The sequence below is a fragment of the Pseudomonas sp. GL_091 genome, from assembly GCF_057837725.1.
Genome location: NZ_CM174451.1, coordinates 4,319,433 through 4,376,232, shown reverse-complemented (window position 1 = coordinate 4,376,232; position 56,800 = coordinate 4,319,433). Strand labels below are relative to the sequence as shown.

52 protein-coding genes and 1 pseudogene (2 of these 53 only partly in view) are annotated in these 56,800 nt (G+C 59.3%); 20 read left to right on the top strand and 33 right to left on the bottom strand.

Translation table 11 applies throughout. From position 1 onward, the window contains the following. The 4 genes from AC3ITY_RS19880 to AC3ITY_RS19865 form a co-directional block, all read left to right on the top strand. Positions 1 to 278 carry the 3' portion of a spinster family MFS transporter gene (locus AC3ITY_RS19880; protein ID WP_489304501.1) on the top strand. It extends 1,084 nt beyond the left edge of the window, so the window shows 278 of its 1,362 coding nt (coding positions 1,085–1,362); the start codon falls outside the window, past its left edge; its stop codon occupies positions 276 to 278. A gap of 85 nt (positions 279 to 363) precedes the next feature. After that, positions 364 to 1,338, top strand: coding sequence for an AraC family transcriptional regulator (locus AC3ITY_RS19875; RefSeq protein ID WP_489304500.1), 975 nt, complete (start codon positions 364 to 366; stop codon positions 1,336 to 1,338). 96 nt (positions 1,339 to 1,434) lie between these two features. Continuing rightward, positions 1,435 to 2,541: an NAD/NADP octopine/nopaline dehydrogenase family protein gene (locus AC3ITY_RS19870; protein ID WP_489304499.1), complete on the top strand. Its 1,107-nt coding sequence runs from the start codon at positions 1,435 to 1,437 to the stop codon at positions 2,539 to 2,541. Continuing rightward, positions 2,541 to 3,539 carry a 3-hydroxybutyryl-CoA dehydrogenase gene (locus AC3ITY_RS19865; protein WP_489304498.1) on the top strand — a complete coding sequence of 333 codons (999 nt, stop codon included), beginning with the start codon at positions 2,541 to 2,543 and terminating at the stop codon, positions 3,537 to 3,539. The genes AC3ITY_RS19870 and AC3ITY_RS19865 overlap by 1 nt, the downstream gene beginning before the upstream one ends. 179 nt (positions 3,540 to 3,718) lie before the next feature. Here AC3ITY_RS19865 and AC3ITY_RS19860 read toward each other — a convergent pair whose 3' ends face one another. Continuing rightward, positions 3,719 to 4,720, bottom strand: coding sequence for an AraC family transcriptional regulator (locus tag AC3ITY_RS19860; RefSeq protein WP_489304497.1), 1,002 nt, complete (start codon positions 4,718 to 4,720; stop codon positions 3,719 to 3,721). Between the two features lie 442 nt (positions 4,721 to 5,162). On the opposite strand from AC3ITY_RS19860, the gene AC3ITY_RS19855 reads away from it, so the two are divergent. The 5 genes from AC3ITY_RS19855 (at position 5,163) to AC3ITY_RS19835 (ending at position 12,432) form a co-directional block, all read left to right on the top strand. Further along, entirely contained in the window at positions 5,163 to 6,074 is a 912-nt protein-coding gene (locus AC3ITY_RS19855; RefSeq protein ID WP_489304496.1) for a bile acid:sodium symporter family protein, read from the top strand. Positions 6,075 to 6,290: 216 nt separating this feature from the next. Continuing rightward, positions 6,291 to 9,230, top strand: coding sequence for an FAD-binding and (Fe-S)-binding domain-containing protein (locus AC3ITY_RS19850; RefSeq protein WP_489304495.1), 2,940 nt, complete (start codon positions 6,291 to 6,293; stop codon positions 9,228 to 9,230). A gap of 51 nt (positions 9,231 to 9,281) precedes the next feature. Then, the gene (locus tag AC3ITY_RS19845; RefSeq protein ID WP_489304494.1) at positions 9,282 to 10,139 is read left to right on the top strand and encodes a fumarylacetoacetate hydrolase family protein; all 858 of its coding nucleotides are present in this window, start codon (positions 9,282 to 9,284) and stop codon (positions 10,137 to 10,139) included. Positions 10,140 to 10,398: 259 nt separating this feature from the next. Beyond that, on the top strand, positions 10,399 to 11,232 hold the full coding sequence (locus AC3ITY_RS19840; protein ID WP_489304493.1) for an enoyl-CoA hydratase/isomerase family protein: 834 nt from the start codon (positions 10,399 to 10,401) through the stop codon (positions 11,230 to 11,232). A gap of 366 nt (positions 11,233 to 11,598) precedes the next feature. Then, positions 11,599 to 12,432 carry a fumarylacetoacetate hydrolase family protein gene (locus AC3ITY_RS19835; RefSeq protein ID WP_489304492.1) on the top strand — a complete coding sequence of 278 codons (834 nt, stop codon included), beginning with the start codon at positions 11,599 to 11,601 and terminating at the stop codon, positions 12,430 to 12,432. A gap of 99 nt (positions 12,433 to 12,531) precedes the next feature. Here the strand turns inward: AC3ITY_RS19835 and AC3ITY_RS19830 are convergent, their stop codons facing one another. Continuing rightward, positions 12,532 to 13,404, bottom strand: a complete 873-nt coding sequence (locus AC3ITY_RS19830; protein ID WP_489304491.1) for a LysR family transcriptional regulator — start codon at positions 13,402 to 13,404, stop codon at positions 12,532 to 12,534. 187 nt (positions 13,405 to 13,591) lie between these two features. Here AC3ITY_RS19830 and AC3ITY_RS19825 point away from each other — a divergent pair, with 187 nt between their 5' ends. The 3 genes from AC3ITY_RS19825 (at position 13,592) to AC3ITY_RS19815 (ending at position 16,638) form a co-directional block, all read left to right on the top strand. After that, positions 13,592 to 14,590: an NAD(P)H-quinone oxidoreductase gene (locus AC3ITY_RS19825; RefSeq protein ID WP_489310949.1), complete on the top strand. Its 999-nt coding sequence runs from the start codon at positions 13,592 to 13,594 to the stop codon at positions 14,588 to 14,590. Positions 14,591 to 14,778: 188 nt separating this feature from the next. Continuing rightward, positions 14,779 to 15,846, top strand: a complete 1,068-nt coding sequence (locus AC3ITY_RS19820) for a phosphotransferase family protein (RefSeq protein WP_489304490.1) — start codon at positions 14,779 to 14,781, stop codon at positions 15,844 to 15,846. 24 nt (positions 15,847 to 15,870) lie between these two features. Further along, positions 15,871 to 16,638 (top strand): SDR family oxidoreductase, encoded by a 768-nt coding sequence (locus AC3ITY_RS19815; RefSeq protein WP_489304489.1) that lies wholly within the window; start codon positions 15,871 to 15,873, stop codon positions 16,636 to 16,638. Positions 16,639 to 16,883: 245 nt separating this feature from the next. On the opposite strand, the gene AC3ITY_RS19810 is transcribed toward AC3ITY_RS19815, so the two are convergent. Continuing rightward, positions 16,884 to 17,225 (bottom strand): hypothetical protein, encoded by a 342-nt coding sequence (locus tag AC3ITY_RS19810; protein ID WP_489304488.1) that lies wholly within the window; start codon positions 17,223 to 17,225, stop codon positions 16,884 to 16,886. Between the two features lie 164 nt (positions 17,226 to 17,389). On the opposite strand from AC3ITY_RS19810, the gene AC3ITY_RS19805 reads away from it, so the two are divergent. The 3 genes from AC3ITY_RS19805 to AC3ITY_RS19795 all read left to right on the top strand — a co-directional run bounded on the left by AC3ITY_RS19805 (position 17,390) and on the right by AC3ITY_RS19795 (position 19,611). Then, positions 17,390 to 17,665, top strand: a complete 276-nt coding sequence (locus AC3ITY_RS19805) for a hypothetical protein (RefSeq protein ID WP_489304487.1) — start codon at positions 17,390 to 17,392, stop codon at positions 17,663 to 17,665. Between the two features lie 379 nt (positions 17,666 to 18,044). Further along, a complete protein-coding gene (locus AC3ITY_RS19800; RefSeq protein WP_489304486.1) occupies positions 18,045 to 18,836 on the top strand; it encodes a hypothetical protein in 792 nt (263 codons plus the stop codon). Between the two features lie 271 nt (positions 18,837 to 19,107). Next, on the top strand, positions 19,108 to 19,611 hold the full coding sequence (locus tag AC3ITY_RS19795) for a GNAT family N-acetyltransferase (RefSeq protein ID WP_489304485.1): 504 nt from the start codon (positions 19,108 to 19,110) through the stop codon (positions 19,609 to 19,611). 42 nt (positions 19,612 to 19,653) lie between these two features. Here AC3ITY_RS19795 and AC3ITY_RS19790 read toward each other — a convergent pair whose 3' ends face one another. From AC3ITY_RS19790 to AC3ITY_RS19750, 9 genes are all read right to left on the bottom strand, one after another. Next, positions 19,654 to 20,487, bottom strand: a complete 834-nt coding sequence (locus tag AC3ITY_RS19790; protein WP_489304484.1) for a DUF2950 domain-containing protein — start codon at positions 20,485 to 20,487, stop codon at positions 19,654 to 19,656. An 80-nt stretch (positions 20,488 to 20,567) separates the two neighbouring features. After that, positions 20,568 to 22,088, bottom strand: coding sequence for a DUF3300 domain-containing protein (locus tag AC3ITY_RS19785; RefSeq protein WP_489304483.1), 1,521 nt, complete (start codon positions 22,086 to 22,088; stop codon positions 20,568 to 20,570). A 156-nt stretch (positions 22,089 to 22,244) separates the two neighbouring features. Further along, complete coding sequence (locus AC3ITY_RS19780) at positions 22,245 to 23,522, bottom strand: peptidase MATCAP family protein (RefSeq protein WP_489304482.1); 1,278 nt, start codon at positions 23,520 to 23,522, stop codon at positions 22,245 to 22,247. Between the two features lie 152 nt (positions 23,523 to 23,674). After that, positions 23,675 to 25,213, bottom strand: coding sequence for a DHA2 family efflux MFS transporter permease subunit (locus tag AC3ITY_RS19775; RefSeq protein WP_489304481.1), 1,539 nt, complete (start codon positions 25,211 to 25,213; stop codon positions 23,675 to 23,677). Beyond that, positions 25,206 to 26,285, bottom strand: coding sequence for an HlyD family secretion protein (locus tag AC3ITY_RS19770; protein ID WP_489304480.1), 1,080 nt, complete (start codon positions 26,283 to 26,285; stop codon positions 25,206 to 25,208). The genes AC3ITY_RS19775 and AC3ITY_RS19770 overlap by 8 nt, the downstream gene beginning before the upstream one ends. Further along, entirely contained in the window at positions 26,278 to 26,742 is a 465-nt protein-coding gene (locus AC3ITY_RS19765; protein WP_223455509.1) for a MarR family winged helix-turn-helix transcriptional regulator, read from the bottom strand. The genes AC3ITY_RS19770 and AC3ITY_RS19765 overlap by 8 nt, the downstream gene beginning before the upstream one ends. Before the next feature lie 188 nt (positions 26,743 to 26,930). Further along, a complete protein-coding gene (locus tag AC3ITY_RS19760; RefSeq protein ID WP_489304479.1) occupies positions 26,931 to 29,057 on the bottom strand; it encodes a TonB-dependent receptor family protein in 2,127 nt (708 codons plus the stop codon). Positions 29,058 to 29,293: 236 nt separating this feature from the next. Continuing rightward, entirely contained in the window at positions 29,294 to 30,427 is a 1,134-nt protein-coding gene (locus AC3ITY_RS19755) for an ATP-binding response regulator (RefSeq protein WP_489304478.1), read from the bottom strand. Positions 30,428 to 30,476: 49 nt separating this feature from the next. Further along, positions 30,477 to 35,339: a HAMP domain-containing protein gene (locus AC3ITY_RS19750; protein WP_489304477.1), complete on the bottom strand. Its 4,863-nt coding sequence runs from the start codon at positions 35,337 to 35,339 to the stop codon at positions 30,477 to 30,479. A 298-nt stretch (positions 35,340 to 35,637) separates the two neighbouring features. Between AC3ITY_RS19750 and AC3ITY_RS19745 the strand changes: the two genes are divergently transcribed. Together AC3ITY_RS19745 and AC3ITY_RS19740 are read left to right on the top strand one after the other, a co-directional pair. Then, positions 35,638 to 36,279: a response regulator gene (locus tag AC3ITY_RS19745; protein WP_489304476.1), complete on the top strand. Its 642-nt coding sequence runs from the start codon at positions 35,638 to 35,640 to the stop codon at positions 36,277 to 36,279. Between the two features lie 329 nt (positions 36,280 to 36,608). Further along, a complete protein-coding gene (locus AC3ITY_RS19740; RefSeq protein ID WP_489304475.1) occupies positions 36,609 to 36,908 on the top strand; it encodes a hypothetical protein in 300 nt (99 codons plus the stop codon). 348 nt (positions 36,909 to 37,256) lie between these two features. Here AC3ITY_RS19740 and AC3ITY_RS19735 read toward each other — a convergent pair whose 3' ends face one another. The 4 genes from AC3ITY_RS19735 to AC3ITY_RS19720 form a co-directional block, all read right to left on the bottom strand. Continuing rightward, on the bottom strand, positions 37,257 to 37,463 hold the full coding sequence (locus AC3ITY_RS19735) for a co-regulatory protein PtrA N-terminal domain-containing protein (protein WP_489304474.1): 207 nt from the start codon (positions 37,461 to 37,463) through the stop codon (positions 37,257 to 37,259). An 81-nt stretch (positions 37,464 to 37,544) separates the two neighbouring features. Next, entirely contained in the window at positions 37,545 to 38,198 is a 654-nt protein-coding gene (locus tag AC3ITY_RS19730; protein ID WP_489304473.1) for a hypothetical protein, read from the bottom strand. Between the two features lie 278 nt (positions 38,199 to 38,476). Beyond that, entirely contained in the window at positions 38,477 to 38,755 is a 279-nt protein-coding gene (locus tag AC3ITY_RS19725; protein WP_008001371.1) for a DUF2790 domain-containing protein, read from the bottom strand. A gap of 550 nt (positions 38,756 to 39,305) precedes the next feature. Next, a complete protein-coding gene (locus AC3ITY_RS19720; RefSeq protein ID WP_489304472.1) occupies positions 39,306 to 39,704 on the bottom strand; it encodes a hypothetical protein in 399 nt (132 codons plus the stop codon). 213 nt (positions 39,705 to 39,917) lie between these two features. Here AC3ITY_RS19720 and AC3ITY_RS19715 point away from each other — a divergent pair. The 3 genes and pseudogenes from AC3ITY_RS19715 to AC3ITY_RS19705 form a co-directional block, all read left to right on the top strand. Continuing rightward, a pseudogene (locus AC3ITY_RS19715) lies at positions 39,918 to 40,064 on the top strand (tetratricopeptide repeat protein); the annotation flags it as partial. A gap of 215 nt (positions 40,065 to 40,279) precedes the next feature. Next, positions 40,280 to 41,254: a quinone oxidoreductase family protein gene (locus AC3ITY_RS19710; protein ID WP_489304471.1), complete on the top strand. Its 975-nt coding sequence runs from the start codon at positions 40,280 to 40,282 to the stop codon at positions 41,252 to 41,254. Next, positions 41,251 to 42,177, top strand: coding sequence for a LysR family transcriptional regulator (locus AC3ITY_RS19705; RefSeq protein ID WP_489304470.1), 927 nt, complete (start codon positions 41,251 to 41,253; stop codon positions 42,175 to 42,177). The genes AC3ITY_RS19710 and AC3ITY_RS19705 overlap by 4 nt, the downstream gene beginning before the upstream one ends. 80 nt (positions 42,178 to 42,257) lie before the next feature. Here AC3ITY_RS19705 and AC3ITY_RS19700 read toward each other — a convergent pair whose 3' ends face one another. The 17 genes from AC3ITY_RS19700 to AC3ITY_RS19620 all read right to left on the bottom strand — a co-directional run. Next, a complete protein-coding gene (locus tag AC3ITY_RS19700) occupies positions 42,258 to 43,487 on the bottom strand; it encodes a hypothetical protein (protein WP_489304469.1) in 1,230 nt (409 codons plus the stop codon). 384 nt (positions 43,488 to 43,871) lie between these two features. Next, positions 43,872 to 44,831 (bottom strand): PDR/VanB family oxidoreductase, encoded by a 960-nt coding sequence (locus AC3ITY_RS19695; RefSeq protein WP_489304468.1) that lies wholly within the window; start codon positions 44,829 to 44,831, stop codon positions 43,872 to 43,874. A 3-nt stretch (positions 44,832 to 44,834) separates the two neighbouring features. Then, positions 44,835 to 45,272, bottom strand: coding sequence for a RidA family protein (locus AC3ITY_RS19690; protein WP_489304467.1), 438 nt, complete (start codon positions 45,270 to 45,272; stop codon positions 44,835 to 44,837). Next, entirely contained in the window at positions 45,269 to 46,303 is a 1,035-nt protein-coding gene (locus AC3ITY_RS19685) for an aromatic ring-hydroxylating oxygenase subunit alpha (RefSeq protein WP_150756355.1), read from the bottom strand. Before AC3ITY_RS19685 ends, AC3ITY_RS19690 begins: the two co-directional genes overlap by 4 nt. Positions 46,304 to 46,324: 21 nt before the next feature. After that, a complete protein-coding gene (locus AC3ITY_RS19680; protein ID WP_150725541.1) occupies positions 46,325 to 46,552 on the bottom strand; it encodes a recombinase-like helix-turn-helix domain-containing protein in 228 nt (75 codons plus the stop codon). A 1-nt stretch (position 46,553) separates the two neighbouring features. After that, entirely contained in the window at positions 46,554 to 46,871 is a 318-nt protein-coding gene (locus AC3ITY_RS19675; RefSeq protein ID WP_217872463.1) for a hypothetical protein, read from the bottom strand. A 13-nt stretch (positions 46,872 to 46,884) separates the two neighbouring features. After that, the gene (locus tag AC3ITY_RS19670) at positions 46,885 to 47,850 is read right to left on the bottom strand and encodes a VOC family protein (RefSeq protein WP_489304466.1); all 966 of its coding nucleotides are present in this window, start codon (positions 47,848 to 47,850) and stop codon (positions 46,885 to 46,887) included. Beyond that, positions 47,847 to 49,343, bottom strand: a complete 1,497-nt coding sequence (locus AC3ITY_RS19665) for an aldehyde dehydrogenase (RefSeq protein WP_489304465.1) — start codon at positions 49,341 to 49,343, stop codon at positions 47,847 to 47,849. Before AC3ITY_RS19665 ends, AC3ITY_RS19670 begins: the two co-directional genes overlap by 4 nt. A 9-nt stretch (positions 49,344 to 49,352) precedes the next feature. Then, entirely contained in the window at positions 49,353 to 50,156 is an 804-nt protein-coding gene (locus tag AC3ITY_RS19660) for an aspartate dehydrogenase (protein WP_489304464.1), read from the bottom strand. Between the two features lie 10 nt (positions 50,157 to 50,166). Next, positions 50,167 to 51,849 carry a thiamine pyrophosphate-binding protein gene (locus tag AC3ITY_RS19655; protein ID WP_489304463.1) on the bottom strand — a complete coding sequence of 561 codons (1,683 nt, stop codon included), beginning with the start codon at positions 51,847 to 51,849 and terminating at the stop codon, positions 50,167 to 50,169. Continuing rightward, positions 51,842 to 52,639 carry an SDR family oxidoreductase gene (locus AC3ITY_RS19650; RefSeq protein ID WP_489304462.1) on the bottom strand — a complete coding sequence of 266 codons (798 nt, stop codon included), beginning with the start codon at positions 52,637 to 52,639 and terminating at the stop codon, positions 51,842 to 51,844. Before AC3ITY_RS19650 ends, AC3ITY_RS19655 begins: the two co-directional genes overlap by 8 nt. A gap of 1 nt (position 52,640) precedes the next feature. Next, the gene (locus AC3ITY_RS19645; protein WP_489304461.1) at positions 52,641 to 53,477 is read right to left on the bottom strand and encodes an IclR family transcriptional regulator; all 837 of its coding nucleotides are present in this window, start codon (positions 53,475 to 53,477) and stop codon (positions 52,641 to 52,643) included. Next, positions 53,474 to 54,358, bottom strand: coding sequence for an alpha/beta fold hydrolase (locus AC3ITY_RS19640; RefSeq protein ID WP_489304460.1), 885 nt, complete (start codon positions 54,356 to 54,358; stop codon positions 53,474 to 53,476). Before AC3ITY_RS19640 ends, AC3ITY_RS19645 begins: the two co-directional genes overlap by 4 nt. Positions 54,359 to 54,362: 4 nt before the next feature. Continuing rightward, positions 54,363 to 54,926, bottom strand: a complete 564-nt coding sequence (locus tag AC3ITY_RS19635; protein ID WP_489304459.1) for a cupin domain-containing protein — start codon at positions 54,924 to 54,926, stop codon at positions 54,363 to 54,365. A gap of 14 nt (positions 54,927 to 54,940) precedes the next feature. Next, on the bottom strand, positions 54,941 to 55,708 hold the full coding sequence (locus tag AC3ITY_RS19630; protein WP_489304458.1) for an SDR family oxidoreductase: 768 nt from the start codon (positions 55,706 to 55,708) through the stop codon (positions 54,941 to 54,943). Then, on the bottom strand, positions 55,705 to 56,481 hold the full coding sequence (locus AC3ITY_RS19625; protein ID WP_489304457.1) for an ABC transporter permease: 777 nt from the start codon (positions 56,479 to 56,481) through the stop codon (positions 55,705 to 55,707). Before AC3ITY_RS19625 ends, AC3ITY_RS19630 begins: the two co-directional genes overlap by 4 nt. 28 nt (positions 56,482 to 56,509) lie before the next feature. Continuing rightward, on the bottom strand, positions 56,510 to 56,800 hold the final stretch of the coding sequence (locus tag AC3ITY_RS19620) for an ABC transporter substrate-binding protein (protein ID WP_489304456.1). Its footprint extends 711 nt past the window's final position; only the last 291 of its 1,002 coding nucleotides appear in the window; its start codon lies off the right edge, out of view — the gene reads right to left on this strand; it ends in the stop codon at positions 56,510 to 56,512.

The window sequence follows — 56,800 nt, the reverse complement described above, 5'->3', positions numbered from 1 at the left end:
TGCCGGCGTCCACGGCGGCGATGCAGATCCTCGCGCCGAACCAGGTGCGTGCGCAGGTCTCGGCCGTGTTCCTGCTGATCAGCAATCTGCTGGGGTTGGGCCTGGGCACCACGTTGGTGGCACTGTTGACCGACCGCTACTTCGGATCGCCCGCGGCGGTAGGTTCGTCGATGTCGCTGGTGATCTGTGGCGCGTCGGCGTTGACCGTACTTCTACTATGGCGTGGTTGCCGTCATTTCCGCGAAAGCTATGCCCGTGAACACCCGACCCGGGCTTGATTGGTCATAGTCCACGATCGGCGCCTCGGCCTCGCTCCCTTTGAAGGGCGCGGGGCCGAGGTGCTCCAGGTCAGGAGAACCCTTGATGTTGAATGATGTACACCTGTTGGAACGGCACAGCCTGCTCAGCTCGGCCGATTACCGCGAGATCAAGGACAAGGTCAGCCAATACCTGTGCCCGCACAGCTTCAACGTGCTGCGTGACGAGCCGATCTACACCCGGCTCAACGGCGTATTCTTCGGCGATTCGGCGCTGCTCGACCTGCGCTATGGCGCGCCGGTGGAGATCACCATCGGCGACATTGCCGATCAGTACCTGTTTCGCATCACCTTGCAGGGGCATTGCGAAGTGGCCCACGGGCGGCGCAGCGCGGCGATGCAGTCGGGCTACCTGAGCGTCTCCTCGCCGTTTGCGCAAAGCCGCATCGTCACCGATGGCGAGTGCCGCAACCTGATCCTGCGGGTCGACCGTGATGCCCTGGAGACACAGCTGCAACGCCTGCTCGGTCGCAGCCTGCGGCAGTCGGTGATCTTTGATGTCAGCGTCGACCACCTGGGCGCCGGCGTCGTCAGCCTCTATCACACCCTGGACTACATTTGCCGGCTGTACGGCAGCGGCGTCGACGGTTCGCGTCTCGCCAGCGGCCTGTCCGAATACCTGATGCAACTGCTGCTCACACAGTTGCCGCACAACTACTCGGCGGATCTGTTGATCGACTCGCGCGCGCCGCTGCCGCACCACGTGAAAAAGGCCCGTGACTACATCGAGGAACACCTCGACGAGTCGATCAGCCTGACAACCTTGAGCGAACTGTGCGGTGTCTCGGTGCGCACCTTGCAGAACGGCTTCAACCAGTTTCTCCAGCAAGCGCCGGTCGAGTACATCCGCGACCGACGCCTGGCAGTGATCCACGAGTCGCTGAAGCAGGGCAGGGCTGGAGAAACCGTCACCGATATCCTGTTGCGTCATGGCATCAACAGTTTCGGGCATTTTTCCAGCGCCTATCGGCAACGCTATGGCTGCCTGCCTTCGGACACCCTGCGGCGGCAGAAGCATTGAGACTCCTGCGCAATCCGTCATTCGGCTGCGCAATCGGATGAGTCTGTGGCGGTGCGGCTCGATAGGATCGAGTCTCTAACAAAAAGGAGTATCTGCATGAATATTACTGTGCTGGGTGGTGGTCACGGCTGTTACGCCGCTGCTGTCGAAATGGCTGAAAAAGGGCACCAGACCCGCCTGTGGCGTCGAGACTCTGCCGCGTTCAAAGAGCTGCTGGCCATTGGCAGCCTGACCATCAAGGACTACAAGGGCACTCGCAAATTGTCCGTCGCAAAGCAGGGCGACAAGCTGTCGTTCACCGACGACCTGGCCGAAGCCCTGGGCGACGCGCAACTGGTGATCATCCCTCTGCCGTCGACCTCCCACGAAGACCTGGCCAGACACGTGGCGCCGCACCTGCACGACGGTCAGGTGGTGTTCCTGCCGCCGGGCACGTTCGGCAGCTTCGTGTTCGCCAAGGCCATGGCCGATGCGGGCAACCGGAGCAAGGTCGCCTTCGCTGAAACCGGTACGCTGCCGTACCTGGTCCGCAAGCATGGCGCCAGCGACCTGGTGATCAGCGGCTACGCCACCCGCCTGCCGACCGGCGTATTCCCCAGCAACCTGTCCGAGCATGCTTTCGCGGTATTGCGCGAGGCCTACCCGAGTGTCGAGCCGATTGAAGACGCCCTGAGCGGTGCGTTGATGAACGCCGGCCCCATCATTCACCCGCCGCTGATCATGATGAACGCCGGTCCCCTGGAGCATTTCGAGGCCTGGGACATTCACAACGAAGGCACCCAGCCGTCGATTCGTCGCGTGACCAACCAGCTTGATGCCGAGCGCATGGCCGTGCGCGAAGCACTGACCTACGATGCGCCGCACTTCCCGCTGGCCGACCACTACAACACCAGCGAAGGCGATGAGTGGATGTATGGTCGCGGTGCCCATGGCAAGCTGACCGACAGCGGCGACTGGCGCGAAGACATCGACCTGCAGAAACATCGCTACATGCTCGAAGACACCCGCCTGGGTCTGTCCTTCCTGGTGTCCGTCGGCCGCTGGGCCAGTGTGCCGACCCCGGTGGCGCAGGGCCTGCTGAGCATTGCCTCGGTCGTCGCCGGTCGTGACCTCTACGCCGAAGGCCGCACCCTGGAAAACCTCGGTCTGGTCACGCTGAGTCGGGCGCAGATGACCGAACTGCTGACCAAGGGCTACAACTGATGAACGCCGCGCTGCCCCAAGTCAGCGTGGTCGGCGCCGGCCGGATGGGCGAGGGCATTGCCCTGGCGTTCATCCATGCGGGCCTGCCGGTGACCCTCATCGACATCAAGGATCGCGCCGAGGAAGAGCGGCACGGCTACTTCGAGCGAGTGCGCAACAACATCCGCAGCGAACTGCAGATGCTGGTACGCCTTGGTGTGCTTCAGCTGGAACAGGCGGACATCGCGATAGCCCGGTTGACGCTGCAATCCCGGTCCCAGGCCGCAGATGCATTGCGCCGGTGCGACCTGGTGTTCGAAGCGGTGCCGGAGGTCATCGCGGTCAAGCAGCAGACTTTCGCCTGGGTCAGCGAGCATGTCCCGGCGTCGACCATCATTGCATCGACCACTTCGACTTTCCTGGTCACCGAGTTGAGCGAAATGGTCAGTGAGCCGCAACGCTTCGTGAACGCGCACTGGCTCAATCCCGCGTACCTGATGCCGCTGGTGGAAGTCAGCCGCAGCGAAGCGACCTGTCCGCAGGTGGTCGAACGGCTGCTGCAACTGCTCAAGCGGATCGGCAAGGTGCCCGTGGTGTGCAATCCGGTGGCCGGCTACATCGTGCCGCGCATTCAGGCATTGGTCATGAACGAAGCGGCACGGATGGTGGAAGAGGGCGTGGCCAGCGCAGAAGATATCGACACCGCAGTGCGCGTCGGCTTCGGGTTGCGCTTCTCGGTGCTGGGCCTGCTTGAATTCATCGACTGGGGTGGCGGTGACATTTTGTACTACGCCTCGCGCTACCTGAGTGGAGCGCTGTCACCGCGCTTCGAATCGCCACAGGTGATCGCCGACAACATGCAAAACGGCCGCAATGGCTTGCGAGATGGCCAGGGTTTCTACGACTACCGTGACATGGACGTGGAAGCCTACAAGCAGCAGCGTCTTGGCGACTTTGTCCGCAAGCTGGAATTGTCGGGGTTGACGCCAGCGTTCGATGGCGCCTTGAAGCAGGCCTGAGCCTCAGGGCCCGGGTGCCGGGCCCTGACTACACGAGGTTGCAGCGGGGGCCTTCGCCCGCTCGATAGCATTGGCTGCACTGAATCGCTGCCGGGAGGGCGAAGGGAAGGAGGTACCTGACTCGATTGGCGAAATCCTGTCCACCGCTCAGGCGCTTAACGAGCGCATCGCTCAACTCTCTACAGACCTGCCCGGTACTCATTAGGAGTGGTATTGAACCAACGGCGGAAGGCGCGGAAGAAATTGCTGGGAGCCGCGAAGCCCAGCAAATAGGAAATTTCCTGCAGGGTTAGTTCGGGCTGGATCAGGTACTGGCGCGCCAGTTCTCGGCGAGTACCATCGAGCAGTTGATGAAAACCGGTTCCTTCCGCTTGCAGGCGGCGCTGCAAGGTACGCTCGGACATAAACATTGTCTGGGCCACCACTTCGCGTTTGGGCTCACCTTGAGGCAACAAACGACAGAGCAGATGACGCACCTGGTGAGTGATCTGGCCGTCTGAAAAACGCGCCAGATACTCACCAGCAAAGCGTTCGTGCAGTTGCGCCAGGGCCTCGTTAGCAGAATGTAGTGGGGCATCCAGATCGGTGCGGTCGAACAACAATGCATAGTGCTCGGCATTGAATTTCAGAGGAGCCTGAAACACCTCGCAGTATGGCTTCAGATTAGCCGGCGCACGTCCGGTAAAGCTGACAAGACGAGGAGTCAAGGGACGGCACGCTAGCCAGCGGCAAAAGGCCAGGATATAGGCTAGCGAACCCTCTGCACTTTCCCTGGCAGAAGGCAGGCGATCGCCATGAATTGCCAGGGTCAACTCATAGCCGTCCGACGTAGGGTGAAAGCTGAGATCTGCACTCTCACCAATGATGCGCTGATAGCGGACCAGACTAGAAATACCCTCATGCAAGTTGCGGCTGGACATCAATGCATAGCCGACCACATGGAAGGAGGCTGGTCGCACCACCTGGGCCAGGTTCAGGGCAATGACCGGATTTCCAGAAGCCTCTACCGCCAGATGCCATAGGCCTGTCATGCCATCTTGTGGGAAGCGAGCGTCGGGATCGCTCAGAGCGGAATAATCCATCCCAAGACGTTCGAACAGACTGCGGCAGTCGACACCGCCCATTTCCAGAGATCGGACAATGGCGCTAGCCCAACCGGAGGAAGTAGTACGCTGATTCATTTGCAGATTCCTACTCGATTCAGGCGCAGCCGTTTTACACCAGCACCAACACTCGAGACAACCGCTGTGATCCGGGTGCAACAGCGCCCAAAGGGGTTGACCTGTCACGTCCCCTCCGATGGTGCTTCAGCACCGCGGGCGAGCGCCATAAAGATACGTAGGTGGGATCTTTGCGGCATCCAGGAGCACCGAAAAACCGCCCCTCCAATGATATTGATGTTTCAAAAGGCATCTATCTGTCCGGCAAGGCAAGCAGTCTGGCTGGCAGGGAGAATATTGCCCGTGCCCCTCCATCATTAGACTCCTAGGCAGCCCAATCAACGCAAAGGTTACAACCAATAACGTACCGGCCGGGTACAAGCTTCGGTTTGTCCGGCCAGACCACCAGGCCCTTTGCATCCCGGTTAACCGCCGGGCTTGCCTCGCTGCGAGTACAACAATAATGATGGCATCGCCCTTGCTGACTACATTCCTCCCCATTGCCCTGGGCATCATCATGCTCGGACTGGGGTTGTCACTCACCCCGGCGGATTTTGTCCGGGTAGTGAAGTTTCCCAAGCCTGTTCTGATCGGTCTGGTCTGCCAGTTAATCCTCCTGCCGTACTTCTGCTTTCTCATTGCTAAGTATTTTGGTCTGGCACCGGAACTGGCCGTCGGCCTGATGCTCTTGGCCGCCTCTCCGGGCGGTACATCTGCCAACCTCTACAGCCACTTAGCACACGGTGATGTGGCACTGAATGTCACCCTGACGGCAGTGAACTCGGTGGTCGCGATTCTCACCATGCCATTGCTCGTCAATTGGTCGCTGATGTATTTCATGGCAGACGGTCAGGCCATTCCTTTGCAATTTGCAAAAGTAGTGCAGGTATTCGCCATCGTCTTGGTGCCGGTCGCGGTGGGTATGGTCGTACGCAAACTGGCGGTACGCTTTGCCTTGCTCATGGAGCGCCCGATGAAGATCATTTCCGCGCTGTTCCTTGTCGTCACCGTAGTGCTCGCCCTGGCCAAGGATTGGCAGACGGTATTGGACTACGCGCCTGTAGTAGGTACGGCTGCATTGCTGTTCAATTTGCTCAGCCTCGGCATCGGCTACTGGATACCACGCCTGTTCCAGTTGCCGCAGCGCCAGGCAGTGGCCATCGGCATGGAAGTTGGTATTCACAATGGCGCTTTGGCTATCGCCCTGGCGTTAAGCCCGACGTTGCTGAACAACCCGACCATGGCCATTCCGGCGGCCATTTACAGCGTCCTCATGTTCTTCACCGCTGCAGCCTTCGGCTGGTGGGTCAATGTGACCTATGCCAAGGAGCTGGCAATCAAGGTAGGCGTCCCGGTCTCAGTATCTCAAAGGTAGAAGGTTTACCGATCAAGACTCATGGGTATGTGCTTTTTGTACGTTCAGATGAAAGCCTGCCCTTCGTCGAACAAGGGTTGATACAGAAATAAATTGTAACAATTAAGGCTAAACTAATACTTGCTGTTAATTCGAATCAATGATCGCGGGCTTGACGGAGAGGCCATCAAGGCTATCCCTCACATTGTTCCAATATCAGCTTTTATGAGCTCAAAAATGAAAAAGCTTCTTTCCGTAGACCCAGCGAAAATTGGCAGACCGCCGGGCGCGGGATCGCCGGATGCGGTTCCGGATGAGTTGTGTGATGGAACGCCTGCGCCATTGAGGCAAGCGCTGGAGCAGCTACTTGGACCCGACCGTGTATTGCATCGAGTGGTTGACCTGGTCCGCTATGCCTCAGATGCCAGCCCATATCGGCTCGTGCCGCAAGTCGTAGTTGTCGCACACGATGGGGACGATGTAGCGAAAGTCCTTCGGTTCTGTTCAGAAACAGGTCGACACGCCACTTTTCGTGCTGCCGGAACCAGTCTGAACGGGCAAGCATTGTCAGATGAAATCCTCATCGACGTGCGAAAGTTTTTCAGCGGAGTCAAGGGCATCGGTGAGCGGGGGCTCAGCATAAAAGCTGGTGTTGGAACCATCCTATCGTATGCAAACGCACATCTTGCGCCGTACAGTCGCAAGATTGGGCCGGACCCGGCAAGCTCCGCAGCGTGTACGCTTGGTGGCGTGGTTTCAAACAATTCAGGCGGAATGCGCTGCACCATTGCTCAAAACGCTTATCAAACCGTTAGTGCGCTAACGTTCGTGCTGGTATCCGGAACGAAAATCGACACGTCGGACCCAGATGCGGAGCAATATTTCCTTGCAAGTGAGCCAGAGCTGGCGAATGGGCTGATGGCGCTACAGGCGGAGATCCTCGCAGATGACGAACTTGTCGGACGAATTCGTCGGAAATACTCCATCAGAAATACCCATGGCTACCGCCTTGACGCCTTCCTGGACGGCCACTCTCCCCTGGAGATATTCCGTCGCCTCCTGATAGGCTCGGAAGGGACGCTTGGATTCATCTCGGATGTGACATTTAGTACTGTTGAAGTTGCGGCGGTCACCAGCGTCGCATGGATTGCAGTTCCTTCTATTAATGACGCAATTGCGCTCGTGCCGGATCTGGTAGCGCTCGGGGCCAGTGCAGTTGAATTAATGATCGCACCGGCCTTGCGGGCTGCGGCCGCAGCTTTCCCCGGCACACCTGAATACTGGAAATCGCTCGACTTGGAGGCAGCGGCCCTGTTGATCGAGATCGGGGCCTGCGACGAGGAGCGCCTGGCCGAAAAGCAGGCTCTCGTCATGCACCTGACTGACCAGGTCACGCTGTTGGGAGATTTAACCTTTACAAGTCACGCGGAGGCGATCGAGCTCGCCTGGCATGTAAGGGAGGGCCTGCTGGGCCTGATTGGCAAGCAGCGACCACTGGGTTCCCTGCTTATCACCGAAGACGTGTGTTTCCCCCCTCTACTACTGGCACGCGCTACCCACGACCTGCAAGACCTGTTGCGCAAACACGGGTTTATGCCAGGAGTTGCAGGGCACGCGGCCCATGGCAATCTTCACTTCACTCTGATCGCGCGATTTGATGAGGAGGAGGGTAGGGCTACCTATGCAAAGTTTATGGAGGAACTAGTCGACCTCGTGGTGCGCAAGTACGACGGTTCCCTGAAAGCAGAGCATGGAACCGGGTTAAATATGGCGCCCTTTATCACCCACGAATGGGGGGAGCGGGCGACAAACATCATGTGGCGAGTCAAGAACCTCGCCGATCCGCAGGGTGTTCTCGCACCGAACGTCATCCTCTCCCGGGACCAGGACATTCATCTGAAGTCCTTCAAGTCGCTGCCCCCGATTGAAGGCGTTTCCAATGCCAGTCAGTGCATCGAATGCGGTTTTTGCGAGCCGGTGTGCCCGAGCCGAAACGTTTCCATGACACCGCGACAGCGTATCGTTGTGCGCCGGGAAATGGCCCGACAGAGGGAGAACTCTCCGATCTTGCGACGGCTCCAGGAGCAGTATCAGTACGACGCCATTCAAACCTGCGCCGGTGATGGGTCTTGTTCGGTGCCTTGTCCCATCGGAATCAACACGGGCGAATTGATGCGCGAGTTTCGCCGGCGTTCACAGAGCGAGACCTCAGATAACGTTGCCCTTTCCGTTGCCAAAAAATGGAGCGCTGTCGAGCGCGTTAGCACCGTCGCACTCACTGGTGCGAAATTTCTGGGTAATACTTTTGGTTGGCGGCCATTGAAAGCGATTGCAGACACGGCGCGAATATTCGTTAGCGCCGATATCCTCCCTACCGTGCCAGGACCGATGCCGAAGCCGGCCGCAAGCCGTATGCCAGAGACCGTCCGCGAAGGCACTGATGCGGTCTACTTCACTGCTTGTGTCAATCGAATGTTCGGCCGCGATCCGGACACCGCTCGCGACGCGATATCGATTCAGGAGGCCCTCGTACGGGTTTCGCATCGCGGCGGGAAGAAACTGTGGATTCCGCCGGACATCGGTGGACTCTGCTGTGCGACGCCATTCAGTTCAAAGGGCTTCGTTGCTGCGCATGACTTCATGGCAAATTCGATTGCGCAGGCGCTGTTGCGGTGGACCGATGAAGGTCGCTTGCCAGTTGTGGTCGACGCGGCATCTTGTACTCACGGCCTGGTGAGTGGGATCGCTGAGCATCTTACCCCTGAGCTGCGCGAGCGCTATTCGCGCCTGAGCATTATCGATTCGGTGACTTGGTGTGCCAGCCTCCTACCCAACCTCAAGGTAAGCACGCCATTGAAGCGCATTATCTTGCATCCTACCTGCGCGATGTTGCACCTCAATCTGTCGGGGCAACTCAAGCAGGTGGCTCAACACATGGCGCAGGAAGTTGTCGTTCCGATTGGCGCGACCTGCTGCGGCACCGCGGGTGACCGGGGCCTCTTGCATCCAGAGCTGGTAGCGTCAGCTACGCGAGAAGAGCATGCCTATGTGGATGCGACGACAGCTGACGCCTATGTGTCGGCAAACCGTACATGCGAAATGGGGTTGCGGCATGTTACGGGGAAACCCTATGAGTCTTTCGTCTTCAGTCTGGAGCAATGCACCCGTGGAACCTGAGTGCGCCGCTCCCCCTGTTAACTGATCCCACTTTAATTTGAAGGGTAGAACATGAAATTTATGCGATTTGCCAAAGATGGCCGTGTCGGGCTCGCTGCTGCGGCAAAAGGAGAAGAATTCCATGGGTTCTTTCTCGCTGACATTCCGGAATTTGGCGACCTTAGTAACGCTCTACTTGCAGGTGGGGAAGCAGTCGTTTCGCTTGGCGCACGGCTTTTGCAAGGGGAGCTTGTCGACTTCGCAACCTGCGAGCCACTTCCACCGCTCAGTTCTCCAGGAAAAATCGTGTGTATCGGATTGAACTACCGCGACCACACGAACGAGGCGGGATTGGTACAACCCGATTACCCAACCATTTTCTCGCGCTTCTCATCGAGCCTCATCGGACACCGCCAACCCATCGTCCGGCCAAAAGTGTCCCAAAAGCTCGACTACGAGGGGGAGATAGTCATCGTTATCGGTAAAGGTGGACGGGCAATTGCGAAGGCCTCGGCGTTAACACATGTCTTTGGATACTCTTTGTTCAACGACGCGAGCCTGCGCGACTATCAGATGCGTACGCCCCAATGGACAATGGGCAAGAACTTCGACGGTACGGGCTCGTTTGGTCCTTACATCGTGACGGCAGATGAACTGCCTGCCGGTGTGAAGGGGCTGAAACTGCAAACACTGCTGAATGGGCAGGTTGTTCAGGAAGGTAATACCAACGACATGGTTTTTGATGTTGCGACGCTCATTGAAACTGTCAGCGAAGTGATGACACTGGCCCCCGGGGACCTGATTGTTTCAGGTACCCCCTCCGGTATCGGTATGGCGCGCACACCGCCGCTTTGGATGAAGCCAGGTGACACTTGTGTTGTAACTTCGGAAGGTCTCGGTAGCTTGGTAAACCCTATTGTGGATGAGTAATTGAACCCAGCGCTTATTCACGTCTTTGGTGTGGTGCAGTCTGCGAAGGAGCCGGCCACCATTTTTTACACTGGACGAGTGCGCAGACCATTTTCGCATCGACTTTTTTCGGTGCCATGAGAGTTTCGCATTGGACGGTTTTTGGCATTGATTTCGAATCTAGCGAGTTGGCATTTCCTGCGTCAGGTCACGAGTACGAAAACTTGGATCATGCCGCAATGGTCCCTGCCGAAACGATCACCAAAATGGAGCCAGTATCATGCGATATTCTGATTACAAATGTTTCAAGTTCAGGTTTGATTCTGGAGTCGCATTCGTCAGCATCAATCACCCGCCAATAAATCTTCTTGATGAAGTGCTGTCGCTGGAGTTCGACAAGCTTGGCAAAGAGCTCGAGGTCGATGAGAGCGTCCGAGTCGTGGTCCTGCAGAGCGAACTTCCCGATTTCTTTATAGCTCACTCTGGATTGGGGAGGGTTGGAGCTGCTCCCAAAACTGTGTCCCATACCCGCAGCTTTCGCCTTACACAGATGATCGGCGAACGGTTCAGGAACATGCCTAAGGTAACCATTGCAAAAGTCGAAGGACGGGCTCGGGGGGGAGGGAGTGAGATCGCGCTGGCTATGGACATGTGCTTTGCTGCCCAAGGCAAAGCGGTTTTCTCCCAGCCAGAGGTCGCGGTTGGTCTTGTTCCGGGCGGTGGCAGTACGCAAAGATTGCCACGGCTCGTCGGGAGGGGACGCGCCTTGGAAGTGCTTTTGGGTTGCAACGATTTTTCGGCGGAGCAGGCCGAACGTTACGGCTTTATCAATCGAGCATTGCCGGCGGAGGAGCTGACACCTTTTGTCGAGGAACTCGCTCGCCGTATTGCCTCATTCCCAGCGCATGCCATCGCTCATACCAAGGCGGCCGTGGATATTGGCGCATTCGGCTCCTTGGCAGAGGGGCTGCTGGTTGAAGCCCATGAGTCAGATTTGAGTGTCGCTCACGACGTGGCGCAAGCGCGTGTGGCGGAGGCATTGAAGGTTGGTGCTGAAACTTATGAAGGTGAGCTGGAGATGGACTTTATGTCGAAACTCTCCCCGCTGTACTGATCGCTCCATTGCGGGTTGTCATTTGGCGAAGTATTTCAATGGCCTGGCGCTGACGATCAGTGAGTACAAGGCAGCGCGCTCGCCGCCATTGTCCGCGCTCAGGAACACGAAGTTCTTGCGCTTATGCGGAGCTTGCATAACAGAAAAGTTGGGCCTTCAGCGATGCGCCCAAGGGCGCGACGGCCAGTACCCAGTTCTGTAGTTTGGTCGTGTCCAACTCTTTGCATCATACCTTTAAAGTTTACAGGTTCTTACTTTACTGCCCGATGTTTCCCTGAAGCCATTCAGGAGTCAGTTTTTCGTCCTGAAAACCGCCCCTTCCTGGTGGTTACTTCAACCTGATCAACCACAATTGGAGGTTCACCTATGCGATATGTTTACTTCAAGCATGAAGGTCGCGCCGTACTGGGCGTACGCACCGTCGAGGGTGTCAAAGTGGTGGGCGAAGAGACGCTGGAGTCCCTGCTTGAGCGTGGCGTGAATCTGGTCACTTACGGCGCAAACGCATCGGGGCCTATTGTCAAAATTGACGAACATGATTATCTGCCTTTGATGCGCAAACCGGGGAAAATCATCTGTCTTGGTTTGAACTACGCAGATCACATTAAAGAGTCCTCCTATGCCGAACCGGACTACCCGACGCTGTTTCCGCGTTTAAACAGCAGCCTGACGGCACACAATAAGCCGCTGATTCGTCCGAAAATATCCAATGCATTGGACTATGAAGGCGAGATGGCCGTGGTGTTGAAGAGCGGGGGCCGCCATATCCCGAAAGACAAAGCGCTTGATCACGTCGCTGGTTATGCGTTGTTCAATGACGGCTCGGTTCGCGATTACCAATTCAAATCGCCGCAATGGACCGTAGGCAAGAATTTCGACGATACCGGTGCATTCGGGCCGGATCTGGTCACGGCCGACGAACTGCCCGCCGGCGGCAAGGGCTTGCGGCTGGAAACCCGCGTTAATGGAAAACTCGTTCAGTGGGTCAATACCAAGGACATGATCTTTGATGTATCGACCATCATCTCCACCCTCAGCGAAGCGCTCACCTTGGAAGCCGGCGACGTAATCGTGAGCGGCACTCCGGCTGGCGTCGGCTTTGGCATGAGCCCCAAGGTCTACCTCAAGCCCGGCGACGTGGTTGCGGTATCAATCGAAGGTATCGGCAAACTGGTTAATACGGTGATGGACGAAGCGTAACGGTAGCGGCAGCCCATGCCACCTCGCATGGGCTCCGCCTCATGTGGCCGGGCAAAGTGTCCTGATGATGGTCAACATGCCTGGCGCCGGTGAGCCCAACTATTTTGTGTGAGTTGCGTGATCTTCGAACGCAGAGACGATCCCATCAATCATTGCTGCGATGCGCGCGGTATGCCGAAGGTCTTGATGCGTGACGAGCCAGACTTCATAGACCGCCCCACGGGCGGGTTCTGGCCATATCTGCACGAGGCCGTCGTGTTCAGCCAGATGTATCGGGAGCTCACCGATACCGAGGCCGGCCTTTACCGCATTAAGCAGCATGAGGCTGGAATTGAAGGTCGATACGATGCGCCCCGCGTGTATCGGTTCGCCGGCAAGGGTCGGTGATCGATTAGCGGCCCAAAGGACAAGATCGTGGCCCGCAAATGCGGAGCCAGCGGCGGGCTTGCCGTGTCGCTCAAGATAAGCGCTCGATGCAAAGAGCGCCATGGGCCAGCGAGCAATGCGTCGCGCGACAAGATCGGGGTTGTCCGGCCGGACTGAACGGACCGCGATATCCGCTTCACGCTTTGCCAGGTTTAGCATGCGTGTCGAAGTGTCCAGCAGGACGCGCACTTCAGGATGCAAGGCATGCAGTCGTTCGATGGCGGGCAGCAGGAACTCGAACGCGATCAAGTCGGTACTGGTGACTCGTACGTCCCCCGCAAGCCGTGCATCCGTACCTTGAGTTTGCCTGACGAGTTCGTGTGCGAAGTGCTCCATTTTTTCCGCTGATCTCAGCGCGACCTCGCCTGCGGTGGTCAACGCGTAACCATCAGACGTGCGGAGAAAGAGCGTTGCAAGTAGAGCGTGCTCGAGTGCCGCAATCCGCCTGCCGACTGTCGCCTGATCAAGATTGAGTGCCCTGCCTGCTCCACGGAGCGTTTTTTCACGCTCTACCGCTAGAAACACTCTCGCATCATCCCAATTCATCGTGCCCTCCTGCTGAAGCAAATTTGCATCTCACAACATGAATAATGCTGCACGCCAGCATCAGTGTCGATATTTATACTGCGCTCACTTTGGGGGCCTCGCTCAATGATCCGCACGGTTCAATCGAGCATCATTTTTTAAAGGAGTGATCGCTATGTCCGTTCCAACTTATTGCGTACCGTCCCACATGACGGCCATTGAAATTAAACAGCCAGGCGGTCCTGAGGTCCTGGTTCCGACTACGCGCTCGGTGCCGACGCCAGCCGCCGATCAGGTGCTGATCCGCATCCACGCGGCTGCCGTAAACGGCCCAGACGTGTTCCAGCGCAAAGGGCTGTACGATCCACCCGCTGGCGTTACGGACATTCCAGGTCTGGAAGTGTCAGGTCAGGTCGTCGCCGTTGGCTCCAACGTTTCCAACTTCCAGATCGGTGAACTGGTGTGTGCGTTGATTCCCGGCGGTGGTTACGCAGAATTTGCTGTCGCGGATGCCTGCAACACGATGCATATCCCTAAAGGTCTGACGCTGTTGGAAGCGGGGGCAATGCCAGAAACGTTTATGACGGTATGGCTGAACGTTTTCCAGCGCGGCAAACTGGTTGCTGGTGAGTCGGTGTTGGTCCATGGCGGTGCGTCAGGTATCGGTACCACGGCGATCATGCTGGCGAAGGCATTTGGCGCTTCGAAAATCATCACGACAGTCGGCTCGCAGGCGCATCAGGATGCCAGCCTGGCGCTGGGTGCGGACCTTGCGATCAATTACCTTGAGGCCGATTTTGTCACCGAAACGAAAGAGTTCACCGCTGGAAAAGGCGTCGATGTGGTCCTCGACATCATTGCCGGCGACTACGTGCAGAGAAACTATGACGTCGCAGCCATGGACGGCCGGATCCTTCAGGTGGGTGTGATCAAGGGCCCGGCGAAGGACCTCAACGTCATACCGATGATGATGAAACGTCTGACGCATATGGGCTCAACCTTGCGTTCGCGCACACCCGCGGAAAAGGCAACCATCATGAGCGAACTCGAGCAGCAGGTTTGGCCTCACATCGAGAGCGGCAAGTTCAAGCCGGTTATCTACAGAACCTTTGCGCTTACCGACGCTCGCGGTGCTCACGAGCTGATCGATTCCGGCACGCACTTTGGAAAAATTGTCCTGACGACAGGTGCCACCCTCATTAGCTAAAACCTGGCGCTCGACCAAACCGGCAAGCCTTTTGCCGGTTTGGTCGTGGGCGTTGAGAAAGAGCATTTTTTAAAGGATAGGCCTACATTACGCTCACTTATAAGGCCGCATCTGCCTTGTGAGCTCGCCTTTTTCTCATTAAGTTCGTCAATAGTATATGCACCTATTAATAATTACAGGTGATAGACATGGCGCTTACTGACCAATCAACCAAGATTCGCTCTGGCGAAGAACTTAACGCCGGCCTCATCGATCCGTACCTCAAAGACCATATTCCCGGCCTTGTCGGTTCGCCCGAGATCAGCCAGTTTCCGGGTGGCGCATCGAACCTGACCTACCTGATCAAATATCCGCAACAGGAATTCGTCCTGCGCCGTCCGCCGTTTGGTCACAAGGCCAAATCGGCCCACGACATGGGGCGCGAATTCCGCATCCTGACTCAACTCAGTGAAAGCGTCCCTTACTGTCCCAAGGCCTATGTGCACTGCACCGAGGAATCGGTGATTGGGGCTGAGTTCTATGTCATGGAACGGGTCAACGGCATCATCCTTCGCTCCGAGCTTCCCAGCGAAATGAACTTCGACACTACGAAGACCGAAGCCCTGTGCAAAAGCTTCATCGACAAGTTCGTCGAGCTGCACAAAGTCGACTACGCCGCCTGTGGAATGGCAGATCTGGGTAGGCCCGAAGGTTATGTCGCGCGGCAGATCAGTGGTTGGTGCGACCGTTACGACAAAGCCCTGACCCCTGATGCCCCGAGCTGGGACGCGGTCAAGGTCTGGCTGAAAGACAAGATGCCGGCCGACCATCCGACTTCCAGCATCGTGCACAACGACTATCGCTTCGACAACGTGATCCTCGATCCGACCAACCCGATGCAGATCATCGGCGTGCTCGACTGGGAGTTGACCACTATCGGCGATCCGTTGATGGACTTGGGCAACACCCTCGCTTACTGGATCGAGGCCGGCGACCCGGCGCCGGTGCAATTGATGCGCCGCCAGCCGAGCCACGCCCCCGGCATGCTGACCCGGCGTGAGTTCGTCGACTACTACGCCGAACGGTCAGGCATCCAGATCGACAATTTCGACTTCTATTACACCTACGGCCTATTCTGCCTGGCTGGAATCGTGCAGCAGATCTACTACCGCTTTTTCCATGGGCAGACCCAGGACAAGCGCTTCGCACAGTTCATTCATATGAACAAAATGCTGGAGCAAATGAGCCTGAAAGTGATCGATAAATCCAGACTTTGATTGCGCCTAAATAAGGAAGAAAACATGTCCAAGACTCAACTGTTCGACCTCGACGGCAAAGTCGCTTTCGTTTCCGGTGCCAGCCGCGGTATCGGTGAAGCCATCGCTAAACTGCTGGCTCAGCAAGGCGCCCACGTGATCGTATCGAGCCGCAAGATTGAAGACTGCCAAGTGGTTGCCAACGCGATTATCGCGGATGGCGGTAACGCAGCTGCCATTGCTTGCCATATTGGCGAGATGGAACAGATTCACGGCGTGTTCTCGCAAATTCGCGAGCAGTTCGGCCATTTGGACATCCTGGTCAACAACGCCGCCACCAACCCGCAATTCTGCAACGTGCTGGACACCGAATTAGGTGCCTTCCAGAAAACCGTCGACGTGAACATTCGCGGTTACTTCTTTATGTCGATTGAAGCCGGCAAGCTGATGCGCGACAACGGTGGCGGCAGCATCATCAACGTGGCTTCGATCAGCGGTATCTCTCCGGGCCCATTCCAGGGTATCTACTCAGTGACCAAGGCTGCCGTGATAAACATGACCAAAGTCTTCGCCAAGGAGTGCGCGCAATTTGGCATCCGATGCAACGCTGTGTTGCCAGGCCTTACCGACACCAAGTTCGCTTCGGCACTGGTGAAAAACGACACAATCCTGACCCAGGCCCTGTCCCAGATCCCACTCAAGCGCGTGGCTGCTCCGAGCGAATTGGCCGGCGCGGTGTTGTATCTGGCCAGTGATGCGTCCAGCTACACCACGGGTGTGACGCTGAATGTGGATGGCGGCTTGCTGTCCTGATTGAGGGAGGATGGTGAAATGCCGCCTTCGGACGATTAGTGAGACGGTAAGCGGCCTGTAGCGACAGGCAGCAATCGAAAGACGTCATTCCTCACGCTACCTGGAAGCATCGCGCAAGAGATGACGACCCTGGCCGCACAACCCTAGAAACAACGAAGCCCAGCACTAGTCTGGGCTTTTTCGTGTCAGGACTTCCGAAACCTTAGGTTGCCGCGGTACTCAACCAAGCCTACTACAGGAGCTGTCTACCGCTGATCAATTTCGATCTTCTGAGTCGGGTCGGGGCTGTATTTTTGGCGCTTCAGCTGCGGATCACTCAAGGCTAGGCAAAAGAAAAATATCTCTGCTTCCCCACAGCCACCGTGTAGCGCGCATTCGCTCGCCTGCATATGGTCGAGGAGGATTTCCCTTCCCAGGGACGCACAAAACGCGTTTGCCTCCTTCAAAGCTTGCCCTTTCGCGGAGGCAGGACCACCGAAAGGAACACGCGTTGAAATCGTGTAGGTGTCTGGGCCAACTTTTATGGGGCCAGAGTCAGCACATCCCGCCAACATCGCCACCGCCAAAGCTCCTACGAACAATTTCATATCGTTCCCTCGTTAAGATTTGGCGAGACTTTATCACCAACGAGGGAGCAGCACGAAAGCCGCGTAGGAGTGGGGATTTTCAGGTTCGTGGTCAGCTCTCTATCCAGGTGGAATGTCGATTCCGAGTGACGGTAATTGGCCGACTACTGACTGTCGCGAAGGGCGTGAAGTTGACCTTGGCCAATGGCAGAAATCGGCCGACTCTGTTGAAAAAGTCGGCCATGGTTTGCGCATCAGAAAAGTACGCGTCCGAGATTGAAATCTTTATTTTTGGCAAAGGCATCCGGACTCGGATTTCACGTAGCAGCATGCAAAAAAAGCGTTTTCACCAGTCAATGATCAGGCAGTTTGGGCAGACCGACTTTTTCAACAGAATCGGCCACGAGCAGTTGCTCAATGTCGGCATGGGCAGGGGAGCCAACGCCATGAATTGTTCTTGAATTACCTCTGGTTCCTTGGACGCGTATGTCTGCTACCGGCTTATTCCATTGAAAAAAACCACTCGTTAAATCAGCCGATCAGGTGAGTGGCGGTACTCAACCGGGTCAGGTAGAAGTTTTTGCTCAACCCATGCGTCAGTCCTGAAGCTCTTTTTTTTGAACTCCGACTGAAAGCACTTATCCAAAAAAAATGTGGGATTGTTTCCCACGTAACGATGCCAGCTGGCTCTGAGGGATCGTGCGGATACCGTAGTAGCTCGTTAATGCTGCAGATTTATCGCCGTGCCGGTTGGCCGGCTGCTCCAATGGGCGGCCGGGAACTCACTGGACATTGCGTTCGATACGGAGATGAGTACGCAACTCCATGCGGAGGTGCATCATGCTGCTCAAGAAATGTTTGTTGGCTCTGGCCATCGGCGGAGTCCTGTCGGCATCGACTGTCCTGGTGCCCGATTACATCGGTAGTTTCTCCAGCGTGTATGCCAAAGATGGCGGCGGTGGTGGCGGTGGTCACGGCGGTGGTGGTGGCTCCGGAGGCGGTGGTCACGGTGGTCACGGTGGCGACGGCGGTGGTGGTCATGGTGGCGGCGACCATGGAGAGGGTGGCGATCATGGTGCAGCAGGCCATGACGGTGACGGTCATGGAGGCCCGGGGCGCGGCGACGCTGACCATGGTGGTGTTGCCGGGAACAGAGGCCCAGGCAATGCGCACGACAACGACAACGCGAATGACAATGACAACGATGCCGCAGATGCAGCCAGGGACGCAGCCAGAGCTGATGCCAATGCCGCCAGAGACGCGGCGAGGGCTACTGCAGATGCAGCCCGGGATGCGGCAAAAGCAACTGCAGATGCAGCCCGGGACGCTGCCAGGGCTGAGGCGGATGCAGCCCGGGATGCCGCAAAAGCTGCTGGCGTAGCGGGCGAAGACGCAGATGCAGCCCGAGACGCTGCCCGGGCCGCTGCGGATGCAGCGAGGGACGCGGCCAAGGCCGACGCAGATGCCGCCAGGGATGCTGCCCGGGCTACCGCGGATGCCGCGAGGGACGCCGCCAAAGCCGAGGCGAAGGCAGCCAGAGAGGCCGCCAAAGTTGAGGCGAAGGACGCCAGAGAGGATGTGGCGGACGCCCCGGACGAACCGGATTTCGACACGGTTGAGGTAGAGAACTAAGCCTGCACGTTCGGCAATGAACACGGCAGGCATACCGTAGAAAACGTCCCGGGAGCTTGAGGGACGTATCGGCAAAGAGTCGCAAGCCCTGAAACGTCGTGGGGTTTGCGACTTTTTTTCGGCTATCGAGCCTGAGGGCACATTTCTACAGACCCGCTCACAAACGCCTGACTCGCCTTCACGAGTGATGAGAAGGGGAAGGCTCGGCCAGGTTGTTCAGGTATGAGATAGACTCGAGCCAGTTCGGCACAAGGCACAGGAGAGGTGATGAATGGAATCATTTAGTGTACGCGAGCTGAAAAAGACTGACGCTCAAGCGTTGCTGGCTTTCGAAATCCAGAACCGTGAATGGTTCGAATCCCATATTGATGCGCGCGACCCTTCTTTTTACTCGTTGCAGGGTGTCGCCGATCATATCGAAAGTTATTTATCCGATTTCGCCCTCGGCGCCTGGCACCCGTTTGTCATCGAGGATTCCAGCCAGAGAATCGTCGGTCGAGCCAATCTGAAAAGCATCGACTCTTCGACGGGGTCTGCGCAGGTGGGTTACCGGATCGATCAGCGCGCGTGCGGCCAGGGGCTGGCAACACTGGCGCTGAGGCGCCTGATCCAGGAGGCACGGATGCGCTGGGGGCTTGCGCAACTGGTTGCGTATGCCTTCAAGGAAAACGCGGGCTCCAGAAAAGTACTGGATCGGTGCGGATTCAAGCTTGAGCAACCCTCCTGTAACGACAAGACCGGGAATGAAGACCGATTTGTCCTGTCGATCAGATAACTGCTTTCAACCGTTCTGAAGGCTTGTAGCAGGTCGCGCCTGCTACTCCTGATCTTCAGCCACCTCTTTCCAGCTGTCATCCGGATCAAAGCGCTTCATCGCCAGTGCCAGTTTTTCACCACCGGGCCCCAGGTCTTTCTCGAATACCTGTCCTTCATGACTGATCATGAAACTCATCACGCCGGTGTCGTTGTACTTCGCCGGCCAGGCGATCAGTGCAAAGCCCCGGCTCATCTTGTCGCCGATGAGGTAGCTGTAGGCACCACCCGGTGCCGAAGGACCCTGGCCATGAAGGATGCGGAAGCGGTAACCATGCCACTCTTCGTCGGCAATGGCTTTGCCGAACGAAGGCCCCAACGGGCTGATCTGGCCGCTGTCGTCTTCCTCCCAATAAAGTCCGTCGTGCTTGCCGGGGGTGCTGAAGATTTTCTGCGCATACTCGAGTGCGCCATCATCGTCCCGATCCACCGACGCATAGTCCATCTGGGCGTCGTGATAGGCCAGCACCGATTGCACCGCGGCAAGCTCATTGCGGCCGATCTGACGTGCACGGATCTCGGCACTGCCGGCCTTCAAGTCGAAGCGCCAACCGTTCTCGCTCTTTGTCAGGGGGATAGGCAGTGTCCAGTTCTCACTGCCGACCGCCAGGATAGCCTTGCGGTCACTGGTGTTTTCAAAGTGGTGTTGTTCGCGATATTGCTGCAAGAACGCATCGACATCTTTGCGCTGCACGCCTTCGCGGGGGATGTAACTGTGCCAGTCACTGCCCAGCAGCTCGGTCAGGCGTGCCTGGTCGGCGTGTTCGGTGCCCAGTGCTTCGACAAAGGCTTCTGCGGCCTTTTCTGGCGTTGGAAAGGCCTGCTGTGCCGTCGCCATGCACGACCACAACAAGCCGGCAGCTATAACCAGGACATGAGGGAGCAAGCCCGTGAGTCCCTTCAATCGAGGATGGTTTTTCAACGACGGCCCCCCCTTTGACGCGCTGGTGGATTGGACGGCCGGCTGACCTGGTGACCGGCCGATCGCGAGGCACTGGGGCGTTGGGCGGATGCCTGGCTGGCCCGGCCACGATTGGCCTGGACGTTGGCCTGGGACGGTGAACGTGCGCCGGCGAACGCATTGTTACGGGCACTGCCGGTACTGGCGGCGGGCCGTTTATTGGTCGCTTGCCGCGTCTGCGCGGAGCCTTCTCTACGCTGATTCGACTGGGCGCTCTGGTTCCTGGCCTGCTGGGTCTCCCTCCTGGGCTGCTGATTCTCCCGGGTGTTTCTGGCCGTGCCCTGGCTTCTGTCAGCCGCCTTGGGCCTGTCTGCACCGGCCTGCAGCCGATCTCCTCCTGCGGTTGCGGACTGGAGTTTGCGCGTTTGATCACGGGCTTCGCGGTTGCTGGTGGCAGGTCGTTCGATACCGTGCTTGTCCATTGAGGTGCGGGCATTTTCACGGGCCTGGGCGCGTTGGGCATTGTCCCCGCGATAGGCTTCACGCTGATTGGCACCGTTCAGTTGCCGGCCGTACTGTGCGCGGCTCGCACTGTCTCGATAGGGCACGCCATTGCGGTGCACCGGGTTGTGTTGCCATTTGTTGTTGGTGATCCGGTTGTTGCCGTTGATGTTGTTGTAGCGATTGACGTCGATGTCGACGTCGTTATTGCCCCAATCACATTCACCCCACAACGATCCAATGATCGCCACACCGGCACCGAACGCGAGTCCGGCCATCAGCGCCTGACCAGGGTAATAGGCTGGTGGCGGTGGATAGTACGCGGGCGGCGACGCCGGGTAGGGCCAGGTGCCGTAGGTCGTTGTCGGGTTATACGTGGGGACGTAAACCACCTGCGGATCGGCAGGCTGAATGATGATGGTGGAGTTGCTGGCCGGGGCCGATTCAGGGGCTGGAGCCGGTGCCGCAGTCGTGGTCGCCGGTGCCGGCGCCGCGACATTCTGGATCGTCACGTTCTGATACTGGTTGCTCTGCAGATTGCCGGCTGCCTGTGCCTGGCGACGCAAGCGTTGCGCGCTTTCCATGACACCGTCGGGCTGCGCCAGGAAGGCATCACCCAGGCGTTGGACCCAGACGGGATCCTGTCCCAGCGTTGCCAGAACCTGCGGGAAGGCGACCAGTGCCTGGACGCTCGGATCCCAGGGCTGGTTCGCCACCTGTTTGACCGCTTCGTCTCCCTTGGCGTCCGGGTGCGCTTTGGACCAGCTGACCGCCTCGCCGACTTCCCCGGGGTAAGTGGTGGCCATCAGTACCTGTGCAAACAGTGGATCCGGGTAAAGCGCAATGGGCGCCAGCATCTGATCCAGCTGTTCCTGGGTAAACACCGGATCTTTGGTCACTGGGGCGGCGGGCGCTGCAGTGGTCGCGGCGGGTGTCGGCGCCGGTGCAGCGGCTGTCCCATCCGCACCCAGTGCCAGGCAGGAAGATCCGCTCAAAAACAGTACGGCCGACAACGCGTAAAGTAATGGATTGTGCATTGCACCCCCCATGGGGTCAGGCAGGCTTGAAATGAGTGGATCAATCCCTGGCAGGTGAAGCCGACTTTGCAAGCCACAGAGCCCGGCCTCGACACCGCTTTCTAATGGTAGCAGTTGATTCAAAGGATCAAGGCTGCCTGAAAAATTGCGCCTCGATCACTGGGCGCTGGCATCGCTTTCGTGCTCTTCGGCGAATGCCATGAACACCTTCAGGTCCAGTACATCCAGCTTGATCTGGGCGATGAACGCCGAGAAGGCCAGGTTGGCGGCCAGCAGACGCAGGTCGCTGGCCCAGGCTGGAAGGTAGACCGGCCCCTTGAGCCAGCCGGATTCGAACAGGGGTGCCAGGCGCATGGTGTCACCCAGGCTGAGCCGCCCTGCAAACAAATGTCCGACCAGTTCCGGCCGGTTATCGCGGATTGCGATACGCAGCAGGGTGTGGACGCCGAGCAACCCGGTCAGGTAGGCGGCATCCTTGGTAAACGCCGAACCGCCCCGCAGGTCGGCGCCGCGGAACACCCGTTGGGTCGAGCGGAAGGATTCCTCTTCTGTCTGCCCGGCCGCCAGAAAACCTTCGAACACCTGGATGAAATCGGCACCCTCCAGCGCCTGCTGGACGGCGAGCACGCGCAGGGCCAGGCGACGCAGGCGGTTGATGTCCATGCTGCCGGTGAACAGTTCGGCCAGGGTGGCAATGCCTTCCTGGGTCTGGGTCGTGCGGGGCGCCCCAAGGCCCAGGCTTGTGAGGTTGGGCTGGCGCGCGCCGTTCTGTGCCGTGGCGACATGCACGAAGGCCTCGTGTTGCAACAGCTGTTGCTTGTCCAGCTCCGAGAACAGTGCGCTGGCCCGTAGGCGAATGCGGCTCGATCCGGCGATGGCCTTGGCGGCCAGGTTCGGATCGAGCACGACCGTGATTTGCCCGACGCCGAAGAAACGGTCCAGTTCCGGTTGTATCCAGGCGGCGAACGCCTTGGCCGGGATCTCGGCCGGGCAGGGTGGAATCCGCGCACCGCCCAGCAGGGCGTCGGTGGTCTTGAGGAAGAACCGGGCCGCGTCGAGCATGCTCAGTTGCAAGCGCGTGTAATAGAAGTCTGGACGCCGGTACAGCGCTGACGAGTATTGGGTAAAGGCGGGAGTGCCAATGGCCCCCAGCATGTGTCCGGCCGTGGCATAGCTACGGGCGGTCATGGCCAGGTAATTCCCGGCCGGATGCCCCACATCGCAATGGCTGATAAAGGTTTCCAGGGCGGCGATGTCGGCGCTGTGGTCGCGGGGTTGCAACTCGACCTTGGGTAACTCGGCACGCCCGCCGCGCCATTTGGCCAGGAAGTCTTCCTCGACACCGTCCGGCCAGGACAGGGCATCCAGCACGCGGATCTTGCGGGTCAGGCCGGGCAGGGCGGCATCGAGTTCGGACAGGGCGGCGGCGCTCATGGATATCTCCTTGAGGGACGAAGTGGCGTTACAAAAGCTTAGTCGTCGCGCGCGGTTGCGTGTTGAGCTCGCGGGCTGTGCGGGCAAAGGTTTCGCAAAAAAACGGGTGGGTCCCGTTTCCTGCATTTGCGGGCTTAAGGACGCGGCGGTGATTACTCCATGACCAGTGCCGGCTCTTCATGTGCCTGGGCTTTTGGGGGCTTGATAATCAGCAACAACGGCATGACCGCCAGTGACAACAGCATCAGCAGCTTGAAGTCATCCACGTAGGCGATCCAGCTGGCTTGCACGTTGACCAACGCGTCCAGGGTGGCGCGGCCGGAGGCGGCCATCGGGTCCAGGTAACTCTTGATCGACCCTGTGTCGAAGGCCCGGTTGAAGGGCGTGACGTAGGCAGCGATCTGCTCGTGGTTGGCCTGGATGTTCTGGGTGAGCAGCACGGTCACGATGGAGATCCCCACGCTGGAACCGACATTTCGCGACAGGCTGTAAAGCCCGGTGCCTTCGGCGCGCAAGGAGGCGGGCAGGGTCGCGAAGGCAACCGTGGTCAGTGGCACAAACAGCATGCCCAGGCTGGTGCCCTGGATGAAGCCGACCCAGATGACGGTCTGCATCGACACGTCAGGCGTCCAGCCGGTCATCAGCCCCATCGACAGCGCCGACAAGCCCAGGCCCGACAGCAATAAAAGGCGGGTGTCGACTTTGCCCAACAGTCGGCCGGCGAGGAACATGGTCAGCATCGTGCCCAGGCCACGCGGGCCCATCACCATGCCGGCGGTCAGCACCGGATAGCCCATCAGGGTTTGCAGGTAAGGGGTCATCAGCGCCAGTGAGGCCAGGTAGGTGATGCCGACGATAAAAATAAAGACGACGCTGATCGCAAAGTTACGATCCTTGAACAGCTTCGGGCTGATAAAGGGATTGTCGGTGGTGAAGGTGTGGACCAGGAACACGTACAGGGCGACAGCGGCCACGATCGCTTCGACGAGGATTTCACCGCAAGCGAACCAGCCCAGTTGTTCGCCCCGGTCCAGAAACAGTTGCAGGGCCATGATCGCCACGCTCAGCGAGCCGAAGCCGAGCCAGTCCAGGCGGGTCGAGGTGTCGGTGGTGGTTTCGCTGACGTAATAGACGATCCCGGCCAGCGCCAGCAAACCAATGGGCAAATTGATGAAGAACACCCAGCGCCAGCTGAAACTCTCGGTCAGCCAGCCGCCGAGCATTGGTCCCAGCACGGGGCCGACCATGACCGAGACGCCGAACAGCGCCATGGCGGAGCCGCGCTCCTTGAGGCTGTAGATGTCCAGCAGAATGCCCTGGGACAGGGGCACCAGCGCCGCGCCCGCCAAGCCCTGCAGCAGGCGGGCGAGGATGATTTCTTCCAGCGACTGCGCCAGGCCGCAAAGGATCGACGAGACCACAAAGCCGACAATCGCCCACAGCAGCACGCGTTTGCGCCCGAAGCGCCTGGCCAGAAAGGCTGACGGCGGGGTCATGATTGCCGCGGCGACGATGTAGGACGTCAGCACCCAGTTGATCTGGTCCGAACTGGCCGAGATGCTGCCTTGCATGTAGGGCAGGGCGACGTTGGCGATGGTGGTGTCGAGCGCTTGCATGATCACCGCCAGCACGACGCAAGCGGTGATCATCCCGCGATGGGCCACCGGTTCGGTCGGTGTCGGGTTATTCATGGGCCAGAGCCGGGGCAGCGACCTTGTTCGCCAGCAACCCCGAGAACAGGTGCGGCAGGCCTCGGGCCGAGCCGGTGTCGATCTCGGCCTGCACACTCATGCCGGTGCGCAGCGGCGGTTTTTCCCCGGCATCATTGATGCTGATGCGCACGGGAATCCGTTGCACGACCTTGACCCAGTTGCCCGTGGTGTTTTGCGCGGGCAGCAACGAGAAGCTCGAACCCGACGCCGGGCTGATGCTGTCGACGGTGCCGTGCCACTGGACGCCGGGGTAACTGTCGACGCTGATATCGACGGACTGACCGGGTTTCATGTGGGTCAGTTCGGTTTCCTTCGGCGACGCCGCGACCCACAGGTGGTCGGCCGACACCAGGCTGATGCCCGATTGGGGTGGTTGCAGGTAGGAGCCGACTTGCAGCGAATCAACGTTGGTCACGACACCGTCAAACGCAGCCCTGACCACCGAGTTGTCCAGGTTGCGCTGGGCTTCGTCGACAGCGGCCTGGGCGATCAGATAGGTGGATTGTTGTTCGACGGGGGTTTCGATATTTCCGCCCAGTTGCGCCAGCACCATTTGCGCGGTGGCCCTGGCCACGGTGATTTTTTGCCGGGTGCTGTCCAGCGCATGCTTGGCATCGTCGTAGTTGGTTCTGGACACCGCAGAAACACTGAGCAGGGTTTGCTGGCGCTGGAAGCTGGCCTGATAGTAGGCGAGGTCGATTTGCGCCTGGTCGATTTCTGCCTGTGCTTGCTTGTAATTGGCCTGGAGATTGAGGATCTGGTTGCGCACATTGCTCAGTTGCGCCCTGGCACTGGCCAACGCAATCTCAAAGGGCTCGGGCTTGAGGGTGAACAGGACCTGGCCTTTGACGACCCGCTGGTTGTCCTTGACATCAACCGAGGCGACCAGGCCCGAGACATCGGTGGAGACGCCGACATGATCGGCCTGAATGTAGGCATTGTCGGTGGAAATGATCTGCCCGCCCGTGACATACAGATAGCCGCCGACCACCAGCGCGATGGGTAGCAGGGCAAAGAGCGTGGTGCGCACGAGTTGCCGTCTCTCAATCATGACGATGCTCCTGCTCTTCAACGGGGAGACTGCAAGCTTCGATCAGGTTGGACCTCATCCGCTTCATCATCTGCAGCAGCAACTGTTCCTCCTCGGCAGAGAATCCGCGCGTGGCTTCCTGGCGAGTCACCCGGCCCATGTCCCGCATGAGTTGCAGCAGCGGATGCGCCTGCTCCGTCAAAAACAGCAGGGACAGGCGTCGATCCGTGGGGTGACGACGTCGCTCGACCAAACCGCGCTCGGCCATCTTGTCCAGCAGACGCACGAGGGTGATTGACTCCAGTTCCAGTAAATCCGCGAGCCCCTTTTGATGGATGCCCTCATGGGTCGACAGCATGGCCAGCACTTGCCACTGCGAGCGAGTGAGGCCGACGTGCCGCGCGCGTTGTTCAAACCGCTTGCGCATCAGCCGGGCGCTGTCATGCAGGGCAAAACCAAGGGTCAATGTGTCGGTCACGGTGAAATCTGCTGCGGATGAGTTAGCTCATCATAGTTGAGCTTGTAATTAGGTAGCTATCTATATTTGCGAAATAATTCAGGTGAATCGATTCTCTCGACGGGGCATGGCGGGTTGGCTGTGAGCGGCGCCTTTCAATGCCCCGTGAACGTGCTTTTCGAGGTGCCTTACGAGCGGTAAACCCGACCTCAGAGCAGGCTCCACGACACCCCGACGTACATCGCCATGCCCTCGCCGGGGGTGGAGCGTGCCGCGTCCAGCCCTTTGTCGTCGTAGCCCGGCGTGACCGTGGCGGCATAGTGCTTGTCGGTCAGGTTGCGCATGTCCAGCCAGGTCTGCCAGTCGCCCTTGGGTGCGTTGTAGCCCAGTGTGGCGCCGAATATGGCGTAGGGATCGGCGTAGTAGCTGTTGGCGTAATCGACCGCCACCCTGGACACCCATTGCGTGTTGACCGCGGCGAAAAAGCCTTGTGGCCAGTCGTAGCGCAGTTCGCCCTGGTAATAGTGCATCGGCAGGCCCGGCAGGCGGTTGTCGCCGAAGCGCTCATCGTCGCGGTAGTGGAAGTCACTGAAGGTATAGCTCTGGCGCAGGCTCAAATGGCCGCCATCGTCCGGCGACCAGAGGGGGCTCAGCAGGCTGGCTTCCACGCCCTGGTGCACGGTGGGGCTGGCGTTGAGTTCGTAGGGCGTGGTGGCGTTGGCGTCCGGCAGCACCGACAGCAATTCGTGGCGCACCTGGGCGTAGTACCAGGCCAGGCTCCACTGCCCCAGCGTGCTGTCACCGCGACCGCCGATTTCCAGGGTGGTGGCGGTCTGGTTTTGCAGCGTGATTGGTTCGCGCTGGGCACCTGTGGCGACGCCGCTGCCTGCGGGGAATCGGATGTTCGAGCTATAGACCAGCGACCATGGGTGCGGTGCCTCGACCGAGCGGCTGAGATTGCCGAACAGTTGCAGGTCTGGTGTCAGTTGGTAGCGCAGGCCCACGCGCGGGGCGTAGTCCCAGTCGTGCAGGCTGGTCTTGCCACCACTTTGCGGATAGGTGACATCGCTTTCACGGCGGGTGTAGATCGCGGCGAGGCCGGTGGTCAGCCACAGGTCGTCGGCGATCTCCAGGTCATTGCCGGCATGCAGGACCGTGTCCGAGCCCTGATAGGTGAAGTTGCGAATCAGCGTGCCCGGTGCGTAACCGGCGGTGTTGCCGGTGGGGATGCGCACGAACTCGCTGGCGCCGGCATTGGGCAGGTGCCTGGTCACTCGCAGGCCCAGGGTGCTTTGGCTTTGCAGACCCCAGAGCGTGTCGCGACGTTTGTAGTCGAACGTGCCGCTGACGTCCGTGTACGCCACCTTCAGGCGGTTGGGGCCCTCGCTCAAGTCCATGGGATAGTCGTGGTAGACCAGGCCGGTCTGGATGCTCGAATCGTCATCGATGTACCAGGTGGTCTTGTTGCCGATAAAGGTGCTGCCCGGCTCGTCGCGATGGTCGTCACGCGCCACGTAGGCCGGGTTGGCCGCCCGTGGGTCATGCTCGATGGAGTGCTTGGTCACGCGCCCCGCGAGGTCGTTGTCGGCCTGGCGGTGGCGCAGGTAGAAGCGTGTTTCCAGGTTGGCGTTGAAGCGATAACCGAAGTTGGCGATGACACCCTGGCTCTCGCTGGCCGTGTGGTCCTGGTAGCCGTCGGCGTTTGCGTCGGTCATGGCCACGTAGTAATCGAAGTCCCCCAGCACCTGTCCGGAGCTGACCTGACGCTGCTGATAGCCGTGACTGCCCGTTGCGTAGCGTACCTGTAACTTCGGTGAGTCGTAGCCGGTATGGCTGACGTAATCGATGGCCCCGCCCAGGGCCAGGGCGCCCCGGTCGAAACCGTTGGCGCCGCGCAGCACTTCCACATGGTCGAGCCACAGCGGTTCCAGCAATTCATAGGGCGTGCCGCCGGGGCCGGTCAGCGGCAGACCGTCGAGCATGGTGTACAGCCCCGAGGCATGGGCGCCCGGTGCACGGTTGATGCCCGATCCGCGGATCGAGATCTTCACCCCTTCGTTGCCCGCCGACTGGGCATAGATCCCCGGCTGGTACGCCAGCACATCCTGGTTGCTGGCCACGCGGCCCTGCAACGGACGGCGCATGTCGACCACGTTGGTGCCGCCGGGCACCTGGGCCAGCCGGGCCCTGGCATCCTCGATCCCCTGGTCTTCGTCGCTCTGGTCCTCAGCCCCGATCAGCACTTGTCCCAACTCCAGGCCCTGAGCCTCGGTCATGGCCGGACAAACAAGGGCCAGGCCCAGCAGCGCAGCGGGCAAGGATTTAGGCGAGGGCATTGGGAAAACTCCAGACGTCAGGAACGGGCAATGAACAGTGCGACGCAAGAAGGAACGAAGGGAGCACATGGCAATTTTGTTATTTTGCCCGCCAAGGGTTGGCGGCTATCGGTTCAGCAGAGGTGCCAGCGCGCAGCGATCTCGGCGATCTCGCCATCCTTGAAGCCATTGTCGTAGTCGCAGTCTGGTTGGCCCGCCCGATGGGCACGGGCAATAGACTTTCAGTGCCATCCGGGTCAGTCGAGTGGCAGCGATATCGTTAATCTCGTTCCTTTGTCCGGTGCGCTGTCGATCGTGAATTCCCCGCCCAGCATGCTGATGCGTTCCTTCATTCCTACCAACCCGAACGAGTTCAATTTTTTGCGATCCGTCATGCCTACGCCATTGTCTTTGATCCGCAGGTAGAGCCGGCGACCCTCCCTGGAGAGTTCGATATGCACCTGTGTCGCTTGCGCGTGCCGGGCAATATTCGACAGCGATTCCTGCACGATGCGGAACAGCGTCGTGGCGGATTTTTCATTCAGGTCGCAACGGAAATTTTCGTCTTTCGCCGACATCGTGCAATCGATCGCGCTGCGCTGCCGGAACTCTTCAAGTTGCCACTCGATCGCTGCCTGCAATCCCAGATCGAGTACGGGTGGCCGAAGATCATTGATGATACTGCGGACACTGCGGATGGCTGTATCGAGGTGGTTCAGAGCATCGCTGACCTTTTCGTTGAGCTTGGGGTGCATGGTACTGGTGCGCGCCTGCAACATGGAGACATCAATTCGCAACGCCAGCAGACTCTGTCCCAGCTCGTCATGGATGTCGCGCGCGATCCGTTTTCGCTCTTCTTCCTTGATGTGCTCCTGATAGGAGGCCAGTTCACGCAGCTGCAGCTTCGATTGCAGCAATTCCTCGGCCTGCATCGTCAGTTTGCGCTGCAGGTAGAACAGGTCGACAAACACCCGGATCTTGGCGCGAAGAACCTCGGCCACAATCGGCGAGAAGATGTAATCCACTGCACCGGACGTATAACCGCGGAAACGCTCGGAATCCGTGTCGGCCTCCGCTGTGACGAAGATAATGGGCGTGTGGGCCGACTTCGGGCGGCCGTGAATGAGTGCCGCGGTTTCAAACCCGTCCATCACTGGCATTTTCACGTCGAGCAGAATGACGGCGAAGTCACGCTGCAATAGCAGGCGCAGCGCCTCGCGCCCGGAAGTCGCCGTGGCAATATCGAGGCCCATGTCGGCAATCACCGCGGCGAGCGCCGTAAGCTTGGCGGGATTGTCATCCACCAGCAACACGGATGCTGGCACGCCATCAGGCGGGAGCGGGTGCCGCACCTGGGCTCTCTCATTGAATACCGGAGGTTCCTGCTGCATATTTATGCCACTTAGGTTTGCGCTGGCGCGCAATGAGCGCGGTACACAGTCATCGATAGAGCCATTTGCGCATCAGTGACAGCAGCTGGTCGGTATCCACCGGCTTGCTGACATAGTCCGATGCTCCTGCCTCGATGCACTTTTCACGGTCACCCATCATTGCCTTGGCCGTCAGCGCAATCATGGGCAGGGTTTCAAATCTCTTGAATGTACGGATCTGGCGCATGGTTTCAAAGCCATCCATCTCGGGCATCATGATGTCCATCAGCACGATGTCGGTATCGGGCTGCTGCTGCAGCAGTTCTATGGCGGTTCGGCCGTTTTCCGCCGTGGCCACCAGCATTTTGTTGCACTCAAGCACGCTGGTCAGGGCAAAAATATTGCGCACGTCATCGTCGACCACCAGGGCCTTTTTACCCTCGAGGCTGTCCGAACCCTCATAGAGTTTTTCCAGCATCCTGCGCTGGGTCTGCGGCAGCCTGGCTACGACGCGGTGTAGAAACAGCGCGGTTTCGTCGAGTATGCGCTCGGGGGACTGAACTGCCTTGATGACGCCCTTGCCGAGCAGTGTCCTGAAACGTTCGTGTTCCGGCTTGGTCAGTGTCGCTGCACCATAGGCGACGATCGGCAATTCACGCAGAGCGTGGTCTTGCTGCAATGCCTCGAGAAAACTGATGCCGGATGCGTCGGGCAGTTTGAGATTGATTGCCATGCAGTCGTAGCGTTTCTTTGCCAGTTTCTTCAAGGCTTCCACGTCGCTGGCGGTCGTTTCGATCTTCAGGTCGGTGTTGCCGAGTAGATCGAGGATGCGGGCGCGGCTCCCGTCGTTGCCGTCGACGAGCAGCAGGCTTCTGGTCTTGCGCCGAGCGAATGCCACGATGCCGACCAGCGCATTTTGAATCTCGTCGGCTGTGACCGGCTTGAGCAGATAGTCGAAAGCACCATAGCGCAGCCCGCGTGTGTGGTCGTCAGCGGTCGAGATGATCTGGACCGGGATGTGACGCGTGGCGAAATTGCGCTTCAACTGCTCGAGCAGCGACCAGCCATCGATGTCCGTCAGGCCCGGGTCCAGGGTGATCGCGGCGGGTTTGAAGCGCTCGACAAGCTCCAGTGCATCCGCGCCACGGGTCGTGACGATAGCCCTGAACCCCTTCTGATGCGCGGCCTCGAGCAGAATGCTGGCGAATCGGGCGTCGCCCTCGAGCATCAGCAGCACCTGGTCCCCGGGTTGGACAGACTCACGGTCGTCCGGTATCTGTACAGACGGGCTTGACATGAGGTCGCGCTTGACTTGGCCAGGTACTGCCTCTGTCGCTGATTCGTCTAAGGTCTGACGCTGGGCATCCGGTGTACGCAAGGGCACGTACAGCGCGAAAGTACTGCCCTTGCCGATCTCATCGGGGATCAGCCGCAGCTCACCGCCCAGCCGGTGTGCGAGCTCGCGGCTGATCGACAGGCCGAGGCCGGTGCCACCGTATTTTCGTGAGGTTCCGGTATCTGCTTGCTGGAACGCTTCGAAGATAAGCTTCTGCTTGCCGGCAGATACGCCAATGCCGGTGTCGGTGACCACGAAGGCGACCACCGCATCGGCGCGATTGAGTTCGCTGTGATCCACGCTCCACCCGGACACAGCGGGTTCGATGCTGATCTTTACGCTGCCTTGCTCAGTGAACTTGAAGGCGTTGGACAGCAGGTTCTTGACCACCTGCAGCAGGCGCTTTTCGTCGGTCCAGATGACGGGGGGCAGGGCAGGCGCCAGTTCAATCGTGAAGGTGAGGCCTCGGCTTTCGGCGACTGGCCGGAAGGTGCGTTCGATCTGGTCGTGCAGATCGGCGAACAGCGCTTCATTCAGATCCAGTGTGACCGTACCCGACTCGATCTTGGACAGATAGAGTATCTCGTCGATCAGCTCCAGCAGGTCTTTGCCCGCGCTACGGATGGTCTTGGCATATTCGACCTGCCTGGGCGTGAGATTGTGTTCCGCGTTGTCGCTGAGCTGCCGGGCCAGGATCAGCAAGCTGTTCAATGGCGTTCTGAGCTCATGGGACATGCTGGAGAGGAATTCGGACTTGTACTTCGAAGTCAGCATCAGCTGCTCCGCCTTCTCCTCCAGCGACAGCTTGGTGATTTCGACTTCGCGGTTCTTGCGCTCGACTTCGGCTTTCTGCTCCGCCAGCAGTCCAGCCTTGTCCCCCAGTTCCTCGTTGGTCTGTCTCAATTCTTCTTGTTGCTTTTGCAGCTCCTGCGCCAGCGATTGCGACTGCTTGAGCAGTTCTTCGGTACGCATATTGGCTTCGATCGTGTTGAGCACGATACCAATCGATTCAGCAAGCTGATCAAGGAAGGTTTGATGAATGATGCTGTAGCGCGTGAACGAAGCCATTTCGACGACTGCCTTGACCTTGTTCTCGAACAGGATCGGCAACACGATGATATTCAGCGGGGCGGCCGCACCCAGTCCCGATGAAATCGCGACGTAATTGGCGGGTACATCGGTCAGCAGGATGCGCCGCTTCTCGTAGGCGCATTGCCCGACCAGGCCCTCGCCGAGCCGCCACTCATCGTTCACATTGATGTTTCCCTTGTACGCATAAGCGGACAGCAGTTTGAGTTTCGCAGGATCGGGCGGGCTCTCGTTCATCATGTAGAACACACCGTGCTGGGCGTTGATCAGCGGAGCCAGTTCAGACAGCACCATCTTGGAGACTGCCGCCAGATCGCGCTGGCCCTGCAGCAGGCGGTTGAATTTCGCGAGATTGCTCTTGAGCCAATCCTGTTCCGCGTTTTGCCGCGTGGTTTCCCGCAGGTTGCGGATCATCTCGTTGACGTTGTCCTTCAACTCCGCCACTTCACCCTTTGCTTCCACCTCCACGTAACGGGTCAGATCGCCCTTGGTCACGGCAGTCGCCACGTCGGCAATTGCGCGCACCTGATTGGTCAGGTTGGCCGCCAGACCGTTCACGTTGTCGGTCAGATCGCGCCAGGTGCCGGCAGCACCCGGCACGTTGGCCTGGCCGCCCAGTTTGCCCTCGACCCCCACTTCACGCGCCACCGAGGTCACCTGATCGGAGAACAGCGCCAGCGTATCGGTCATACCGTTGATGGTGTCGGCCAGTTCGGCGATCTCGCCCTTGGCTTCCAGCGTCAGTTTCTTCTTCATGTCGCCGTTGGCGACTGCGGTCACCACTTTGGCGATGCCTCGCACCTGGCTGGTCAGGTTGGCCGCCATGAAGTTCACGTTTTCGGTCAAATCCTTCCAGGTGCCGGACACGCCTTGCACCTGTGCCTGTCCCCCGAGCTTTCCTTCGGTGCCGACTTCGCGCGCCACCCGCGTCACTTCGGCGGCAAAGCTATTGAGCTGGTCCACCATGGTGTTGATGGTGTTTTTCAGCTCCATGATTTCGCCCTTGGCTTCCACGGTAATCTTGCGCCCCAGGTCGCCTTTGGCCACCGCCGTCGTCACGTCGGCGATGTTGCGGACCTGATTGGTCAGGTTGGCCGCCATGCTGTTGACCGAGTCGGTCAAGTCTTTCCAGGTTCCACCGACGCCCGTCACCCTGGCCTGGCCACCGAGCTTGCCGTCAGTCCCCACTTCGCGAGCCATGCGCGTCACTTCGTCGGCAAAGGTCGAGAGCTGGTCCACCATTGTGTTGATGGTTTCCTTGAGCTGGAGAATTTCACCTTTCGCTTCGGCTGTGATCTTGCGTGACAGGTCGCCGTTGGCCACCGCCGTCGTCACGTCGGCAATGTTGCGCACCTGGGTGGTCAGGTTGGCCGCCATGCCGTTGACCGAATTGGTCAAGTCCTTCCAGGTACCGGACACGCCGGTCACTTCGGCCTGTCCGCCCAGTTTGCCTTCGGTACCGACTTCCAGCGCGACGCGGGTCACCTCCGAGGCGAAGCTGGAGAGCTGGTCGACCATCGTGTTGATCGTGTTTTTCAGTTCGAGAATCTCGCCCTTGGCTTCAACGGTAATTTTCTTGCCGAGGTCGCCGCGCGCCACCGCCGTCGTCACCTGTGCGAGGTTGCGCACCTGGGTGGTCAGGTTGGCCGCCATGCCGTTGACCGATTCGGTCAGGTCGCGCCAAGTACCGGACACTCCGGTCACTTCGGCCTGTCCGCCCAACTTGCCTTCGGTACCGACTTCCAGCGCCACGCGGGTCACCTCCGCAGCGAAGCTCGAGAGCTGGCCGACCATGGTGTTGATGGTGTTTTTCAGCTCGAGAATCTCACCCCTGACTTCGACGGTAATCGTCTTGCCCAGATCGCCTTTGGCCACCGCGGTCGTCACGTAAGCGATGTTGCGCATTTGGGTGGTCAGATTGGCGGCCATGTCGTTGACGGAGTCGGTCAGATCTTTCCAGGTGCCGGATACGCCTTTGACATTGGCCTGCCCACCTAGAATCCCTTCAGTGCCGACTTCGCGCGCCACACGGGTCACCTCGGAAGCGAAGGAGCCCAGTCGCGTCACCATGGTGTTCACGATCTCGGCGGATTTGAGGAACTGACCCCGCAGTTTCAGGCCGTCGAGTACCGGTGGTACCTGTTGGCTCAGATTACCCTCGGCAACCGAACCGATAACGCGAATCATCTCGTTCATCGGGCTGATGAGGTCGCTGGTCAGCGCATTGCTCGAGTTGACGATCTTTTGCCATGAGCCTTTCATCATCGGCAATTCGATACGCTCATCGACCTTGCCCTGCTTGCCGATCAGTCGCGCCACGCGTTCGAATTCGGTGGCGGTGTCGGCCGCCATGTCGATGATCTCGTTGAGCGTGTCGGCGATCTTGCCCGGCATGCCGGTCCAGTCTTCCGGCATCCGCGTGGTGAAGTCACCATTGCGCAACGCCTTCAGCGCTGTCAGCAACGTCTTCATGTCGAAAACTTCGATCGGTGTCGTCACTGTGGCCATGTCTATGTCCAGTCAGGATGGATGCCACGCGCAAGGCGTCATGCAGGAGCCGGCATTGCAGTATTGACCATGCTGAAAGCTGAGCATTGGCTTACGAAATATTAGCAAGGTTGGCGCAATGCCCCGGATTCTGGGGAAATTGGCCGGGAACAGGCCGTTCCAACCGACAGCACCGGCAGTCCGGAGAAGTGAGCACTAACGGCTGAGGCAAAAAGTGCAAGTGTGCTCTGTGCCTGCTAACGTCAAACGCTGCAGCAGATTCCATGGCTTGCTGGCCACTGGTGAATGGAAAATACAGATGGTTGACCACAAAATCAGAGTCTTGCTGGTGGATGATCACAGCATCGTACGTAATGGCGTGCGACGCATGTTGGAGACTGCCGGCGAGATCGACGTAACGGGCGAAGCAGAGACGGCACAAGGGGCAATGCTCCTGGTCCGGGAGCAGGATTTCGACGTGGCGCTGGTAGATATTCAGCTGCCCGACAAGACCGGCCTCCAACTCCTCAAACTCATGCGTGCAGAGAAGCCCAAGCTCGCCGTTCTGATGTTGAGCATGCATTCGGTCGAGGCCTATGCGTTACGCGCAATCAAGCACGGCGCAGCGGGATACCTCACCAAAGATATTTCCGCAGCCACCCTGGTTACGGCAGTTCGCAAGGTGGCCTCAGGCGGCAAGCACGTCAGTCCTGAGCTGGCAGAAAAACTGGTCAACGCTATCGGCAGAGGCGACGGGGCACCCCACGAAGCGCTATCCGACCGGGAACTTGAAGTACTAAAGCTCCTCGCTTCAGGCGAGAGAATTGTCCGCATCGCTGAGATATTGCACTTGAGCCCGAGTACCGTCACGACGTACCGGGCACGCATCCTGGAAAAAACAGGGATGGACAGCAACGCGAAACTGGCCCGCTATGCACTCGAAAACGGCTTGTTAACTTAGAACACCCTGCCATCCGACGCAGCCGAGCCACTCAATCGTTCTCGGCATCCTCCACACTCTGCGGTAAACGCCCGGGCATCATTGAATCGTCCTGATTGAACTTCAGGTGCGCTTTAACGAAGTGTGCTGCAATGATGCGCAGCGCATGCCCAGCTTCGCCGGATCCAGCCTGCTTGTAGTGGAATCACTACAAGCGCTTGGCCGATATCTCCACAAAGAAGTCCTGCTAACGTCGATAGCGGGGGCCGTTCCAATCAAGCATATTTACCTCTCGACAAATTTTCGTCCGCTGCATTCATGTTGAACCAATGTTCTAACTGGAGGACTTCATGATGATAGGTTATTGGTTGTGTGCGTTGCTGTGGGGTGTGGTGTTGCTGGAGGAGATCCAACTCATGCCCCTTCAAGAATGGAAAGACGAGGGTCTGAAAAAGGTTCTGTTGCTGCGCCGGACTAGAACCCGGACCGGCTACTTTATTGCGTTGATCGCGGGCGCCATGTGTCTTTATAGCGAAATCCTGGTGGGGCAGGTCGATCAGGGCATTTTCAATCCGGAGCTAATACTTGCCCTGTGTGGTGTTCTTTGGGGTGCTTATCTTTCCGTAGTCTGCATGAAGGGCAAGCGATAGATGCCTATCTCCATGACTACTGCGGGTATTTGAAATTTCACTATCGTCGGCCGGCAGGGAAACTCCGCCGGTCAGGCGCTCGACTCAGCATTTGAACAGTCGCAGCCTCGCTGGCAGTGGCTTCATCCGAGGTTAGCGGACGAGTTCCAGGCGGGCGGCAATATTGATTGGGATGAGCGAAAGGACCTGAGGCGCCGGAGCATAATGCCCGTGCTGTTGAGGCGGATTCAACAAACTGGATTTGGTGTAGGCGGGATCTTGGTTAAACCGGCGCTGGCAGCAACTTGGGTGCTGCCAGCGCGGCTTGAGGCTGAACACTTCTATCAACCGGGGGACAGGCTACGCAGATCAGCTATTGGCGTGATCGGTCGCCTTGGCTTTGCTTTGGGCGACAGCGGCTTCAGCCTTCTGTTTCTGTGCAACCTGGAAGGCTTTCATCGAGACTGTCCGGGCCGACTCCATGCGAGCGAAGGTCCGGTCACCACCACCTGTGGCCATCGCCAGAGAAGAAGCGGTCAGAGTGGCGACTACGAAGAGAACTTTCATGGATTTCATTTGGGTATCCTCAATTGAAATTTGTTAACAGTTAAAGCGGGATTCATTTGCTAGAGTTGAACTTCCTTGTTCAACCTGGATTCACCAGCCAGCCAGGGCGGCGTTGCCTGGTGTCCTGGTGCCTTGCTCCATACGCGCTTCGGTGTCTCTGTTTTTTGCCCAGGCAGTGAGCAGTACCATCATCGCGAATCCACCGACGATGAGCACCGGATAGGCTGCCAGCAACTCCACCAGCGAGTACTTCCAGGCCAGCGGACGACCAACACCCAGCATGGCGGCATAGAACCACGACACGCCAGAGAGGGCGCCGGAGAACAGCGCCAGCATGCGCAGGTTGAAGGAGAGTTTGAGTAACGAACCGGCTTTTTTCAGCGCCGGCAATACAGCGCTATGCAACAGGAAGCCGTTAAAGGTCAACAGCACAACTATGCCGATCTTGGCTTGCAGTTTGGGATTGAGGAAATACTCCATCCCCTTGCCGGCATAATCGATCCCGATAATGCCAATGCCCGTAATCCAGAGCGCTACAAGTGCAAGCGATACGGTTTTTTGAAGGCTTTCCATGTGCGCGTCATCTTGGTGACCTGACGCATCCCCCTTCAGGAGTTGCTTGACCATTGCAATGTCACTGGTCAAAACCAGCCCGATTGCAACGCAGCAGGCGATAAGATGAAAATATACAACGCCCAAACGCACATATTCCACGGTGGACGAAGAAAACATACTAAGTTCCATGGTGACCTCTTGGTTTCAATAGTGAATCAACTTGGCTCTCGGCACGGTTTGATTGGAATTTACCGTTGCTGACTGCCATTTAGATCCAGCCATTGTTATCAGTTAATCTTGCGACATTACGCCATCAAGATAATAGTGAATTTCGCGAATGAACTTTTAGTCATTCGATCATGTCCATTTTCAGGTAACAAAAAACATCATCCGCACTGAGTGCATATGAGGTTTAACTTCCGCTTCTGGGGAGGGCGGCGAGGCCCGGAACCCGATCGACTAGTTGATCAGGCAATGCTGGTGGGGTCGGCAGGGCTTCCACCCCATTCGAGGAAACGGATCTTGTGAACCTCGCCCTCGCTGTCTTCGTAGACCAGGGTCACCGGTACCACGCCGGTCTTGTCGGATGTATCGGTGCGCTGCAATACCCGCTTCACATCGATTTCCATGCCGTAGTGGTATTCGACGGCTGAGACATGCGCGCCGGGTTCTTGCAGGCTGTTCTGGTCGAAGACACTGGGTGCGAGACTGGAAATCACCGCACTGACAATTGTGGCCATGCTCATAAGGCTGTACCTCTTCTTAAGTTCACTTGACAAGGACCTAATGTGACACGAGGTGACAGTGAAGTTCACTTTACCGCGACGAACGCGCCCGCTTGAAAAGCCTGTAGTGGCTGCAAACTCCCGGCAATTCCCCGCGCTTGACGCCTTTAGACCGTTCGTCCTTTAACCCCCGTATTTGTTGGGCAAAGTCCGTTTCTGAAGGAGGTCATAACATGTCATGACAGATTTTCATGCAAGGTGAATCAGTGCTTTCAATTCAGTCGGCTGAGTCCGAGCGATCGCGAACGCCTGCTATCGAGCCAGGGGAGAAATATCGGGTATTGGCCGATTGTTGCCTGTCGCGAAAGGTAGCCACCGACCCATTGCAGACGGTCAGACTTCACTTGGGAAGCGCTGAACAAGTATCCGACTCGTGTCTCGTCGACGTTCTCAGTCTGATTTCTACAACCTGGTGGGCGAGCACTGCTATTTTGAACCGGTTTGTGTCCCGGTTTCGCAGGTTCGCGGTGCATCGCCCGTGTTGCAGGCGGATTGATCCCTAAGCGTCGCACTAGCGACGATAGTAGCGGCGATCGTCCTCGTAGCGGTACCGCATGGCCCGATCCTGGTGGCGCTCCCAATCACGATGGCGTTCGGCTTCTCGGCGGGCTTGCTCTCTGCGCCAGTTATCTCTACGCCAGTCGTCTCGGCGCCAATCGTCTCTACGATCGTGCCAACGGCCGTCATGCCAGTATCGGTCGTCATGGGCAAGCAACGGCCCTGGCTGCTTGCCGGCCATACTGGCCAAGGTCGGCCAAGGGTTGCCGGCAGCCTGGACTGGAGCCTGAACAGCTGCGACTTCATTTGCGAAAACAGGGGTTGAGGTCTTCATCTGTGTTGCTGATGCCGAGCCCACTGCCGCGAACGCGAACAGGCCGAAGAGCACCATCCGTGGGTCATGGAATTTCATGAGTGAAGACAACCTCTGATTGACAATTGGACGTGTGGCCATCTGGCTGCGGGAAGCCTGCGGGTTCGCGCTTATCGAGCGGATGTGCCTATCCACATAGACCGATAAATAGGGAAAAGTTCTAGGGAGCCGCTGTTTAAATAACCAACGGCCTCAGTGATCGGCCCCTTTGATGATTGCTATCTCGATGTCCGCTTCGGTCCTTTTTGCCCCAACGTGAAGTGCAGAAACGGATCACGCCTGGATGGCAACTTCCAATTGATCCAGGCGGCGCAGCAGGCCCAGGCTTCGAGTACCACACCCAAAGCCAAAGAGGACCTGGTCGTAGAACAGAGGGGGCAGGATGAGGAGGCCCAAAGGCGTCAAAGGGAGTAGTTACCAGACTGCCGTGCGTGCACTCGTGTTTAAGTGGATTCGGATTCATGCTCCACGTAGTAACGCGTGCAATCCGCGATTATATTGCTGCAATCAGTGCATTAATGTCCTGCAATCAACCCGTCTTGTTCATCAGCAGATCAGTTCTCACACTGGGGCCACTCAATTGATAACGGCTTCTGACTGAAGGAGAAATGACCATGGTATCTGCGATCCGGTTTAGCCAAGTTGGCAATCCTGAAGTGCTGAAAGGGGAGAGACTGAGCGAGCTATCGCCAGGCCAAGGCGAGGTCTGGCTTGAGCAAGAGGCTGTAGGTGTCAACTTTCTCGACGTTACCCAGCGCAAGGGCGCGGTGCCCATTGCGTTGCCAACTGGACTTGGGCTGGAAGGCGCTGGGCGTGTCGCAGCTGTGGGGGCGGGTGTCCGCAACGTGCGAGTAGGGGATCGCGTGGCCTATGCCACCGGCCCTATCGGTTCCTATGCTTCGGCCCGGCTTTATCCGGCAGAGCGGCTGGTCAAAATTCCGGATTCGCTGTCATTTGACGATGCCGCAGCTGTCATGTTCAAGGGCATCACTGCACAGTACCTTTTGAAAGCCACCTATCCTGTGGGGCCCGATACAACCATGCTCCTCTACGGTGTGGCTGGAGGGTTGGGGGAAATCATGGTGCCGTGGGCCAGACACTTGGGGGCCACTGTGATCGGCGTGGTTTCAAAGCAGGCCAGTGTCGAGAAAGCCCAGGCGTCGGGATGCGATGAAGTCCTGGTGTTCGATGCTGACAGCCTGGCTTGCGAGGTGGCTCGTATCACCAAGGGTAAAATGGTCGACGTCGTCTATGACCCAATAGGGCGTGTCTCTTTCCAGGCATCCCTGGATAGCTTGCGACCACGAGGTCTGATGGTATCGTTTGGCGCTTCATCGGGTGCGCCCTCAGCCGTGGAGTTGTCGACACTCAATGCCAAAGGCTCGCTGTTCCTCACACGTCCTTCGTTGGCAGCCCATACGGCGAGTGCCTCCGAGTACCAGGAACGAGCGCAGGATGTGTTGGCCGCCATAGGTGCGGGTATTATCAAACCTCGGGTTCGGGCAAGCTACACTCTGGCTGACGCAGCATTGGCGCATGCCGACCTGGAGTTGGGGCGTTCGTCGGGGGCGATCATTCTAAAACCATGAATCTTGATGTTCTGAACAATCAGTACAGTGACGAAATCGCTGCGTTTCTGGCCGTGGCCTCGCAAGGCTCATTTGTCGGGGCTGGCCGGCTATTGCAGCGACATCCTACAGTCGTCTCAAAGCGACTCGCCGCAATGGAAAAGCGCCTTGGCGTTCGGCTCGTGGAGCGCTCCACCCGGCAGGTTCGAATTACTGAAACAGGTGCCAGGCTGGAGCAGCGCCTTCGCTCAGCCATCGAATTGATGAATGAAGCGCAGCAGCAAGCGTCCGAGGGCGCCAGCGAAATCCGCGGTACTTTGCGGCTTGCATTGCCAGCAGCCATGGGACGGCGTTGGCTTGGCCCGATGCTGCCGGAGTTTCTCAAGGCTCATCCGCATGTCTCGATCCTTGCAGACTATAGCGAGCGTCTGGTCGACATCATCGATGAAGGTTTTGACGCGGCGATCCGAATCGGAGAATTGGAAGACAACCGGTTGATAGCCAAAAAACTGAGTGACCATCGCCGGATACTGTGTGCCTCGCCTGCTTACATCAGAAAGCACGGCATGCCCGAAACGCCACAGGACCTGATCAGGCACAATTGCCTTCGCTTCAGCGGCCTTGCGTCTTTTCCCCAGTGGAGACTCCATCGCGGCAATGAGCTGCAGACGGTTTCTCCCAAAGGAAACCTGACGGCCAATGACAGCGAATCATTACTGGCAGCGGCCCGCGCTGATGCCGGAATACTGGGCGCCGGTGACTGGTTGATGAGTCGTGATATTGCTGCCGGGAGGCTGTTGCATGTCCTTCCTGACTGGCAATTGGACACCGCCGGTGGGGTCTACCTGGTCAGGCCATCGGCCAAGTTTCCGGGCGCCGTGGTCGTCGCGTTCAAACAATGGATCGAGTCAAAGTTTACCCCCGCGCCCCCATGGGCCATTTGACCGGCTGACCTTCAGTGGGCCGATGGTTGCCGGTCGGGAAGGGCAGCCATCGACCCCCTTCAGTGGCTAATACCCGTGAATCAAAAGTAGTACCCGATATTGATGTTCGTTCGGTAGAACCACTGATTACTGCCTGTTGAACTGGTATTGGTAAACCCGGTGCCATTTTCTGCACCGCCGTAGGGGTTGGCGTTTTTCGCCCAGGTCAGGTCGACCCACGCCATGATCGGCATCGCGAGGAACTGGGCACCGACGGTGTACATCTGCGAGTCGTCCCAACCGCTCTTGTCTTTCATCATGCGGCTGTAGTCGTTGTACAGTTTGATTTTCTTCAACTGTCCCAGTTTCGGCGTGGGGATGTCGTAGCCGACGTTCAGCGAAGCGATGGTGGCTTTGGCGGCAATCAGGTAAGCGGGCGTCAGCCCGTTGCCGCCCATGAGTATTGAATCGTCGCTGACGCCGGTCGGGTTTTTCGGGTCGTATTCGTAGCGAATGCCCTGGGTGCTGACGGTCCACTGACCGGCGTTGATGATGGCGTGGATGCCGCCGGCCCAATAGTCGCCGTCATCTTTGGTGGTGGCGTTATAGAGCTGGGCAGTGGCCAGCGATGCACCGATTTCGGTTTTCCAGCCATCGTTGACAAAGGTCCGCGCGAGGCGGGCGTTGAGCTGGTTGTGCTTCTCGTTATCCTGGCGCGACTGGGTGAAGGGAATCGCATTGTCCTTGAGATCGGCGAAACGACCGACCTCCGGCGAGTAGCGGATGTCGGAAGGCAACATGCGCGGGAAGTACCCCAGTTGCAGGTCCCAGTCCTTGTCCTTGTAGCTGTACTTCAAACCGGTACCGGCGCTGACGCCGTAACCCATGAAGAAGGGCAGGTGATAGCTCCAGCCGAATTGCGGGTAGGGTTCCAGTCCGAAAGGTTTGAACGGCGCGCCCACTTGCAGATTGGAATTGCTGTTCAGGCGATAGCCAACGAAGCCGCGATCGATGGAACGTTTACCGTCGTCCTGGAACCAGTAGCCGACATCACTGTAGAGGTTCTTGTAAGTCGCTTGCACATCGATACGGAAGGTGTCGAACAGAAACCGGCCATTGTTCTCGGTGGTGTCCCAATGCTCATCGCGATAGTTGGTGCGCAAGGCGCCGCCGATGTCCAGGCTGCTTTGGCCGTCCTCGCTACGCCAGGCGATATGCGGAAACGGCTTTTTCGCGGTGGCCGATGACTCTGGCGCAGCAGGACCGGGTTCGCCTGCGAAGCAGAGGCAACTGCTCATCATCAGTCCCAGGCCTATAACGTAATTCTTCATGCTGACTTCCCCTGCAATGTTGAGCGCTACAAAGTGACCGGCAACACTTCTCCGCTTGCCTTTAAAGTGGCAATGGGTGGAAACATTCGGATGTTGCTATGTGGCGTGCGTTTTTATTTTTACTGTTTCATAGGTAATACGGCGTCTGACATATGAATCTGATAGATGTAGAGCAGAAACTATGCCAACTGTTGACTGTACTTGTTGTCAGGAATAAACCTAGTAAAAACAATGGTTTATATAGGAAACGCATTTCCTTGTATTGCCCGTGAAACGTGACGTTGCGGGGGTAACCAAAGTGCACGTTAACTGTGCGTTGTAACTTCACGCGCATAAAAAAGGCCGACAAAAATGTCGGCCTGTTTAATGGGTGAAATAGAGGTGTTACAGGTCAAGCACCAGTCGCCGGCTCTTGCAGCCGGATACACACACCATCATTGATTTGTTCGCGGCACGCTCGGCTTTGGTCAGCACGCCGTCACGGTGGTCGACATCACCCTCCAGCACCCGCGTTTCGCACGAACCACAAACGCCTTCGCGACAGCTGTACTCGATGTCACAACCGGCCTCAAGCAACACATCGAGCAAACTCAGGCCCGGTTCGATCGACAGTGTCTTGCCGGACTTTTTCAGCTCGACGCTGTAACTGCTCTGCGCATCTTCGGACGGCGGCAGTTCAGCCGCGGCGAAACGCTCGATATGCGCATGGGGATAACCCAGGCCTTCGCAGGTACTTTCGAAGGCATCGAGCATCGGAGTCGGACCACAGCAATAAAAGTGCGTGTCGTCGGGCTGGCCTGCCAGGTAGGCGCTCAGGTCCGGCGGCATGCCTTTTTCGTCATTGAAGTGGTAAACCACCTTGGCGCTCAGGCCGCTGAGTTCCTCCACCAGTGCGGCTTCCTGCCGCGAACGGGCGCAGTAGATCAGTTCGGCGGATTTTCCCAGTGCCAGCAATTGGCGGAACATGCAGTAAATCGGCGTGATACCGATACCGCCGGCTACCAGCACGCTGTGCCTGGCGCTCAGGTCGAGCTGGAAGTTATTGCGCGGTGCCGAAATCGGCAGTTGCATGCCGACCCGCAATTGCCCATGCACATATTCCGAACCGCCACGGCTGTTGCGATCACGCAGGATGCCGACCACATAGCGGCCTCGATCGGTCGGCGAGTTGAGTAGCGAGTAGCTGCGCACCAGCCCGTTGGGCAGATGCAGATCAATGTGCGATCCGGCTTCGAACGGGGCGAATACCGTGTCGCCGTAGGGCCGCAACTCGACACTGATGATGCCTTCGGCTTCATAGCGCAGGGTATGCACAAGCGCGGTGAGGGGGGAGGAATGGGACATCGGTCACCTCTTTTCGACAGTTCGCAAATCGAGATCGAGACGCGCGCCGGCCTCGATCTCCACCCGCAGTTCGGGAAACACCAGCGCGCTCACTTCCACCAGCGTGGAGGTCGGGAACAACGCCTGACCGGCGAAGAAGTCGCGACGGGCGCGACCCACTTCGTCCTTGTCGGCGATGGCAGTGACATACACCGTGAGCCGGTAGATATTGCCGGCATGCCCACCGGCCGCTTCGACCAGCGCCCGAACCTTGCCCAGCACCACCAGGGTCTGGGCATAGGTATCGAGCGGCGCGCCGGATTCAGCGGCCAGGCGCGTGGCGGGATGACCGGTCATGCCGGACATCACTACCTCGTTACCGATCAGCAAGGCATTCGACCAGGTGTTGCTGGCCGACTCGTTCAGCGAGTCGGCCTGAACACGTTGCACCGCTGCGTTCATGACAATTGCTTCGCGTCGATCAGCTCCAGTTGGGCCTTGGCCGCGTTTTTCAGGTAGCGACGCAGGCGCACCACACCGAGGTCATGCTGGTAGAGGTTTTCCCGCTGGTTGGCGTCTGGTTCCATGAATTCGAGCAGCGTCCGATCCTGTTCCAGCACCGCCCAGTGGCGTGCTTCCAGACGATTCTTGTAGAGGAACCGCCAGGTGTCGCGTTGCCAGCCGGTCAGTGGGCGGCAACGCCAGTGGAATACCGCCGACATGGAAGGGCCGCTCGGCGTGTAGCTGCCGATGATGGTGAAGTTACCGCCCGGGCCGCCGGTTTTCGGATAAGGGATTTCCAGGCGCAGCCAGTGGCAGCTGTCGTCCATGAATTCGGTCCAGTCGAAGTTCACCCCGCGCTGGCCTTCCTTCTCGAAGAAGAAACCTTTGTCGGTGTCGCGGGTGACGAACTTGGCGGTGGCTTCGCCTTCGCTCATGGAGTGCGACATCTTGTGCAGGTAGGTGCCGTGCATCGGGTCCATGACGTTGTCGATGACGTAGCGGTAGTCGCCCTTCCACTCGGCGTAGCAGACGAAGCTGCTCCACTCCGGGGAAGTCAGCTGCTCGGGCAGCACCAGTTCCGGTGGGTTTTCAACATGCGGTTCCGCGGCGTTGTAGAGAAAGATCGCACCGGCGGCTTCACGGGTGTGGAACATCCGGGTCGGGCGGCTGCCTTCGAGTTTGCAACCGGGGCTGCCGGGAACTTTGGTGACAGTACCGTCGCAGCGCACTTCGACGCCGTGATAAGGGCATTGCAGGCGATCGCCCAATACCGGGCCCTGGGATAACGGTGCGCCGCGATGAGGGCAATGGTCTTCCAGGGCATGCACGCTGCCGTCATTGTCACGCCACAAGGCAATCTTGTAGCCCAGTCGACGGATCGACACCGGCTTCTCGCCCAGTTGGTCGCTAGGCAGGACCGGGAACCAGAGGTTCTTCAAGCCATTTGCCAGGAGGTTTTCTACAGGATCAACGGTTGTGTTCATGTTCATTTCTTATTTACCTCCGGCGGGTCATTCGCCCAGCCGAGCCATCAGGGTTTTATAGGCGTCCGGTGTCCACTCGCCGGTGGTCAGGGGGCAGGGCGGACCGGCCAGGTTCAGGTGCGCGAGCAGGTCGGGCAACTCGGTCACCCCGTTGCCGAAGGCGCGTTCGATGGAGTCGCCCAGCAACTCTTCGAACTGGGTGTTGGGGCGCTTGCGGGCCTGATTGGGCTGCAGGTAGGGTTCGGTATTGCTCATTTCATTGACCTCCGTTGCGTACCCGTTCGCGGATCGTTTCGCGCACGGGGATAAAGTCATACGTCGGGAAAACTTCGGTGCTGAACACGCCCCAGGCCGAGCGTTCGAGCTCGACGTTGAGGGTCGGCAGCAGGCTCGGCGGCAAACGCAGGGTGACGATCTGGCCCAGGCCCATGGCCACGGTCCAGGACACCACTTCGACGCCTTGCGGGGGAAAGCGCTCCCACCAGTCCTGCTGTTTCATGTGCCGCTGAATGTCTTCCAGGTTTTTCGATTGGTCGTGCTTGAGCAGCACGGTCACCAGCAATGATTCGCTCATGCTCGTGACCTGCTCAGGGCTTCGGTTTGTCAGTCAGGAACTTGCCTTGCGGCGCCTCGACGTTTTGCTGGCGGCGGGTATTGCCATCGATGCCGCCGGCAATCGCCCATTCGGCGAAGACTGTCGGGCCGGGTTCGAAGGTGCGTGGTTCCCATTCGCCGGTCAGTTGGTCTTCGTCGGCGTAGTACTCGACCAAAGCGCCGGCCGGGTTCTTGAAGTACCAGAAGAAGGCCGAAGACACCGGGTGCCGCCCCGGGCCGATTTCAGTGGCCCAGCCGCTGCGGGAAATGTGCATGCCGCCGCCGAACACTTCGTGCACGTCGCGCACGGTGAAGGCGACGTGGTTCAGGCCGGCGCGTGGGGCGGGCAGTTGCAGCATGAACAGGTCGTGGTGACCGCCTTCTTCAGCGGTGCGCAGGAACGCGCCGCGATCCGGATAGCGGTCCGAGGCCTGGAAGCCGAAGCGCTCGTGATAGAAGGCTTCGCAGGCGTTGACGTCCTTGACGAAAAACACCACATGCCCGACCTCGATGGGTGTGGCGCGTTCGTAGACCGGCGCAGCCTTGTTGATCCGGCCCTTGGTTTGCCAGGTGTTATGGCCGCTGCACTCAATGTTCAGTTCACGCTTGCGGGTCACCTGCAGACGGATCGCCAGGCCATTGGGGTCGGTGCAACCGATACGGCCGTTCGCTTCGATGAAGCCCGGATCGTTGGCGATACGCTCGCTGTAAAGCTTCAGGTCAGCGTCGCTTTCGACGCCCCAGACCACTTCGCGCACGGTTGAACCGGGCTCGATGGCCGGCGGCAGGCCAGCCTTATTGATGTCGGCGAGCACCACGCGGCAGCCGTTGAGGGTTTCGAAGATCACCTCGTCAGGTTGTTCGCTGACTTTGCTCAGGCCCCAGTCGCTGAAGAACCGTACGCTGGTGTCCAGGTCCTCGACACCGTAGGTGACTTCATCAATGCCTAAAACGCTCATAACCCTACCTCTCGTTGCACACCGGCCCAGGCCAGTGGCTGTTCATTCATGCCCCAATAAAGGCTTTTCTGTTCCATGTACTGCAGGATGCCGAGGCGCCCTTTTTCACGGCCCAGGCCACTGTCACGCCAGCCACCGAACGGGGTGGAAATCGAGAACTGCTTGTAGGTGTTGATCCACACCGTACCGGCCTGGATTTTTCGACCCAGGGCCCAGGCGCGCTTGTAATCGCCGGTCCAGATGCCGGCGGCGAGGGCGTACAGGCTGTCGTTGGCCTGCTCCAGCAATTGCGCTTCGTCATCGAATGGCATGGCCACCAGCACCGGGCCGAAGATTTCTTCCTGACACACCTGCTGGCTGTTGTTCAACCCTTCGAGGATGGTCGGCGGATAGTAGTAACCCTGGTCGTAAACGCCGCCGCCGGGACGTTTGCCACCGAGCAGCAGACGTCCGCCTTCGGCCAGCCCCAGCGCCACATAGCGTTCCACCGACTCGCGGTGACCGGCGCTGATCAGCGGGCCCATTTGCGTGCGCTCGTCCGCCGGATCACCGACACGCAACTCGGCCGCAGCGGCCACCAGGCGCGCCATGAACGGCTCATACAGTGCGCGGGCGACGAACAACCGCGAACCGGCGATGCAGGCTTCGCCCGAAGAACTGAAGATGCCGTACAACACACCGGCCACCGCATGGTCGAGGTCGGCGTCATCGAGGACGATGGTCGGCGATTTGCCGCCCAGTTCCAGTGACACCGGCATCATCTTGTCGGCGGCGATGTGGGCAATGTGTTTACCGGTCCTGGTACCGCCGGTGAACGACACGCGTTTGACCAGCGGGTGACGGGTCAGCGCATCGCCGAGCAGCGAGCCCTTGCCCGGCAGCACGCTGAGCAGGCCTTTGGGCAACCCGGCGTCTTCGCAGATGCGCGCCAGTTGCAAGGCCATCAGCGGGGTGATTTCCGCAGGCTTGATGACCACCGCATTACCGGCGGCCAGGGCCGGGGCGACTTTCTGCGCTTCGCTGGCAATCGGTGAGTTCCACGGTGTAATCGCGGCGATCACGCCCATGGGCTCGTAAACGCTCATGCTGACGAAATCACCACGGGACGGAGTGATGGTTTCTTCGAGGGTTTCACAGGCCGAAGCGAAAAACTGGAAAGTCCCGGCCGCGCTGGCCACCAAGGCACGGGTTTCGTTGATCGGCTTGCCATTGTCCTGGCGCTGCAATTGCGCCAGTTCTTCACTGCGCTCACGGATCAGCTCGGCAATGCGGTACAGCACACCGGCGCGTTCATGAGGTTTGCGCTGCGCCCAGCCGCTGTGCAGAAACGCCTGGTGGGCGCCTTGCACGGCCTCTTCAACGTCTTCGACACTGGCGGCGTTGAGCCAGGCAACGGCTTCGCCGGTGGCGGGGTAGCACGTGGCGTAGCGTTCACCGCGCCCCAGTCGCCACTGGCCGGCAATGCAGATCGGTAAAGTCTGTTCGAGAGTCATCGCAGTCCCCTAAATCGAAATCGCGTGGGCGTGATTGCCCAAGGCGCGGACAACGCTGTAAACGGTCAACGCCGAGGTCTTCGGGTTGGCCAGCAGCGGTTTGCCACGCAGGCTCAGTTCGAACCCGCCAAAGGCGCCGCGGGCTTCGAAGTGATGGACGTTCTCTTCGCTTTGCGGATCGGCGATCAGGGTCACATGAGTGCGATCCAGGCCGAGTCCGGCCAGCGACAAGGTCGCGGCGACGTTGGCGTTTTTCGGATAGAGGTGGGCCGCTTCGCGGGCGCTGCCCTGAAAAATCACCGTGGCTTCGGTAAGGCTGTCCAGGTCAAAGGCCTGTTCAGCCGGGGTGTTTTTCCAGGCGCGCGCCGGTTTGCGTCCGGTGTAGTTCACCGCGTCCAGGCCCCCGACCTTGGCCGCCGACAAGGCGTCGATACCGCCGATGGCGCCGGGCAGCAATTCGATGCGGGTCTGACCGCGTTCGGCTGCCGCCTCCAGGCGCTCCACCAGGCCGACTTCGGACAGCGCGCCGACCGAGACGATCAGGCAGGCAATGCCACGCTCCAGCGCCGGCAACACATGTTCTTCGATGGCTTTGTGACCGGCGCACTCGACCAACAGGTCGGGGCGCGCGTCGGCCGGTAGCGCCGTCAGCACTTGCGGTGGTTGCTTGAAACTGGTCAGCCTCTGACGTACAAGCTCTTCGGAACCGGCCGAGGCGATGACGTAGTCGACGCACAACTGCGGGTCTTTCTCCAGCAGTTCGAGCACGCCGACGCCAATGGCGCCGCAGCCGATCATGGTGATATGCAACATGGCGAAGTCCTCAGGCCGTGGCTTTTTGCGCTTTGGTTTCGCTGTTGGGCGGACCGGCGAACTGGGTGGCGAAGCTGCCGACACTGAGCATGTCGACTTCCAGCAGAAACGGACCGGGCTGCGCGAGCGCACCGTCGACGACCTTGCCGAAATCCTTCAGGTCGGTGACCAGGCCATGGCGCAGGTTCAGCGACTCGGCCAGCTTGGAATAGTCCGGCGTGTGCAGGTCGACGTAGCAGTGGCGACTGCCGTACACCGCGTCCTGAATGTTGCGGATGACGCCGTAGCGCTGATCGTTCATCAGCAGAATCACCACGTTGGCGTTCTCTTGCACCAGCGTTGCCAGCTCGCCGAGGTTGAGAATGAAACCGCCGTCACCGGCCAGGGCGAAGACCTTGCGCTCAGGCGCCGTTTCCGCTGCCGCAACGGCCGCGCCAATGCCCATCGACAAACCCTGGCCAATGCCACCGCCCAATGCATGCACGCCGGCACGCGGGTGGAACAGCGTCAGCAGGCGGTTGCCCCAGATGCTGTTGGACAGCGTGACGTCGCGCACCCACGAGAAGTTGCGTCCGGTGAGCGCTTGCAGCTGTTCGACCATGGCCGAGTACGGGCCGAGGTCGGCGATCAGTTGCGTGCGGGATTTTTCACGCACGTGCTTGAGCTCGGCGAGGAACGTCGGGTCGATTTGCAGGCGACCTTCCAGACGATCCGCCAGGCCTTCCAGCGCCAGTGCCGAATCACCGCAGATGAACAATTCGCTGTTGTAGCTGCGACCTTCGATGGCCGGGTTGGCGTCGATGCGCAGGGTGTTGCGTGGCAGCTTCAGCGCGTATTTGAACGTCTCGTTGCTGCGCAGACGTGAACCGGCGATCAGCAGGGCGTCGCAACTTTGCAGGAATTGCTCGACCAGTTTGTTTTGCGAGAACGCACCGAGGCAGCGCTCGTCGTCTTCGTTGACCACACCGCGACCTTGTGTCGAGGTGATCACGCCGACGCCCATGTCCAACAGGCGCTTGACTTGCCGGCCGGCATGCCGCGCGCCGCCGCCGAGCCACAACATTGGACGGGTGGCCGTGGCCAGGCGCTCGGCCACCAGGTCCAGCGCTTCAGGTGCGGGCACGGCAACGGGAACCGGCAGCGGCGACAGGTCGGTCGGCATCGGGATGAAAGTCGACTGGATGTCGATCGGGATTTCAACGCTGACCGGCCCGGTGGGTGCGGTCAACGCGGTCTGCACGGCCAGCTTCATGGTACTGAGTGCGGTTTCGACGCTGCGCACGCGGAACGCGGCCTTCGACACAGCCTTGAGCATGGTCAACTGGTCGCGGGCTTCGTGGATGTAAGCGAAATCCTGGTCCAGGTACGGCGTTTCGATTTGCCCGGTGATGTGCAGCAACGGCGTGCCGGCGGTCAGCGCTTCGACCATCGCCCCGGCGGCGTTACCGGCCGCGGTGCCGGTGGACGTCAGGCAAACACCCAGGCCACCCGTGGTGCGGGCGTAGGCGTCGGCCATGTTGGTGGCGCCGGCTTCACCACGGGCCATGACGAAACGGATGTTGCCGCGCACGGCGAACGCATCGAGGATCGGCATGTTGTGGATCGAGATCACACCGAACGCGGCCTTGACGTCGCATTGCTCGAGAAACGCGGTGATGGCAGCGCCAACGGTGACAGTATTTTCATTACGCATGGCGGGACAGGCCTCCAGAAACATCGATATGGCTGCCTGTGGTGTAAGCCGACAGAGGCGAGGCCAGAAACAGGATTGCGCGGGCCGCTTCAATCGGCAGGCCCAGGCGTCCCAAGGGAATGTGTTTGCGTTGTGCCAGCTGAGCGGTCCATTGGCTCCAGTCCAGATCCCGTTCTTCGCGGGCTTCGAAACGTCGGCGCCATTGCCCGGACTCGACCAGGCCAATGAGGATGCCGTTGACCCGAATGCCTTCAACGGCAAATTCGGTGGCCATCGAACGCACCAGGTTCATCACCCCTGCGCGCGCGGCCGAGGTGGCGACCATGTGCGGTTCCGGCTGGCTGGCCAGCAGCGAATTGACACAGACGATGGCCGCGTTCGCTTCACCTTGCAGCTGTGCCTTGAAGGCGCGGACCGGGTTGATGACCGAGAAAAATTTCAGGTTCAGTTCTTCGGTCCAGGCGCTGTCCGTGGTCTCGGCGAAGGTCGAAACGCGACCTTGCCCGGCGTTGTTGATCAGCACGCTGGCCGGCCCCAATGCAGCAAGGCTGGCGGCGGCAAAGGCGTTGACCGAGTCGGCGTCAAGGACGTTGCAGACCTGAGCCAGCAATCGCGCCTCGGGAAAGCGCTGACGTAATTTGTCTTCGGCGCCGCGCAGGCGATCTTCGTCGCGCCCGCAGAAGGCCACGGCTGCACCGGCTTCGAGCAACAGCTCGACACAGGCCAGGCCAATTCCCGAAGAACCACCGGTGACAATCGCGGTGCTGTCTTGCAGTTGATAGAGACTCATCTCAATCCCTCATCAGAGCCGTTACGCGGTTGTGGCCGTCGTGGCCAGTCGCACTGTTGTAATCGAGCAACCGCGACAGTTCGTCGGCGCTGCGACGTACTTGCAGGAGCAATTCGTTGAAGTTGACGTGAGCGATCTGAGTGGTCGGAATCGTCACGCCCAGAGCAGCGACGATCTGCCCGGATTGATCGCGCACCGGGGCGGCGACGGTCGAGATCGCCGACTCGAAGAAGCCTTCACCGCTGATAAATCCGCGCTGACGGTCGGCTTGAACCATGTCAAACAGTTCCATCACGGTTTTCGGCGTGCAGGGCGAGAACTGTTCCAGATGATCTTCCGGGTACAGCTCGCGCAATTCGGCCAGCGACAGGTCTTCGAGCAGGATGCGGCCAAGAACGGTGGCGTGGGCGGGCAGGCGAGTGCCGACATTCACCGCGGTGGAGAACACCGACGGTGGCGAGACCTTGGCCACGTAGACGATCGAGCGGCCGTCGCGCACCACCAGATTGCTCGGGTAGTTGAGGCGGTCGCACAAGCGGGCCAGCAGCGGTTGACCGAGCTCGGTCAGTTCCAGTGAGGCGAGGTACTCGAAGCCCAGGCGCAGCACGGACATGCCGAGGCGGTATTCGTTGCCGCTGCGGGTCACGAAGCCCATGGTTTCCAGCGTCGTCAGCAGACGAAAGATTGTCGAGCGCGGTAGCGCCAGGCGTCGGGCCAGTTCGGGGGCGGTCAGCGTACGATTGCGCCGGCTGAACTCGCAGAGCAGCAGCAGGCCGCGCTCCAGACCTGGCACGATGTATTTGTCCTGAGCGTCCTTCAGCAGATCTGAATCGTTCATAGCGATGCACCTGTCAGGGATTCTTTGATAGCGAAGGCCAGGCGGCCTGCCACTACACAAGGTTGTTCGATGGGGCTGGCGTGCCCGGCATCTTTGATAAGGTCGAAAGTACCGCCCAGGGCCTTGGCCAGGGTCAGGCAGCTTTCGGGAGCAGTGATGCCGTCGGCTTCACCACAATGCACTTCGCAAGGCATTGACAGCGGTGCATGGCGCAGCAGGTCCTCGCCGCACAGCAGTTCTATGGCCTGGCGATAACCATCTGGCTTGAGCCGCGCCATGTTCCACTGCACCCAGGCCTGTGCCTGAGGGCTGGCAGCGGGCGATAGCATGTAGGCACTGCGCTGCTCGGCCATATGTTGAATGCCCAGCTGTTCCAGGGCGCGCAGGCGTTTGTTGCGTACTTCCTGGCGCTGCAAGGCGCGTGATGGATGGCCATAGCCCTGCGCCGGGCTGATCAACACCAGGCGGCTGATACGCTGTTGGTGCACGCCGCTGGCGAACGCGATGGCGGTAATTGCCCCGAGGGAATGCCCCACCAGCACGCAGCGCTGGATGCCCAGCGCATCGAGCATCTGCAGCAGCCGTTCGGCATAATCCGAAGCATCGGGGGCCAAGGCTCTGAGCGGCGTGGAGTCGCCGTAGCCGGGCGCGTCCCAGGCAATCACCCGAGCGCTGCGGCCAAGTTCCTGCGCCACCTCTAACCACGACGCCGAGCCCGAGCCAATCCCGTGCAACAACACAATGGCAGGTCCCGTTCCGCATTCGCGAAAGGCCTGGCGGGCGCCCGCGATCTCCAGCGTGCGCTGGGGAAAGTCCCGGGCCAATTGAGCCTGCAGACCGGCGGTGAGCCGCGGGGCGAGATTATCGATGGCGTGTGACATGGGCTTATCCGCGCTTGATCGAGGCCAGGAGGTGTTCTGGCGGGTAGGTCGGGGTCAGCGGTTTTTTTGCACCGAGCATCACGCACATCAGCGCGTCTTCATCGCCGATGTTGATCTCTTCGCGGTACACGCCGGGTGGCACGGAAATCACGTCGCGGTCGGTGAGGATGGTTTCGAAGCGCTCGCCGTCCTTTTCGATGATCACTTTGAGTTTGCCGCGTAGCACGAAGAACACTTCTTCAACGTCGGTGTGCAGGTGCGGCGGGCCTTCGTGACCGGCCGGAATCACCATGGTCGAAAACGTGAAGTTCTCCGACGGGATAGTGTTCATGTCCGAGGTCACGCCGGTGCCACCGGTGCCGATGTAACGCATTTGCGCGCGGCGGAATTTCGGGTCGTAGTCGGCCTGGAATTTCAAGGCGTTCCAGTCGTACTTGCGGGTTTCGTAGCGCGCGATGCGGGTTTTCATCCAGCTTTCGAGATCGCTGCCGGCCGGCTGTTCCCAGCTTTTGGGGGCATCTTGCTCTGAAGAAGAGTGCGCGTTCAGGTTTGCAGATAGATCGGTCATGGCAGTCTCCAGTATCAAGGCATGACGAACCCGCCGTTGACCGGCAAGGTTTGTCCAGTGATGAAGCGGGCGAGATCGGACAGCGCGAACAACACGGCGCCGCTGACATCTTCGGGAAGTTGTGGGCGTTGAATGGCCCGTTGGTCGTTGTACAAACGGTGGCGGGCTTCAGGCACATAAGCCGTGGCTTCGACCAGCACCAGGCCAGGCGCGATGGCGTTGACCGTGATGTTGTCGGTCCCCAGTTCGCGGGCCAGGCTGCGGGTCATGGCGATGATTGCGCCCTTGCTCGCGACATACGCCAGCAGGTTCGGCGCACCCCACAGCGGGGTGTCGGAGGCCAGGTTGACAATAGCGCCATGACCGCTGGCGCGCAGGGCAGGCAGACAGGCCTTGGTCATCAACCAGGTGCCGCGCACGTTGACTTGCATGACCTGATCCCAGGTCTCCAGGCTCAGCTCTTCGCAGGTCTTGCCGCCGGAGTTGGTGATCGAGGCGTTGTTCACCAGACCGTCGAGCCCACCGAGCAAACGGGAGGTTTGAGCGATGCAGGCATCGATCGAATCCGGTTGCGCCAGGTCGACCGTCACGCCGTGCACGGCCAGGCCTTCAGCGACCAGTTCGGCGGCCGATTGCTGTACGCGTTCGGCGAGAATGTCGGCGATGACCACGTGGGCACCGGCCCGGCCGATGGCCTGGGCAAAGGCGTAACCCAACCCGCGGGCGCCACCGGTGACCAGCACGCGACGGCCTTCGAGCAAGCGATTGAAGGTCGTCATCATTGGGTGCTCAGCATGGCTTTGGGCATGTAGTGCAGGACACGTTTTTCGGTCCAGACCACCGCGCCGTAAGCGAGTACACCGATCAGCGTGAGCATGACGATGGCCACGAACACGCCTGCGGTATTGCCCTGGCCTTCGGCATCGACCAGCAGGAAGCCAAGGCCCTGATTGCCGCCCACCAGTTCACCGACGGTGACGCCGATGACGGCCAGGGTCGAAGCAATGCGCAGGCCGGAGAACAGCGCGGCCATGGCCGAGGGAAACTCTACCAGGCGAAAGATCTGCCAGCGACTGGCGTTCATGGTCCGCACGAGGTTGATCATGTCCGGGTCCACGGTGCGGATTGCCGACAGCACGTTGATCATCACCGGGAAGAACACGATCAGGATGGCGATCAGGATCTTCGGGTAAATGGTGTAGCCCAGCCACATGACGAACAGCGGGGCGAAGGCGACTTTCGGGGCGATCTGCAGCGCGAGGATGTACGGCGACAGCATGGCCTCAGCGGCGGGCGAAAGGCCCAGCGACACACCGATCACCACGCCGAGCAGGGCACCCAGGCCAAAGCCGACAATGATTTCGAATGCGGTGATCAGGGTGTGTTGCAACAGGCCGCCGGTGTGCCACATCACCACGCTTTCCTGGGCCACGCGGCTCAGCTGCGGCATGACGAATTCGGGCATGCCGAGCAATCCCGGGCCCCATTGCCAGAGCACCAGGAACAGGATCAGCAGGGCGACGCTGCCGAGCATGGAGTTATTAAGGTTTTTCATCGTATCGGTACCTTGTTGTCACTGGCCGTCATTGCGCGGCTGTTTGGGTGTCGATGAACTGGTTGGTGTACAGGTCGTCGAGCTTCGGCTCCTGGGTGACGATGCCTTCGCTGACATAGAACTGGCGGACCGTTTCAAGTCGCGCCGGATCGATGCGCCCCGGTACCACCTGATTGGCGTAGACGTGCTCGACATAGAGCTTGAAGACCTTCTCCAGCGACGCTTCCTTGCCGGCATAGGCCGGGACCGCCTTGGCGAATGTCGCCGCTGCGGCTTTGGGGTCTTGAATGATGTCGTTCATGCCTTGCAGGGTGGCCTG

Bases quoted from the DNA above. Each gene is read 5' to 3' on its own strand.
- AC3ITY_RS19755 (WP_489304478.1), bottom strand. From the start codon at position 30,427: ATGCAGCAGGAACCTCCGGTATTCAATGAGAGAGCCCAGGTGCGGCAC.
- AC3ITY_RS19790 (WP_489304484.1), bottom strand. From the start codon at position 20,487: ATGGCGACGGCACAGCAGGCCTTTCCAACGCCAGAAAAGGCCGCAGAA.
- AC3ITY_RS19865 (WP_489304498.1), top strand. From the start codon at position 2,541: ATGAACGCCGCGCTGCCCCAAGTCAGCGTGGTCGGCGCCGGCCGGATG.
- AC3ITY_RS19850 (WP_489304495.1), top strand. From the start codon at position 6,291: ATGAAAAAGCTTCTTTCCGTAGACCCAGCGAAAATTGGCAGACCGCCG.
- AC3ITY_RS19780 (WP_489304482.1), bottom strand. From the start codon at position 23,522: ATGAGCGCCGCCGCCCTGTCCGAACTCGATGCCGCCCTGCCCGGCCTG.
- AC3ITY_RS19685 (WP_150756355.1), bottom strand. From the start codon at position 46,303: ATGAACATGAACACAACCGTTGATCCTGTAGAAAACCTCCTGGCAAAT.
- AC3ITY_RS19840 (WP_489304493.1), top strand. From the start codon at position 10,399: ATGCGATATTCTGATTACAAATGTTTCAAGTTCAGGTTTGATTCTGGA.
- AC3ITY_RS19855 (WP_489304496.1), top strand. From the start codon at position 5,163: ATGATGGCATCGCCCTTGCTGACTACATTCCTCCCCATTGCCCTGGGC.
- AC3ITY_RS19655 (WP_489304463.1), bottom strand. From the start codon at position 51,849: ATGCGTAATGAAAATACTGTCACCGTTGGCGCTGCCATCACCGCGTTT.
- AC3ITY_RS19735 (WP_489304474.1), bottom strand. From the start codon at position 37,463: ATGAAATCCATGAAAGTTCTCTTCGTAGTCGCCACTCTGACCGCTTCT.
- AC3ITY_RS19650 (WP_489304462.1), bottom strand. From the start codon at position 52,639: ATGAGTCTCTATCAACTGCAAGACAGCACCGCGATTGTCACCGGTGGT.
- AC3ITY_RS19860 (WP_489304497.1), bottom strand. From the start codon at position 4,720: ATGAATCAGCGTACTACTTCCTCCGGTTGGGCTAGCGCCATTGTCCGA.
- AC3ITY_RS19750 (WP_489304477.1), bottom strand. From the start codon at position 35,339: ATGGCCACAGTGACGACACCGATCGAAGTTTTCGACATGAAGACGTTG.
- AC3ITY_RS19800 (WP_489304486.1), top strand. From the start codon at position 18,045: ATGCTGCTCAAGAAATGTTTGTTGGCTCTGGCCATCGGCGGAGTCCTG.
- AC3ITY_RS19720 (WP_489304472.1), bottom strand. From the start codon at position 39,704: ATGAAATTCCATGACCCACGGATGGTGCTCTTCGGCCTGTTCGCGTTC.
- AC3ITY_RS19810 (WP_489304488.1), bottom strand. From the start codon at position 17,225: ATGAAATTGTTCGTAGGAGCTTTGGCGGTGGCGATGTTGGCGGGATGT.
- AC3ITY_RS19630 (WP_489304458.1), bottom strand. From the start codon at position 55,708: ATGATGACGACCTTCAATCGCTTGCTCGAAGGCCGTCGCGTGCTGGTC.
- AC3ITY_RS19815 (WP_489304489.1), top strand. From the start codon at position 15,871: ATGTCCAAGACTCAACTGTTCGACCTCGACGGCAAAGTCGCTTTCGTT.
- AC3ITY_RS19690 (WP_489304467.1), bottom strand. From the start codon at position 45,272: ATGAACGCAGCGGTGCAACGTGTTCAGGCCGACTCGCTGAACGAGTCG.
- AC3ITY_RS19645 (WP_489304461.1), bottom strand. From the start codon at position 53,477: ATGAACGATTCAGATCTGCTGAAGGACGCTCAGGACAAATACATCGTG.
- AC3ITY_RS19795 (WP_489304485.1), top strand. From the start codon at position 19,108: ATGGAATCATTTAGTGTACGCGAGCTGAAAAAGACTGACGCTCAAGCG.
- AC3ITY_RS19725 (WP_008001371.1), bottom strand. From the start codon at position 38,755: ATGAGCATGGCCACAATTGTCAGTGCGGTGATTTCCAGTCTCGCACCC.
- AC3ITY_RS19835 (WP_489304492.1), top strand. From the start codon at position 11,599: ATGCGATATGTTTACTTCAAGCATGAAGGTCGCGCCGTACTGGGCGTA.
- AC3ITY_RS19660 (WP_489304464.1), bottom strand. From the start codon at position 50,156: ATGTTGCATATCACCATGATCGGCTGCGGCGCCATTGGCGTCGGCGTG.
- AC3ITY_RS19875 (WP_489304500.1), top strand. From the start codon at position 364: ATGTTGAATGATGTACACCTGTTGGAACGGCACAGCCTGCTCAGCTCG.
- AC3ITY_RS19680 (WP_150725541.1), bottom strand. From the start codon at position 46,552: ATGAGCAATACCGAACCCTACCTGCAGCCCAATCAGGCCCGCAAGCGC.
- AC3ITY_RS19825 (WP_489310949.1), top strand. From the start codon at position 13,592: ATGACGGCCATTGAAATTAAACAGCCAGGCGGTCCTGAGGTCCTGGTT.
- AC3ITY_RS19730 (WP_489304473.1), bottom strand. From the start codon at position 38,198: ATGGAACTTAGTATGTTTTCTTCGTCCACCGTGGAATATGTGCGTTTG.
- AC3ITY_RS19635 (WP_489304459.1), bottom strand. From the start codon at position 54,926: ATGACCGATCTATCTGCAAACCTGAACGCGCACTCTTCTTCAGAGCAA.
- AC3ITY_RS19820 (WP_489304490.1), top strand. From the start codon at position 14,779: ATGGCGCTTACTGACCAATCAACCAAGATTCGCTCTGGCGAAGAACTT.
- AC3ITY_RS19695 (WP_489304468.1), bottom strand. From the start codon at position 44,831: ATGTCCCATTCCTCCCCCCTCACCGCGCTTGTGCATACCCTGCGCTAT.
- AC3ITY_RS19675 (WP_217872463.1), bottom strand. From the start codon at position 46,871: ATGAGCGAATCATTGCTGGTGACCGTGCTGCTCAAGCACGACCAATCG.
- AC3ITY_RS19625 (WP_489304457.1), bottom strand. From the start codon at position 56,481: ATGAAAAACCTTAATAACTCCATGCTCGGCAGCGTCGCCCTGCTGATC.
- AC3ITY_RS19845 (WP_489304494.1), top strand. From the start codon at position 9,282: ATGAAATTTATGCGATTTGCCAAAGATGGCCGTGTCGGGCTCGCTGCT.
- AC3ITY_RS19785 (WP_489304483.1), bottom strand. From the start codon at position 22,088: ATGCACAATCCATTACTTTACGCGTTGTCGGCCGTACTGTTTTTGAGC.
- AC3ITY_RS19670 (WP_489304466.1), bottom strand. From the start codon at position 47,850: ATGAGCGTTTTAGGCATTGATGAAGTCACCTACGGTGTCGAGGACCTG.
- AC3ITY_RS19870 (WP_489304499.1), top strand. From the start codon at position 1,435: ATGAATATTACTGTGCTGGGTGGTGGTCACGGCTGTTACGCCGCTGCT.
- AC3ITY_RS19760 (WP_489304479.1), bottom strand. From the start codon at position 29,057: ATGCCCTCGCCTAAATCCTTGCCCGCTGCGCTGCTGGGCCTGGCCCTT.
- AC3ITY_RS19700 (WP_489304469.1), bottom strand. From the start codon at position 43,487: ATGAAGAATTACGTTATAGGCCTGGGACTGATGATGAGCAGTTGCCTC.
- AC3ITY_RS19770 (WP_489304480.1), bottom strand. From the start codon at position 26,285: ATGATTGAGAGACGGCAACTCGTGCGCACCACGCTCTTTGCCCTGCTA.
- AC3ITY_RS19705 (WP_489304470.1), top strand. From the start codon at position 41,251: ATGAATCTTGATGTTCTGAACAATCAGTACAGTGACGAAATCGCTGCG.
- AC3ITY_RS19775 (WP_489304481.1), bottom strand. From the start codon at position 25,213: ATGAATAACCCGACACCGACCGAACCGGTGGCCCATCGCGGGATGATC.
- AC3ITY_RS19830 (WP_489304491.1), bottom strand. From the start codon at position 13,404: ATGAATTGGGATGATGCGAGAGTGTTTCTAGCGGTAGAGCGTGAAAAA.
- AC3ITY_RS19640 (WP_489304460.1), bottom strand. From the start codon at position 54,358: ATGTCACACGCCATCGATAATCTCGCCCCGCGGCTCACCGCCGGTCTG.
- AC3ITY_RS19665 (WP_489304465.1), bottom strand. From the start codon at position 49,343: ATGACTCTCGAACAGACTTTACCGATCTGCATTGCCGGCCAGTGGCGA.
- AC3ITY_RS19745 (WP_489304476.1), top strand. From the start codon at position 35,638: ATGGTTGACCACAAAATCAGAGTCTTGCTGGTGGATGATCACAGCATC.
- AC3ITY_RS19710 (WP_489304471.1), top strand. From the start codon at position 40,280: ATGGTATCTGCGATCCGGTTTAGCCAAGTTGGCAATCCTGAAGTGCTG.
- AC3ITY_RS19740 (WP_489304475.1), top strand. From the start codon at position 36,609: ATGATGATAGGTTATTGGTTGTGTGCGTTGCTGTGGGGTGTGGTGTTG.